General features: G+C 59.9%; 48 protein-coding genes and 1 pseudogene (1 of these 49 running past the window's edge). 30 read left to right on the forward strand and 19 right to left on the reverse strand.

What is annotated here, in order from left to right; all coding sequences use genetic code 11:
• Positions 1–235: 235 nt before the first annotated feature.
• Entirely contained in the window at positions 236–1,498 is a 1,263-nt protein-coding gene (locus HMCN_RS0104155) for an HD-GYP domain-containing protein (protein WP_025916195.1), read from the forward strand.
• Positions 1,499–1,530: 32 nt separating this feature from the next.
• Here HMCN_RS0104155 and HMCN_RS0104160 read toward each other — a convergent pair whose 3' ends face one another.
• Entirely contained in the window at positions 1,531–2,091 is a 561-nt protein-coding gene (locus HMCN_RS0104160) for a DUF1003 domain-containing protein (RefSeq protein ID WP_025916196.1), read from the reverse strand.
• A 162-nt stretch (positions 2,092–2,253) separates the two neighbouring features.
• On the opposite strand from HMCN_RS0104160, the gene HMCN_RS0104165 reads away from it, so the two are divergent.
• Positions 2,254–2,502 carry a YdcH family protein gene (locus tag HMCN_RS0104165; RefSeq protein WP_025916197.1) on the forward strand — a complete coding sequence of 83 codons (249 nt, stop codon included), beginning with the start codon at positions 2,254–2,256 and terminating at the stop codon, positions 2,500–2,502.
• A 45-nt stretch (positions 2,503–2,547) separates the two neighbouring features.
• Here the strand turns inward: HMCN_RS0104165 and HMCN_RS0104170 are convergent, their stop codons facing one another.
• Positions 2,548–3,954 (reverse strand): PLP-dependent aminotransferase family protein, encoded by a 1,407-nt coding sequence (locus HMCN_RS0104170; protein ID WP_025916198.1) that lies wholly within the window; start codon positions 3,952–3,954, stop codon positions 2,548–2,550.
• Positions 3,955–4,086: 132 nt separating this feature from the next.
• Here HMCN_RS0104170 and HMCN_RS0104175 point away from each other — a divergent pair, with 132 nt between their 5' ends.
• The 8 genes from HMCN_RS0104175 to HMCN_RS0104210 all read left to right on the forward strand — a co-directional run bounded on the left by HMCN_RS0104175 (position 4,087) and on the right by HMCN_RS0104210 (position 14,358).
• Positions 4,087–5,430, forward strand: a complete 1,344-nt coding sequence (locus tag HMCN_RS0104175; protein WP_025916199.1) for an aspartate aminotransferase family protein — start codon at positions 4,087–4,089, stop codon at positions 5,428–5,430.
• 91 nt (positions 5,431–5,521) lie between these two features.
• A complete protein-coding gene (locus tag HMCN_RS0104180) occupies positions 5,522–7,018 on the forward strand; it encodes a CoA-acylating methylmalonate-semialdehyde dehydrogenase (RefSeq protein WP_025916200.1) in 1,497 nt (498 codons plus the stop codon).
• A 338-nt stretch (positions 7,019–7,356) separates the two neighbouring features.
• Positions 7,357–7,758: a DUF2946 domain-containing protein gene (locus tag HMCN_RS0104185; RefSeq protein ID WP_025916201.1), complete on the forward strand. Its 402-nt coding sequence runs from the start codon at positions 7,357–7,359 to the stop codon at positions 7,756–7,758.
• Between the two features lie 135 nt (positions 7,759–7,893).
• Positions 7,894–8,583 carry an energy transducer TonB gene (locus HMCN_RS0104190; RefSeq protein WP_025916202.1) on the forward strand — a complete coding sequence of 230 codons (690 nt, stop codon included), beginning with the start codon at positions 7,894–7,896 and terminating at the stop codon, positions 8,581–8,583.
• A 52-nt stretch (positions 8,584–8,635) separates the two neighbouring features.
• The gene (locus HMCN_RS0104195) at positions 8,636–10,906 is read left to right on the forward strand and encodes a TonB-dependent receptor (protein ID WP_025916203.1); all 2,271 of its coding nucleotides are present in this window, start codon (positions 8,636–8,638) and stop codon (positions 10,904–10,906) included.
• 12 nt (positions 10,907–10,918) lie between these two features.
• Entirely contained in the window at positions 10,919–12,115 is a 1,197-nt protein-coding gene (locus HMCN_RS0104200) for a sialidase family protein (RefSeq protein WP_025916204.1), read from the forward strand.
• On the forward strand, positions 12,099–12,590 hold the full coding sequence (locus tag HMCN_RS0104205; protein WP_025916205.1) for a hypothetical protein: 492 nt from the start codon (positions 12,099–12,101) through the stop codon (positions 12,588–12,590). The genes HMCN_RS0104200 and HMCN_RS0104205 overlap by 17 nt, the downstream gene beginning before the upstream one ends.
• 55 nt (positions 12,591–12,645) lie before the next feature.
• Positions 12,646–14,358 carry a SulP family inorganic anion transporter gene (locus HMCN_RS0104210; protein WP_369792135.1) on the forward strand — a complete coding sequence of 571 codons (1,713 nt, stop codon included), beginning with the start codon at positions 12,646–12,648 and terminating at the stop codon, positions 14,356–14,358.
• Here HMCN_RS0104210 and HMCN_RS0104215 read toward each other — a convergent pair.
• Complete coding sequence (locus HMCN_RS0104215; protein WP_025916207.1) at positions 14,317–15,381, reverse strand: AbrB family transcriptional regulator; 1,065 nt, start codon at positions 15,379–15,381, stop codon at positions 14,317–14,319. The two genes, HMCN_RS0104210 and HMCN_RS0104215, sit on opposite strands and share 42 nt — an antisense overlap.
• 559 nt (positions 15,382–15,940) lie before the next feature.
• Between HMCN_RS0104215 and HMCN_RS0104220 the strand changes: the two genes are divergently transcribed.
• Positions 15,941–16,255, forward strand: coding sequence for a metal-sensitive transcriptional regulator (locus tag HMCN_RS0104220; RefSeq protein ID WP_025916208.1), 315 nt, complete (start codon positions 15,941–15,943; stop codon positions 16,253–16,255).
• 140 nt (positions 16,256–16,395) lie between these two features.
• Positions 16,396–17,379 (forward strand): CAP domain-containing protein, encoded by a 984-nt coding sequence (locus HMCN_RS0104230; RefSeq protein ID WP_025916209.1) that lies wholly within the window; start codon positions 16,396–16,398, stop codon positions 17,377–17,379.
• 127 nt (positions 17,380–17,506) lie between these two features.
• Here the strand turns inward: HMCN_RS0104230 and HMCN_RS0104235 are convergent, their stop codons facing one another.
• Both HMCN_RS0104235 and HMCN_RS0104240 read right to left on the reverse strand, forming a co-directional pair.
• Positions 17,507–18,157: an NTP transferase domain-containing protein gene (locus HMCN_RS0104235; RefSeq protein ID WP_081801404.1), complete on the reverse strand. Its 651-nt coding sequence runs from the start codon at positions 18,155–18,157 to the stop codon at positions 17,507–17,509.
• A 274-nt stretch (positions 18,158–18,431) separates the two neighbouring features.
• Positions 18,432–18,881 carry a MarR family winged helix-turn-helix transcriptional regulator gene (locus tag HMCN_RS0104240; protein ID WP_035625751.1) on the reverse strand — a complete coding sequence of 150 codons (450 nt, stop codon included), beginning with the start codon at positions 18,879–18,881 and terminating at the stop codon, positions 18,432–18,434.
• Positions 18,882–19,252: 371 nt separating this feature from the next.
• On the opposite strand from HMCN_RS0104240, the gene HMCN_RS0104245 reads away from it, so the two are divergent.
• The 6 genes and pseudogenes from HMCN_RS0104245 to HMCN_RS0104265 all read left to right on the forward strand — a co-directional run bounded on the left by HMCN_RS0104245 (position 19,253) and on the right by HMCN_RS0104265 (position 24,405).
• A complete protein-coding gene (locus tag HMCN_RS0104245; protein ID WP_025916212.1) occupies positions 19,253–19,675 on the forward strand; it encodes a thioesterase family protein in 423 nt (140 codons plus the stop codon).
• A gap of 55 nt (positions 19,676–19,730) precedes the next feature.
• Positions 19,731–20,888, forward strand: coding sequence for an ABC transporter substrate-binding protein (locus tag HMCN_RS0104250; RefSeq protein ID WP_025916213.1), 1,158 nt, complete (start codon positions 19,731–19,733; stop codon positions 20,886–20,888).
• A gap of 142 nt (positions 20,889–21,030) precedes the next feature.
• Positions 21,031–21,897 (forward strand): branched-chain amino acid ABC transporter permease, encoded by an 867-nt coding sequence (locus tag HMCN_RS0104255; protein ID WP_025916214.1) that lies wholly within the window; start codon positions 21,031–21,033, stop codon positions 21,895–21,897.
• A pseudogene (locus HMCN_RS19665) lies at positions 21,897–22,883 on the forward strand (branched-chain amino acid ABC transporter permease); the annotation flags it as partial. The gene HMCN_RS0104255 and the pseudogene HMCN_RS19665, both read left to right, overlap by 1 nt.
• A gap of 63 nt (positions 22,884–22,946) precedes the next feature.
• Positions 22,947–23,714, forward strand: coding sequence for an ABC transporter ATP-binding protein (locus tag HMCN_RS19670; protein WP_202962643.1), 768 nt, complete (start codon positions 22,947–22,949; stop codon positions 23,712–23,714).
• Positions 23,707–24,405, forward strand: a complete 699-nt coding sequence (locus HMCN_RS0104265; RefSeq protein ID WP_025916216.1) for an ABC transporter ATP-binding protein — start codon at positions 23,707–23,709, stop codon at positions 24,403–24,405. Before HMCN_RS19670 ends, HMCN_RS0104265 begins: the two co-directional genes overlap by 8 nt.
• Positions 24,406–24,785: 380 nt before the next feature.
• Here the strand turns inward: HMCN_RS0104265 and HMCN_RS0104270 are convergent, their stop codons facing one another.
• The 8 genes from HMCN_RS0104270 to HMCN_RS0104305 all read right to left on the reverse strand — a co-directional run bounded on the left by HMCN_RS0104270 (position 24,786) and on the right by HMCN_RS0104305 (position 35,592).
• Positions 24,786–27,134 carry an RND family transporter gene (locus HMCN_RS0104270; RefSeq protein ID WP_081801408.1) on the reverse strand — a complete coding sequence of 783 codons (2,349 nt, stop codon included), beginning with the start codon at positions 27,132–27,134 and terminating at the stop codon, positions 24,786–24,788.
• Positions 27,135–27,205: 71 nt separating this feature from the next.
• A complete protein-coding gene (locus HMCN_RS0104275; protein ID WP_025916218.1) occupies positions 27,206–28,321 on the reverse strand; it encodes a YCF48-related protein in 1,116 nt (371 codons plus the stop codon).
• Positions 28,322–28,438: 117 nt separating this feature from the next.
• Complete coding sequence (locus HMCN_RS0104280) at positions 28,439–29,767, reverse strand: DUF1329 domain-containing protein (protein ID WP_238551949.1); 1,329 nt, start codon at positions 29,765–29,767, stop codon at positions 28,439–28,441.
• Between the two features lie 52 nt (positions 29,768–29,819).
• Positions 29,820–31,508: a DUF1302 domain-containing protein gene (locus tag HMCN_RS0104285; protein WP_025916220.1), complete on the reverse strand. Its 1,689-nt coding sequence runs from the start codon at positions 31,506–31,508 to the stop codon at positions 29,820–29,822.
• A 276-nt stretch (positions 31,509–31,784) separates the two neighbouring features.
• A complete protein-coding gene (locus HMCN_RS0104290) occupies positions 31,785–31,997 on the reverse strand; it encodes a hypothetical protein (protein WP_025916221.1) in 213 nt (70 codons plus the stop codon).
• Positions 31,998–32,084: 87 nt separating this feature from the next.
• Positions 32,085–32,342, reverse strand: a complete 258-nt coding sequence (locus HMCN_RS0104295) for a YfhL family 4Fe-4S dicluster ferredoxin (protein WP_025916222.1) — start codon at positions 32,340–32,342, stop codon at positions 32,085–32,087.
• 308 nt (positions 32,343–32,650) lie between these two features.
• Complete coding sequence (locus HMCN_RS0104300; RefSeq protein ID WP_025916223.1) at positions 32,651–33,718, reverse strand: 2-oxoacid:ferredoxin oxidoreductase subunit beta; 1,068 nt, start codon at positions 33,716–33,718, stop codon at positions 32,651–32,653.
• Between the two features lie 20 nt (positions 33,719–33,738).
• On the reverse strand, positions 33,739–35,592 hold the full coding sequence (locus HMCN_RS0104305) for a 2-oxoacid:acceptor oxidoreductase subunit alpha (protein ID WP_025916224.1): 1,854 nt from the start codon (positions 35,590–35,592) through the stop codon (positions 33,739–33,741).
• Positions 35,593–36,075: 483 nt separating this feature from the next.
• Here HMCN_RS0104305 and HMCN_RS0104310 point away from each other — a divergent pair, with 483 nt between their 5' ends.
• The 5 genes from HMCN_RS0104310 (at position 36,076) to HMCN_RS0104330 (ending at position 41,328) form a co-directional block, all read left to right on the forward strand.
• Complete coding sequence (locus HMCN_RS0104310) at positions 36,076–36,270, forward strand: hypothetical protein (protein WP_025916225.1); 195 nt, start codon at positions 36,076–36,078, stop codon at positions 36,268–36,270.
• Positions 36,271–36,504: 234 nt separating this feature from the next.
• A complete protein-coding gene (locus tag HMCN_RS0104315) occupies positions 36,505–36,999 on the forward strand; it encodes a 2Fe-2S iron-sulfur cluster-binding protein (protein ID WP_025916226.1) in 495 nt (164 codons plus the stop codon).
• Positions 36,996–39,338, forward strand: coding sequence for a 4-hydroxybenzoyl-CoA reductase subunit alpha (gene hcrA / locus HMCN_RS0104320; protein ID WP_025916227.1), 2,343 nt, complete (start codon positions 36,996–36,998; stop codon positions 39,336–39,338). The genes HMCN_RS0104315 and hcrA overlap by 4 nt, the downstream gene beginning before the upstream one ends.
• Positions 39,338–40,315 carry a 4-hydroxybenzoyl-CoA reductase subunit beta gene (gene hcrB / locus HMCN_RS0104325; protein WP_025916228.1) on the forward strand — a complete coding sequence of 326 codons (978 nt, stop codon included), beginning with the start codon at positions 39,338–39,340 and terminating at the stop codon, positions 40,313–40,315. The genes hcrA and hcrB overlap by 1 nt, the downstream gene beginning before the upstream one ends.
• A 5-nt stretch (positions 40,316–40,320) precedes the next feature.
• Entirely contained in the window at positions 40,321–41,328 is a 1,008-nt protein-coding gene (locus tag HMCN_RS0104330; protein WP_025916229.1) for an XdhC family protein, read from the forward strand.
• A 119-nt stretch (positions 41,329–41,447) separates the two neighbouring features.
• Here the strand turns inward: HMCN_RS0104330 and HMCN_RS0104335 are convergent, their stop codons facing one another.
• The 6 genes from HMCN_RS0104335 to dnaA form a co-directional block, all read right to left on the reverse strand.
• Positions 41,448–42,224: a hypothetical protein gene (locus HMCN_RS0104335; RefSeq protein WP_025916230.1), complete on the reverse strand. Its 777-nt coding sequence runs from the start codon at positions 42,222–42,224 to the stop codon at positions 41,448–41,450.
• Between the two features lie 19 nt (positions 42,225–42,243).
• Entirely contained in the window at positions 42,244–43,671 is a 1,428-nt protein-coding gene (locus HMCN_RS0104340) for a CHASE2 domain-containing protein (RefSeq protein WP_025916231.1), read from the reverse strand.
• Complete coding sequence (locus HMCN_RS18185) at positions 43,671–45,434, reverse strand: caspase family protein (RefSeq protein ID WP_025916232.1); 1,764 nt, start codon at positions 45,432–45,434, stop codon at positions 43,671–43,673. Before HMCN_RS18185 ends, HMCN_RS0104340 begins: the two co-directional genes overlap by 1 nt.
• 567 nt (positions 45,435–46,001) lie before the next feature.
• Positions 46,002–48,500 (reverse strand): DNA topoisomerase (ATP-hydrolyzing) subunit B, encoded by a 2,499-nt coding sequence (gyrB, locus tag HMCN_RS0104350; protein ID WP_025916233.1) that lies wholly within the window; start codon positions 48,498–48,500, stop codon positions 46,002–46,004.
• A 167-nt stretch (positions 48,501–48,667) separates the two neighbouring features.
• Positions 48,668–49,774 (reverse strand): DNA polymerase III subunit beta, encoded by a 1,107-nt coding sequence (gene dnaN, locus HMCN_RS0104355; RefSeq protein WP_025916234.1) that lies wholly within the window; start codon positions 49,772–49,774, stop codon positions 48,668–48,670.
• A 212-nt stretch (positions 49,775–49,986) separates the two neighbouring features.
• Positions 49,987–51,369, reverse strand: a complete 1,383-nt coding sequence (dnaA, locus tag HMCN_RS17265) for a chromosomal replication initiator protein DnaA (RefSeq protein WP_035625756.1) — start codon at positions 51,367–51,369, stop codon at positions 49,987–49,989.
• Positions 51,370–51,720: 351 nt separating this feature from the next.
• On the opposite strand from dnaA, the gene rpmH reads away from it, so the two are divergent.
• From rpmH to mnmE, 7 genes are all read left to right on the forward strand, one after another.
• Positions 51,721–51,855, forward strand: coding sequence for a 50S ribosomal protein L34 (rpmH, locus tag HMCN_RS18540; protein WP_061535510.1), 135 nt, complete (start codon positions 51,721–51,723; stop codon positions 51,853–51,855).
• Between the two features lie 29 nt (positions 51,856–51,884).
• Positions 51,885–52,259 carry a ribonuclease P protein component gene (gene rnpA, locus HMCN_RS0104375; RefSeq protein WP_081801405.1) on the forward strand — a complete coding sequence of 125 codons (375 nt, stop codon included), beginning with the start codon at positions 51,885–51,887 and terminating at the stop codon, positions 52,257–52,259.
• Complete coding sequence (gene yidD / locus HMCN_RS18545; protein WP_081801406.1) at positions 52,256–52,516, forward strand: membrane protein insertion efficiency factor YidD; 261 nt, start codon at positions 52,256–52,258, stop codon at positions 52,514–52,516. Before rnpA ends, yidD begins: the two co-directional genes overlap by 4 nt.
• Before the next feature lie 29 nt (positions 52,517–52,545).
• The gene (gene yidC / locus HMCN_RS0104380) at positions 52,546–54,198 is read left to right on the forward strand and encodes a membrane protein insertase YidC (RefSeq protein ID WP_025916236.1); all 1,653 of its coding nucleotides are present in this window, start codon (positions 52,546–52,548) and stop codon (positions 54,196–54,198) included.
• A 352-nt stretch (positions 54,199–54,550) separates the two neighbouring features.
• Positions 54,551–55,297, forward strand: a complete 747-nt coding sequence (locus HMCN_RS0104385; protein WP_025916237.1) for a protein phosphatase CheZ — start codon at positions 54,551–54,553, stop codon at positions 55,295–55,297.
• Positions 55,297–57,102: a chemotaxis protein CheA gene (locus HMCN_RS0104390; RefSeq protein ID WP_025916238.1), complete on the forward strand. Its 1,806-nt coding sequence runs from the start codon at positions 55,297–55,299 to the stop codon at positions 57,100–57,102. Before HMCN_RS0104385 ends, HMCN_RS0104390 begins: the two co-directional genes overlap by 1 nt.
• Positions 57,103–57,341: 239 nt before the next feature.
• A protein-coding gene (gene mnmE / locus HMCN_RS0104395) for a tRNA uridine-5-carboxymethylaminomethyl(34) synthesis GTPase MnmE (RefSeq protein WP_025916239.1) crosses the window boundary here: on the forward strand, positions 57,342–57,671 show its beginning. 1,044 nt of this gene lie beyond the right edge of the window; 330 of the gene's 1,374 nt are visible here — the first part of the coding sequence; it begins with the start codon at positions 57,342–57,344; its stop codon lies off the right edge, out of view.

Consider the following 57,671-nt stretch of genomic DNA (forward strand, 5'->3'; position numbering starts at 1 on the left):
TTTCCATGCCGCACATAATTGGTATGATGCCTGGCGCCAATTGTCAGCATCTGCAGCATCGATCGTGCAAAAAAAAAAAGCGGGGCAGCATTGACTCGGTACCAAGTACCACGCATACCGCGATCAATCCGCATGCATGTCGGTCGGAATTGCATTGAAACCGCAAGTAATCCGAGTCCGGCAACCCGGACTGCGCTGCAATGACAAGCTCTTGCGCTTTATATGAAAACGACACATGAATCCTTTCCAGAAACGCAGTGCGATCCGCATCGCCGCTGTCAGCATTCTTTTAGCGGCTGTCGCCAGCCCTGTTGCATGGTTCGTTGCGCGCGAAAGGGCGGAGGAAAGCATCGTCTCGCTGGCCGTCGAAGAATCGGGCCGTTTGCTCCACCACTACGATGCCATCGAATTAACCGGTCCGGACGCCAGCAGGAATGCCACGCTTGCAGCCAGGACCATTGCCGGCGGCTTGTTTGATATCGCCGAGATTTACGGCGGCAATGGCCGCAAGCTTGCCGAATCGCTGACCGGCGAAGGCGAGGCGATTGAATCGTCCCTGCCCAAACATGGCGCCCCCAGCTACACCGCCGCGTCCTACGAAAGCCTGAAGCTCTCAGGAGGGCTCTGGATCTTGCGGGTTTTTGTCCCGCTGCGCAATTCCGCCACCGACACCAGCCTGCCCATTACCGGCTATTTCGAGGGCGTCCGCATCGTGCCGGCATGGCAACAGGAGCAAATTTTCGGCAGTTCCATGAGCGTGGCACTGATGGTCTGCCTGGCATCCCTGCTCTGCGGTGCGGCGCTCTATCCGGTCGTGGTGCATCTGTCCGCCGACAATGAACGCAAGGCGCGCGAGGTCCTCAATTCGCATATTTCGATGATGGAATCGCTCGGCCGCGCCATTGCCAAACGCGACTCCGACACCGGCGCGCACAATTACCGGGTGGCCTGGATTGCCGCCCGCATAGCCGAGCGCATGGGCCTGATGGGAAGCGACATGCAGGCTCTGATTGCCGGCAGCTTTCTGCACGATGTCGGCAAGATCGGCATTCCCGATGCGATCCTGCTCAAGCCGGGCAAGCTGGACGATGCCGAGATGGCCATCATGCGCACCCACGTCGCGCAGGGCGAGGAAATTGTCACCGGCATGGGCTGGCTCGATGGCGCCAATGCAGTCGTGGCCGCCCATCACGAAAAATGGGACGGTTCCGGCTATCCGCGCAAAATCGCCGGCGCGGCGATACCGCTCGCAGCGCGCATTTTTGCGGTCGCCGATGTGTTTGATGCACTCTGCTCGAAACGGCCCTACAAGGAGCCGATGGGCTTCGAGGCGGCGCTGGCGATTCTGGAAAAAGACACCGGGAGCCATTTCGATCCGTCGGTCATGGCGGTGTTTCGCACGCTCGCGCTCGAAATTTTCGATCGGCTGGCAAACGGCGCCGAAAACGATGCCCGGCAGCTGCTGGAAGAGCGCGTGCGGCACCACTTCGATATGTAGCTGGCGGTGCGCGCAGTCTGGGCTGCGCGCGGCTAGGAGTCTGACACGGTCTTCTTCTCGATCAGGCTGCCGAGCAGCTTGAGCTGCTCCTTCTGGATGGCCAACAGCTCGCCCCACTGGCCCTCACGCAACAAATCGATTTTTTCGTGCAACAGCATGATTTCGAGTTCAGCCTTCAGGTTGACTTCGTAATCGTGCTCGGCATCGAGCCGGTCTTTTTCCGCATGCCGGTTCTGCGACATCAGGATGATCGGCGCCTGGATCGACGCCAGCATCGACAAAAACAGGTTCAGCAAAATATACGGATACGGATCGAAGCTGTTGCCGTAATTGATCAGGATGTAGGAATTCAAGGCGACCCAGAGCATCATGATGGCGGCAAAGATGCCGATGAAGGTCCAGGACCCGCCAAAACGCGCCACCGCATCCGCCGCGCGCTGGCCCGTGGTTATCCCGGCATCAAATTCCTTCGCGGTGTTTCTGGCAATGTGCTTGCGCCCTGCAATATGGCGCGCGACCTTCTGGGTGCGCTCGTCGAGCTCTGCATAAGGCATGCCGAGAAGTTTCTTGGCGATGTCGTCCGGTTTTTGCATCATGTCTCCCGCAAACCTGCATTATCCCGGAAACTACAAACAACCGGTCGGGCTTGAACCGGCCCGCGTAGCCCGGGTTAAGGACGTATTGTGATTTTTGTACGAAATTCAGCTTAGAATAGAAGCCAGAATACATTTTTCCGATACAACCAAGGAGCAATTATGCAAGTAGAACATCATCCGCTGTCTATCGAATTTCCGGAATTCAAGGATGCGATTCATGCGTTAAAGTTGAGCAATGCGCATTTTGCCAAGCTGTTCAACGAATACGACGATGCCGACAAGGCCGTCAACCGCGCCGAAAATGGGGTGGACAGCCTGGGCGATGCGGCGCTGGAAAACCTGAAAAAAGTCCGCGTCACGCTGAAAGACCAGTTGTACCAATTGCTGCAGGCTACCGCCGCAGCCTGAACCGCCGGCAATACCAAAAAACGGACAGCGCTTGCTGTCCGTTTTTTACGCCTTGCCGGCCGCGATCCGCTCCAGAAAGCGGTATACCTGCGCATGGTCGCTGTGGGCGACGTTGAAGCGCAGCCAGGGGCTGGGCGCATCGCCGGTTTCGAACAGCTTGCCGGGCGCCAGCAACAGCGCCTGATCGGCGGCCTGCTGCGCCACTTGCACGGTGTCGATGCCAGCGGCGAAGCGGGCCCACAGGAACATGCCGGCGCTGGGCCGGTGGAACAGTTGCAGGCCGCAATTTTCCAGCCCGGCGGCGACGCTGCGCTGGGCCTGCTCGCAACGCCCGCGCAGGCGCTCGATCGAGAGCCGGTGGCGGCCTTCGGTCAGGATGATGGAGGCCAGTTTTTCGCTGATTTCGCAGCTGGTCAGCCCTTCCAGCATCTTTTTCTGGGCCAGTTCGCGCGCCAGCTGGCTGCCGGCCGCGATGAAGCCGACCCGCAGGCTGGGCGAGATCGATTTCGACAGGCTGCCGATGTAGGTGACCCGATTGAGCTGATCGAGCGCCGCCAGCGAAATGCCCTGCTGCGGCTGCAGGTCGGCGAAGATGTCGTCCTCGACGATGCGGAAATCGAAGTTTTCCGCCGCGCGCAGAATCCGGTGCGCGCTGGCGATGCTGGTGGAGGTGCCGGTCGGATTCTGCAGGCTGGTGTTGGTGAAGAACGCGCGCGGCCGGTGGCTGGCGGCCAGCAGTTCGAGCTGCGCACAATCCGGCCCGTTCAGGGTGCGCGGCACGCCGATCACCCGGTAGCCGCCGGTGCGCAGCAGCGCGATCAGGTTCGCATACATCGGATCATCGACAAGTACCGTATCGCCGGGCTTCAGGAACAGCCGCGCGCACAGGTTCAGCGCCTGGCTGGCGCCCTGGGTCAGGATGATCTGCTCTGGATCGAGCTCGATCGCGCGCGCATGCAGCGCGACCTGCAAGGCCTTGCGCAGCGGCTGGTAGCCGTAAGGATTACCGTAGCGCACCATCGAACCGGCGCTTTTGCGCGCCAGCGTGCTCAAAGCATGGCGGATCTGCTCGCCTTCCAGCCAGCCTTCCGGCAGCCAGCCGCAACCCGGCATCAGCAGCGAGGACGCATCGGCAAACACATGGCTGACCAGCCATTCCGAATCGACCGCGACTCCGGCCATCGAGGCCTGAAAGGCCGGCGGTGGCATACTGCGCGACGGCTGGCTGACGTAATAGCCGCTGGCGCGGCGCGGCTGCAGATAGCCTTCGGCCACCAGCCGGTTGTAGGCATTGACCACCGTGATCAGGCTGATGCCGCACTGTTGCGCCATCAGCCGCACCGACGGCACCCGGCTGCCGATGCCCAGCTTGCCCTGCTCGATGTCGCGCCGCAGCGCGTCGCTGAGTTGGCGAAACAGTGGCGCGGCAGCGCTGCGATCGAGCGTAAACATGGCAATTGTATGTAGTGGGCGACAGGCACAGTTATAGAGGCAATCGCAGCAACTGTATATATATAATTGCTGCAAGCTGGCATACAGTGCATGAACGGCCACAGAGAGGCCTGACTTTTTTGGAGACAGTTCATGCGCACCCCCGACACCCCGCCGATGACCGATACCGGCCTCGACCATTACTGGATGCCGTTCACAGCCAACCGCTATTTCCAGCAGCATCCGAAGATGATCACGCAGGCCAAGGGCGCGTATTTCACGCTGTCGGACGGGCGCCGCGTGTTCGACTGCCTGTCGGCGCTGTGGACCACCGCACTCGGGCACGGCGATCCGCGCATTACCGAAGCGGCGCGCAAGCAGCTCGATACCGTCGATTACAGCCCGCCGTTCCAACTCGCCAACCCGTGGGCGCACCAGCTGGCCAACCGCATCGCCGCGCTGGCGCCGGAAGACTTGAACCGGGTATTTTTCACCAACTCCGGCTCGGAAGCGGTCGATACCGCGATGAAAATTGCGCTGGCCTATCACCGCAGCCGCGGCGAGGCCGGCCGCACCCGCTTCATCGGCCGCGAGCGCGGCTACCACGGGGTCGGCTTCGGCGGCATTTCGGTCGGCGGCATGGTCGGCAACCGCAAGATGTTTTCGCCCCTGATGCTGCCCGGCGTCGACCACCTGCCGCACACCCACAATCCGCAGCAGATGGCGTTCAGCCAGGGCCAGCCGGCATGGGGCGCGCACTTGGCCGACGAGTTGGAGCGCCTGGTCGCACTGCACGACGCCTCGAACATCGCGGCCGTGATCGTCGAGCCGGTGGCCGGCTCGACCGGCGTGCTGGTGCCGCCGCTCGGCTATCTGGAGCGCCTGCGCGAAATTTGCAGCAAACACGGAATTTTGCTGATTTTCGACGAAGTTATCGGCGGTTTCGGCCGTTTCGGCGCCAATTTCAGCTGCCAGCGCCTGGGCGTGGCGCCCGATCTGATGACCTTCGCCAAGCAGATCACCAACGGCGTGGTGCCGATGGGCGGCGTGGTCGCGCGCGAACCGATTTACCAGACCTTCATGAACGGCCCCGAACACGCGATCGAATTCGCCCACGGCTACACCTATTCCGGCCACCCGCTGGCGGCCGCGGTCGGCAATGCGGTGCTCGACATCATCGAACAGGACGGCATGATCGAGCGTTCCCGCGCGCTGGAGCCGGTGCTGCAGGAATCGTTCCACGCGCTGAAGGGCCAGGCCGGCATCACCGACATCCGCAACTTCGGCCTGGCCGCCGCCATCGACCTCGAGCCGATCCCCGGCAAGCCGGGCCTGCGCGGCATGCGCGTGCTGGAAGAAGGCATCAAGCAGGGCATGCTGTACCGCGTCAGCGGCGACACCGTGGCGGTCGGCCCGCCGTTCATCTCGACCCCGGACGAAATCCGCCTGATGGGCGAGACGCTGGGCAAGGTGGCACATGCGGTGCCGGCGGCCTGACTGACACGCTAGCCTTGAACCAACAGGCCTGACACCGATCGAACCTGCGGGATTCCAGTGCCGGAATCCCGCCACTCAACAAGGAATCAACATGACAGTCATCGGACACTGGATCAACGGCGCAGCGGTCGCCGATACCGCGCGCACGCAGGACGTTTTCAACCCGGCCACCGGCCAGGCGAGCCGCCAGGTGGCGCTGGCCTCCAGGGCCACGGTGGAGCAGGCGATCGCCAACGCGCAAGCCGCGTTCCCCGCCTGGCGCAATACCCCGCCCGCCAAGCGCGCGCAAATCATGTTCCGCCTCAAGCAGCTGCTGGATCAGCATTCCGATGAAATTTGCGCGCTGATCACCGATGAGCACGGCAAAGTGCTCAACGATGCGGCAGGCGAACTGCAGCGCGGCATTGAAGTAGTCGAATACATGTGCGGCGTGCCGGATCTGTTAAAAGGCGAACACAGCAAGAACGTCGGGCCGGCGATCGATTCCTGGTCCGAGCGCCAGGCGCTGGGCGTGGTGGCCGGCATCACCCCGTTCAACTTCCCGGCGATGGTGCCGCTGTGGATAGCGATTCCGGCGATTGCCTGCGGCAACACCATGGTGCTCAAGCCGTCGGAACGCGACCCCAGCTGCATGCTGCTGATCGCCCAGCTGGCCAAGCAGGCCGGGCTGCCCGACGGCGTGCTGAACGTCGTCAACGGCGACAAGGAAGCGGTTGATACGCTGTTGACCGATGCGCGCATCCAGGCGATCGGCTTCGTCGGTTCGACCCCGATTGCCGAATACATCTACGCCACCGGCTGCGCCAACGGCAAGCGTGTCAAGGCGCTGGGCGGCGCCAAGAACCACGCGATCGTGATGCCGGACGCCGATCTCGACAACGCCGTCACCGCACTGATGGGCGCAGCGTACGGTTCCGGCGGCGAGCGCTGCATGGCGATCTCGGTCGCGGTCGCGGTCGGCGATGCCACTGCAGACGCCTTGGTAGCCAAGCTGAAGGAGCGGCTGGCGACCCTGAAAGTCGGCCCCGGCACCGACAACAGCAATGACATGGGTCCGTTGATCACGCGCCAGCACCGCGACAAGGTGATCGGCTATATCGACAGCGCCGAACAGCAGGGCGCAACGGTGGCGGTCGACGGCCGCGGCTTCACTGTACCCGGTTTCGAAAACGGCTACTTCGTCGGCGCCACCCTGCTCGACCGCGTGACGCCGGACATGAAAGCCTACAAGGAAGAGATTTTCGGCCCGGTCCTGTGCGTGGTGCGCGTCGGCTCGATGGCGGAAGCGATGCAACTGATCGACGACCACGAATACGGCAACGGCACCTGCATCTTCACCCGCGACGGCGAAGCGGCGCGCTACTTCAGCGACAACATCAAGGTCGGCATGGTCGGCATCAACGTGCCGCTGCCGGTCCCGGTCGCCTACCACAGCTTCTGCGGCTGGAAGCGCTCCGCGTTCGGCGACAACGGCATGTACGGCCCCGACAGCGTCAACTTCTTCACCCGCCGCAAGACGGTCACCCAGCGCTGGCCCGCCGGCGGCGTGCGCGAAACCGCGCAGTTCAACTTCCCCAGCAATCAATAAGGCGTTGTCAGCCTGAAACGACCCGCCCTGCACGGCGGCACATGCAGGGCTGGTTGGTTTTTGATGCTTACTGCTCTACCGCGCGCAGCGACGCCATCGCATTACAGTTGGCCGGACACCACTGGCGGCAATAAAATATACAGCCCCATGTATTTTTTTATTCCGCAATATATTCGGGTAAAAATGGCATTAAATTTCATATACTCATAAAAAAATAAAAATCTGCGGCCAGCGGCACGGTGTCACAAATGCGTCTTGCCACCGCCGCGCTTGATCCATGCGAGCTTTTCTGCATTTGCCCCAATGATCTGCAAAGCGCCGCGCTATAATCCGCGGCGATGAGGAAATTTCTGAAAATCAAGCCGCTGTTTATCTGGATCGTCTGTCTGGCGATGCTGGTCAATGTGCTTGCGCCTTCGGTTTCCCATGCAGTGACTGCCTGGAGCAGCGTGCCTGCGTCGCCGATGATGGAAATCTGCACGATGACCGGCGTCCATTCAGTCGCTGCGATGGCTGGCCTGCCGGACGGCGACCATTCCGGCCCGGGCGACGCCGGCGACAGTCCGCACTGCCCGTTCTGCCTGCCGCACGGCAACGACAGCGGGCTGCTGCCGTCCGCGATGCCGGCACTCCCGCTGCTGGCCGGCCACGACCTGTTCCCACAGCTGTTTTATCACGCGCCGTACCGCCTGTACTCGTGGACCGCGGCCAGTCCGCGCGGCCCGCCGCTGGCTTCCTGATCCTCGCCTGACCCGCTGCGGCTGCATCCGTGCATGCCCGCCGGCACCCCACTATTTCTCAAAACGAAAGAATTATGTCTTGCATCTGCGCATCGGCTGCGACCGGCCGCGCATGATGCAGGCATCCATCACCGTATGGCTACCTTTACCGCCTCCGGCGAACGCCTGCCCGGCCTCGCCCTGAAATTCCTGCTGACGCTGGCGCTGCATGGCGCGCTGCTGTACTGGACGCTGCAGGCGATGCCGGGCCGGGCGGTGCCGCCGGACAGTGCGCCAATGCCGATCCAGGCAGTGCTGATCCCGCCGCCGTCGGTTGCGCCGGCGCTCGCGCAACCGGCGGCCAAGCCGGTCCCGCGTCCGGCTGTGCGTCCAGTGCCGCGCAACGCGCCCAAACCTGCCCCGACTGCGATCCTGACCGCCGCCGGCGGCAGCACGGCAATGGCCAGCGCTCCTGCGGCGCCGGCTGCGGCAACAACTCCGGCAGCAGCCGCACCGGTCGCAACCGTCACAACCGCCGCCACCCCGGCAGCACCGCCGGCACTGGAACCGGCCCGCTTCGACGCCGACTACCTGAACAATCCGGCACCCGCGTATCCGCTGCTGTCGCGCCGGCAAGGCGAAACCGGCAAGGTGCTGCTGCAGGTGCAGGTCACCGCGCACGGCACCGCCGGCCAGGTCGAAATCAAGCAGGGCAGCGGCTTCCCGCGGCTGGACGAGGCAGCGCTGAATGCGGTGCGCAAATGGCGCTTCGTGCCGGCGCGACGCGGCGATGCGGCGGTCGCCGCCAGCGTGGTGGTGCCGATTACGTTCCGGCTGGATGGTTGACACCCTTGTCTGCCGTTGCATCCTTTACTCTTTTCCATTTGAAATCAAACCCATGCCCATCCGTCTGAAACCCTTATCCGCCGCCTTGCTGGCAGCCTGCGCCGGCGGCGCCTTCGCATCGGCCGCGCACGCCGCCGATAGCGACACCCAATTGCAGGAAGTAGTGGTCCAGGGCGGCTCCGCCCCCGGCCTGCCGAAAGAATTGCCGGCCGTGACCGAGGCCGTGACCCGCCAGCAGATGGCCGACAGCATCAACGTGATCAATACCGAAGATGCGCTCAAGTATCTGCCGTCGATCCAGATCCGCAAGCGCTTCATCGGCGACAGCAACGGCATCGTCGCCTCGCGCTCGTCCGGCACGCTGGTCAGCGCCCGCTCGCTGGTGTACGCGGACGATCTGCTGCTGTCCAACCTGCTGGGCAACAGTTACAGCTATCCGCCGCGCTGGGGCATGGTCACGCCGGAGGAAATCGAACGCGTCGATGTGATTTACGGGCCGTTCTCGGCGCTGTATCCGGGCAATGCGATGGGCGCGGTGATCAACATGACGACCCGCATGCCGGACCAGTTTGAGGCGCACGCGAAGGCGCAGGCATTCGACCAGCACTTCAAGCTGTACGGCACCGACGAGAGTTACAGCGGCAAGCAGTTCAGCGCCGCTTTAGGCAACCGCGCCGGCGCGCTGTCGTGGTGGTTCAATGCCAACCATCTCGACAGCCGCGGCCAGCCGATGACGTTCCTGACCCAGCCGCTGTCGGCCAAGGCCGCGGCGGCCGGCGACCGGCAGGTCAACGGCGCGCAGACCGACCTCGACCCGAGCGGCGCTGCGCGCACCATCCTGGGCGCCACCGGCATCGCCCATACGATCCAGGACCAGGCCAAGCTGAAGCTGGCGTACGACATCAGCCCGACCCTGGCCGCCAGCTATACGCTGGGTTTGTGGCAGGGCGACAACACAACTAACGTCGCGTCGTATCTGCGGGATGCCGCCGGCAATCCGGTCTACAGCGGCAAGGTGAATTTCGGCGGCCGGCAGTACACGCTCAAGGACACCGATTTCAATCCCGGCAGCTCCGAACAGCAGCACTGGATGCACGGCCTGGCGCTGGGCAGCCACAGCGGCGGCACTTGGGATTGGCAGGCGCTGGCCAGCCTGTACGATTACAGCCGCGATCTGGCGCGCGCGCCGACCACTGCGTTGCCGGCGGCGGCCAATGGCGGCCCCGGCACCCTGACCGACATGGGCGGCACCGGCTGGCGCACGCTGGACTTGCGCGGCACCTGGCGCCCGAACCCCGCGCATGAAGCCAATTTCGGCTATCACTTCGATCATTACCAGCTCGATACGCAAATCTCCAGCACCGCCAGCTGGACCAGCGGCCCGGCACTCAGCCGCACCTCGGCGTTTGCCGGCAAGACCGAAACCCAGGCGCTGTATGCACAGGATGCATGGCGCTTCGCCAAGGACTGGAAGGCCACGCTGGGCGGCCGCTGGGAGAACTGGCAGGCGTTCGACGGTGCGGTTTCCAACGCGACCAGCACCCTGCCGTTCGCTGCCCGCAACGAAACCTTCTTCTCGCCCAAGCTGGCCTTGTCGTTCCAGCCTGCGGCAGCCTGGTCGCTGCGCGCCTCGCTGGCGCAGGCGTACCGGATGCCGTCGGTGGCAGAACTGTACCAGGGCAGCATCAGCAACAATGCGATCGTCAAAAACGACCCGAACCTGAAGCCGGAACAGGCGTGGTCGGGCGAGCTGACCGCCGAGCGCGAACTCGGCAACGGCCTGCTGCGCATCAGCTACTTTCAGGAGAACGCCAGCGATGCGCTGTATTCGCAAACCAACCTGGCCACCAACGTCACCAACATCCAGAACATCGACCGCATCCGCACCCGCGGACTGGAACTGGCGTACCAGGGAACCGATGTCGGCCTGCGCGGCCTCGATCTGGCCGGCAGCATCACCTACGCCGATTCGGTCATCACCCAGAACGACGCCAATCCGGCCACGGTCGGCAAACGGCAGCCGCGCGTGCCGGACTGGCGCGCCACCGTCAGTGCGACCTACCGCCAGAATCCGCAACTGTCGTACGCGCTGGCCGGGCGCTACAGCGGCCGGCAATACAACACGCTCGACAATAGCGACGGCAACGCCGACACCTATGGCGGCGTCAGCAAGTTCTTCGTGCTGGATCTGCGCCTGCGCTACAAGGTTGACCGCCAATGGAGCGCCGCGGTCGGCATCGACAACCTGACCAACCAGCAGTATTACGTGGCCCACCCGTACCCGCAGCGCACGCTGTCGGCCGAACTGAAATACGATTTCTGATAAGGAACTGCGATGATCGACTCTTTATTACGCATTCCGCTGGTGTTCTGCCTGACGCTGCTGCCGCTGGCAGTCCAGGCCCAGGACGGGCATGCACATCAACCGGCCAAGGCCGCAAAAAAACCCGCGCTGGCCATAGGCGCCGCCTTTGCGCCCGATGGCGCGCTGTGGGCGGTCGGGCTGGATGCCCAGGCGCGCCTGGAGTTGCGCATCAGCCGCGACGACGGCCGCAGCTGGCAGGCGCCGCGCCTGCTCGATAACGGCGGCGAAGCGGTGGCGGCCGACGGCGAGAGCCGCCCCAAGCTGGCGTTCGGGCCGCAGGGCCAGGTGGTGGTGGCCTACACCACGCCGCTGTCCAAGCCGTATACCGGCGCAATCCGGCTGCTGCGCTCGACCGATGGCGGCGCCACCTTTGCCGCGCCGGCGACCGTGCATCACGACCGCCAGCTCATCACCCACCGCTTCGAGTCGATTGCCTTCGACGCCCAGGGCCGGCTGCATACGGCCTGGGTCGACAAGCGCGATCTGGAGTTGGCTAAAAAGGGCAGCGGCAAGCCGGCCTATCGCGGCGCGGCGATTTACCACAACGTGTCGCTTGACGGCGGCGCGAGCTTCGGGCCGGACACCAAGCTGGCCGATTACAGTTGCGAATGCTGCCGGATTGCGCTGGCGCCGACCCCGGATGGCCAGGTGGCAGCGTTATGGCGCCATGTGTTTGCGCCGAATATCCGCGACCATGCGTTTGCGCTGCTGGGCGCTGCAGCGCCGGCGGCAGCTCCGGTGCGCGCCACCTTCGACAACTGGGCGGTCGATGCCTGCCCGCACCACGGCCCGGCCTTGGCGCCGGCGGCCGACGGCGGCTATCACGCGGTCTGGTTCGGCGAGCGGGCCGGGCTGGCGCAGGTGCGTTATGGCCGGCTGGATCGGGATGGCAAGCCGGTGGGCGCAGTGCTGGCGTTGCCGGACGAGCAGGCCGAGCATGCCGATGTGCTGAGCGCCGGCAAGCGGGTGGCGATCGTCTGGCGCAGTTTCGACGGCAGCAGCATGAACCTGAAAGCCTGGGTGTCCGACGATGATGGCCAGCATTTCATCCTCAGGCAACTGGCGCGCAGCACCGCCGAGAGCGATTCCCCGCATCTGTTGCGCAAGGGAACGCAACTGTTCGTGATCTGGAACACCGCAGGAGAACGCCATGTCGCAGCCTTATAAAACCCATGTGCGCAGCGCGGCTGCGCTGTTGCTGGCCCTGTGCGCTGCAACCGCACAGGCGGTGCCGCAGAAGATCGAACAGTTCGAAGCCGACAGCTGGCAGCGCTTCCAGAGCGCATTGCCGCGCCCGGCAGCCATCGTGTTTGCCAGCACCGACTGCACCCATTGCCCGGCCGCCATCGCAGCGGTGGCCGAGCAGCTGAAACACCGCAAGCCGCAGATTCCGCTGGTGGTGGTGGTGATGGATGGCGAACAGCATGAAGACCTGCTGCGCGGCCCGCATTACCGCCAGGCCAGCCGCCTGTTCGTGTTCCGCGGCCAGAGCGCGGCGCTGCAGTACACCGTCAACCCGAAGTGGCGCGGCATCACCCCGTATGTGGCGCTGCTGCCCAAAAGCGGGCCGGCAACCCTGATTACCGGCCGCCCGTCGGAGCAGGAATTCGGACTGTGGCTGGCCGGAGCGGCAAAGCCCTGAGCGGACCGGCAAAAATCCGGGGCGCAGCCGGCACCCCGCTGCCATATACTGGCACCTGAAGAAGAAACGCGCATTTCAGATAAAGGAGCATGCCATCGCACCTGCCAGCCCACCGATTTCCGGTAGCCAGACGCGCTGGCAGGATGCGCTTGCCGGGCTGTCAATCGCCGGCTTGCTGCTGCCGGAAGCGATCGCGTATTCCAGCATCGGCAACCTGCCGCCGCAAGCCGGGGTGATCGCGCTGTTCGCCGGACTGGTCTGTTACGGACTGTTCGGCAGCAGCCGCTTCGCCATCGTCTCGGCCACCTCCTCGTCGGCCGCCGTTATGGCCGCAGCGACCGCATCAATCGCCAATGGCGATGCCGGATTCAGGCTGACGCTGGCGATCGGGCTGGTGATGATCACCGGCCTGTTTTTCCTGCTGGCCGGGCTGGCGCGGATGGGCAACGTGACCGACTTCATCGCCAAGCCGGTGTTGCGCGGTTTTGCGTTCGGCTTGTCGATAGTTATCATCCTCAAGCAATGGGCCAGCGTGGTTGGAGTCCATCCGCCGAACGGCGACATGCTGCGCTTCGCGCCGGCGCTCTTCGGCCAGATCGGAGACTGGAATCCGGCCGGGATCGCGGTCGGCGCGACTGCACTGGCGCTGCTGTTCCTGCTGGCCCGCTGCAAACATGTGCCGGGCGGCCTGATCGTGCTCGTGCTCGGGATTGCCGCCGGTAAATGGCTCGACCTGCCGCATTACGGCGTCGGCCTGGTCGGCACCATCCGGCTGGAACTGGCAGCGCCGACGCTGCCGCTGCTGTCGCGCAGCGACTGGTTGCGGTTGGGCGAACTGGGCTTCGCAATGGTGATGATCCTGTACGCGGAGTCATACGGTGCGATTCGCGGCTTCGCGGTCAAGCATGGCGACAGCGTCGCGCCCAACCGCGACTTGCTGGCGCTGGGGGCATCCAACCTGCTGTCCGGCCTGTTCCACGGGATGCCGGTCGGCGCCGGCTATTCGGCCACCGCAGCCAATGAAGCGGCCGGCGCCCGGTCGCGGCTGGCCGGTTGGATCGCCGCGCTGACGGTGCTTGCCATCGTGCTGACGATCCTGCCCGGCATCGCCCTGACGCCGCAACCGGTACTGGCGGCGATCGTGATTCATGCAGTCGGCCATACCCTGAACCCGGCCATTTTCCAGCCTTATTTTCGCTGGCAGCGCGACCGGCTGGTGATCGTCGCCGCCGTACTTGGAGTTCTGGTGCTGGGCGTGCTGGACGGCCTGATAGCGGCCATCGGGATCAGCCTGATGCTGCTGTTGCAGCGTTTTTCGGAATCGACCATCACGCTGCTGGGACGGCTCGGAGAAGGCCATGATTTCGTGAACATGGCGCTGCATCCCGAAGCCAAGCCAGTCGCCGGCATCCTGATCCTGCGTCCGGATGAGCCGTTGTTCTTCGCCAACGTCGAACGCATCCTGCACCAGGCCAGACGCGCCATCGCCGCCGCAGACCCGGCGCTGCACAGCGTCATCCTGAGCCTGGAACAATCGCCTGATCTGGACAGCACCAGCCTGGAGGCGCTGCAGGATTTTTATCGCTTCGTCGCCGGCCGGAACCAGCAGCTGCTGCTGGCCCGGCTGAAAGACCCGGTATGCGAACTGCTGCAACGGGTCGCACCCGCCGCCGCAGCGTCCTTCAGCACCCTGAGCGTGGATGAGGCGGTACGCATGGCGCAACTTTCATGCTCCAATGCGCCGGCTCGATGTCCAGCGTTGCAGTAAGCGAAACAGCGGCCCGATCGACAGCACCAGGGTCGCCATCCGGGTCACGTGGAAGGCGGTGACGATCGGCACCCCGAGCTGCAGGTGTTTGGCGGTAAGCGACATTTCGGCGATGCCGCCGGGCGAGGTGGCGAGGATTGCGGTGGCCGGGTGAATCCCGGACCAGGCTCCCAGCAGCAGGCCGAAGCCGGCCGCCACCAGGATTGCGCTGAATGCGCTGAGTGCGACGCCGGCCAGGTAGCACGGCGCGGTGTGCAGGAAAGCCGGCGTGAAACGGGTGCCGAGCGAGACGCCAATAAACAGCTGGCCGCAATTGATGATCCATTGCGGCAGCGCTGACAGATTCACGCTGTTGGCAGTCAAGGCAATAGCCACCAGCAGCGGGCCGATGACCCAGGCATTCGGCCAGTTCAGGCGTCGCAGCAGCAAGGCGCCGCAGCAAGTCAGGCCGATCAGGGCCAGCAGCCCGGGCACATCCACCACCCTGGCGCCCTGCACAAACGGGTCGATGCCGTGCACACCGGCGAACTTGAAACCGAACGGGATGATGACCACCACCATCATGATGCGCAGGCTGTGCGCGGCGGCGATCCGGTCCACCAGCCCGCCGTGGCGCTCGCCCTGGACCGCCATTTCGGAGGCGCCGCCGGTGGCCATCGCAAAGAAGGTGGTGGTGCGGTCGACCCCGGTCAGCCGGTGCAGCAGCCAGCCGGCGCCGGCGCCCAGCAGCAGCGCGAACGCCACCCCGACCGCGATAGTGCCGACATAGGACGACAGCACATGCAGCACGGCCGGGGTGAAATACAGGCCGAGCGCGGTGCCGATCGCCCATTGCCCGGCTTCGCGCACCTGCACCGGCGCGCGCAGTTCGATGCCGGCCATGCGCGCGGCGGCAGTGGCAACGATCGGCCCGATCATCCACGGCAACGGGGTATGGAGCCAGACGCACAGGCTGGCTGCGCTTACCGCGATCAGCAATGCGCGCAGCAATGCGGTAGTGGCCGGGGGGAAATAAAATGGCATGTCAAAAAAATAATCGATTGGGTATGGCAAAAAATAGTGAAGTTAGCGCAGATACTCATGTGCAGAATTGAAAATACACGCCCCCGTACAAACGCTCGCCCGGAGTTCAAGCATGCACAGGAGAAGGCGCGCTCCGGACCCGGCCGCGCATCAATGCAGCGGACGCAAAAACACTACAGTTTACCCTGCGGCAGCTGTACCCAGTACTTGCCGGAGATTCGGCGCGGCACAGCCGGCGCTCGAAGCGAAGGCAGCGGCCTGCTCCGGATACGTTCCGCACGGATTCGCACAAATGCACATACTATTATCTGTATTATTCAATGCCGCATTAAATACAGTGGAAATTCACATGTTTTTATGCATACTCCTATGCTAATGAAACACAAAGCAAGCCCGATGTGCTTTTTCAAAGGCCAAACCGGCCTGCCTCAAAGCCGACCCCCAATTCAGGGCAAAAAGAACGGCAACTTCGGAAATGCCGAATGCAAAAGATAATTAGTGTGAATTTACTCCCCATAGTATAATTTTCGCACAACCACATTAATCGAGGAGTCCCACCATGTCATACGAAGCCCCCCTGAAGGTCTTGAGCGGCACTGCGCTGACCGACGAACAAAAGAAAGATTTGCTGAACCGCCTGGCACGCGTCGAAGGCCAGGTGCGCGGCGTGCGCAAATTGCTGGCTAAAGCGGTAGTTCCGGACGACTGCGATGGCGTAGCGCAGCAGATGGCCGCCGCCCGCAAGGCGCTCGACCGCGCGTTCGTGAACTTACTCACCAGCTCGATGGTCACACACACTTCAGGCTCGACCAGCTTGGAAGATGCGGCTGACCGCGCCAAGCACTTGTCCGAAATGCTCAACAAGTTCGCCTGAGTTGTTTGCCTGGCAAGCGTTGTTTGATGCCGCGCATGAAAATCTGCGACGCCTGCACCACAAGCGCAACGGCGATCTGCCCTCGCTGCATAAATACGGTAAGCTTTGCCGCCTTTAACATCTGATTCAGGAAACCTGCAATGGCTCGCTTATCGCCTGTCGCACCTGCAATAATACTCAGCCTGGCGCTGGCTGCTTGCGGCGGGGGCGGGGGTTCGCCCACCCGGGCAGCGCCAGCCCCTGCTGCGGCGATCACCGGGCAACAACTTGCGCAAGAAACAAACGCACCGCAAATTACCGGCAATATGGCGACCGATGGCCTGAACTGGTTCAATTTCCGCCGGCAACAGATCATGCTCCCCAGCCTGACGCGCAATGGCTTGGTCGACATTGCGGCACAAGGGCATTCCGAGTATCAAAAACTCAACAACACTATTACCCACGATCAAATTCCTGGAAATCCCGGTTTCACGGGCATTGATTTGCCCGCCCGATTATCCGGAGCCGGGTATGGCCTGATACCAAGCTATGCGATCGGGGAAGTCATTGCAAAGGTCGGCAACGCCGACGGCTTCGCCGGTGCCGAAGCGTTGATCACGGCGATCTACCACCGCTTCGTGATTTTCGAACCGATGTTCAAGGAAGCAGGCGCAGGGTATGCCACGGCGGCCAGCGGTTATACCTACTTCACCACCGATTTCGCCGCCAGCAATGGCTTGGGGCAGGGGCTGGGCACCGGTAATTTCAGCACCTATCCCTACGAGGGCCAGAAAAACCTGCCGAACAATTTCTTCAGCGATGCAGAAAGTCCAGATCCGGTACCGGGCAAGAATGAAGTCGGCTATCCGGTCAGCATTCATGCCGACATCACCACAAAGGTAACGGTGCAGAATTTCACCGTCCGGCCGCACGGCGGCGCGCTGCTGCCGGTGCAATTGCTAACGAGCACTACGGATACCGAAACGCCGACTTCTGCCGCCGCCATTATCCCGCTCGCGCCGCTGGCCACCGGCACCACCTATGACGTGGCTTTTTCCGGCAGCATCTGCGCCATCAAGCCCGATAACACCTGCGTCAGCCCCGGAACCCCGGTTGCAAAAAACTGGTCGTTTACAACCAGGTAAGGACCATGACCTGCCGGCCGACACGGTCGGCTACGCAATTGCGCTCCACTACTTGGCTCGTGGCCATGCTGTTCAGGCAGACCGGCGGCAGAAACAACAACGGGCGCATGCCGCCTGCCGCTGTAAGTCATGAAGCCGTCGCGCCGGCCAGATCCTCGCCGGTATCGATGTCACGCAAAATCGCCGTGCTATCGAACGCCACCAAACGGACCTGCTCGGCATGCTCGTTCAACAACACGCGCCCCCCCACATCGCCGGACAGCCGCGACATCTGCTCGAAGTAGCAACGCGGCCACAGCACGGGGTTGCCGCGTTGCCCGGCGCACTGCGGCACGCAGATGACCTCGGGCTCGGCCCGATGGGCGTCAATTAACCGATCGATATGTTCTGCAGTCACATAAGGCATGTCGCCAAGCAATATCAGTACCGCCTCAACATCGGGCGGTAGCGCCTGAAGCCCAACTGACAGTGAGGTAGCCATTCCGCTTGCGTAAGCCGGATTGTGCACGATGAGCGGACCGCGGCCCCCCAAAAGCCGATCGATGTGCGGCGCATCGTGGCCCGTTACCACGACCACCAGACAGGAACGGGAGCGCAATGCGGCATTGGCCACGCGTTCGACCATGGGTACGCCAGCAATTGGAATCAATAACTTGTTTTGCCGGCCCATGCGCGTCGAGCGGCCGGCCGCCAGGACCAGCGCGGCCACGCCGGAATCGGAACGCAAGGCTTGGAGCGGGGCTATGCCGCAATGCGTGGTTGGAAGTGACTTATTCATAGGATGCTGGGTCTTTTACTGCAGCTGCGGCTGTTTTTTCAACCGTCAATGGCGGCATGGGCGAGAACAACGAATTAATACGCCTGCCTACCGTTATCCACTCCCATTCCGTGCCGCCGCATAAGCCTGTTGCAGCAGTTCATCGTCAGACGCGCTACAGCATTGCCACAAAATCCGGCGCGGAAACTGCGTGCCAAATGGTTCCATAATGATCCAGCCTCATTGCGCTGAGTCCGACAAACCCCTGGCCTCGCAAAGGCCGGCAGGCGATCGGTCAGACGTCGTTTTTTGCCAGTTTCATCAGCAGCTGGATCAGCTGCCGCGTCTCGCTTTTAGTCAGACGCGTCAGGATGCGCTTTTCGTGCAGCCTGACCCGCCTCTCGACTTCGACCAGCAACTGTTCGCCTTCGTCGGTCAGGTGCAAGTAATTGCTGCGCCGGTCCTTGGTTGAGGCTTCCCGCTCCAGCACTTTGCGCTTTTCCAGCTTGTCCAGCAATGGCACCAGCGAAGAGCGGTCGAGCCCGATGGCCTGTGCCAGCCGGGTCTGTGTCAACCCCTGGTTCTGGCGCAGGATTTCCAGCACGCCAAAAATGGCGGGAGTGATGTCGAGGTCCGACAGCTCGCGGTCGAAGTCCTTGAAAACCATCACTTGTGCCATACGCAGGTTGTAGCCGACCAAGTCTGGCAGGCTGCCTAGGTCGAGGGGGGAGGATGTGCTTGTCATGGATGCTTGGTTCGTAATAAATGCTGCTGAAAATGATGGGGCGGGACAAGTGCTGCAGACTAACACAGTGCGCAAAAGCGCGTTTGCGTCCACCAATTATGAACTCCCATCCGGATCAACAATCCGTTTTACGAAAATTCAGATAAACCCGCCATTTTGATTTGACATCAAACAGTTTGTCTATATTATGGCTAATGGCGATATCAGATTCCGAACCGGAGCATTGCGGTTTTGTCTGGTCGGTAACGTATGCCGGAGGATTGCGCATTCCCAGTGCTACGCTTGTTCATGACGGAGACTGAATTTGAAACCATCCCTGTTTTTCCTTTTTCCTGCCGACACCGCCGGCCTTGACCGAAAGGCGGCCTAACATGCGCACCTCGATTTACCGCCTGAAGGTTGAATTCGGCGACTGCGACCCTGCCAACATTGTTTTTTACCCAAACTATTACCGCTGGTTCGATGCCGCGACCCACCATCTGTGCGAGGGAGTTGGCTTGGACTGGATCAGCCTGCGCGATCAATACGGCGTGGTCGGCATGCCGCTGGTCGAGACCGGCGCCAGCTATCGGCTGCCGGCCAGTTTCGGTGATCATCTGGAGATCGAGAGCAGCGTCGTCGAGTGCGCCCGCAAGTCGTTGCGGCTGCAGCATCTGGTGCGGCGCGGCGATACGCTGCTGGTCGAAGGCTTCGAAGTTCGCGTGCTCGGCGCACGCCACCCCGACGACCCGCAGCGCCTGCGTGCGCTGGAAATCCCGGAGAAAATCCGCAACGCACTGACACAGGGAGAGTAGTCGAACACACAGTGGCGCAGAGGATACAGGCACCTACAACCCAAGGAGACAGACAATGAAAAAATGGATGATGTTCGGGCTAATTGCGCTGGCAACCGGCCAGGCTTATGCGGCAGGCAATACGATCAAGGTCGGCGTGTTGGCCGAGATGAGCGGGACGTTTGCCGATTTCGGCATGCAGATCACGAACGGCGCGAAAGCCTACATGAGACAGCACGGCGACACGGTCGCCGGCAAGAAAATTGAACTCGTGGTCAGGGACACCACTGGTCCCGCGCCAGATGTCGCCAAACGCTTGGCGCAGGAACTGGTGGTCAAGGACAACGTCGATTTCATCGTCGGTTTCGGACTGACGCCGAATGCGTTTGCGGTGGCGCCGATTGCGACCGAAGCGAAAAAACCGACCATCATCATGAATGCCGCGACCTCGGTGATCACCGTCAAGTCGCCCTATATCGCGCGAGTGTCGTTTACGCTGGCGCAAGTGACCGAGCCGATGGCGCAGTGGGCTTACAAGAGCGGCTTGCGCAAGATATATACGGTGGTTGCCGATTACGGCCCGGGCCATGATGCCGAGCAGACTTTCAAGAAAGCGTTTTCCAGACTGGGCGGCGAAGTGATCGGCGAACTGCGGGTACCACTGAAAAACCCGGAGTTCGGGCCATTCGTGCAACGCGTCAAGGATAGCAAGCCGCAGGCGATCTTCGTGTTCGTGCCGGCCGGCGAACTGGCGGTCGGTTTCATGAAGGCATACAACGAGCGCGGCCTGGCGCAGGCCGGCATCAAGCTGCTGTCGACCGGCGACGTGACCGACGATGGTGTGATCGAGGCGCTGGGCGACAATGCACTGGGCGTGATCTCGACGCACCAGTATTCGGCTGCCCATCCGTCGCCAGAGAACAAGGCTTTCCTCGCCGCCTACAGTCAGATCAATCCAAAACAGCGCCCCAATTTCATGGCGGTCGGCGGCTACGATGGCATGGCGGCGGTGTATGAAGTGGTGCGTCAGCTCAAAGGCAACATTGATGGCGACAAGGCGATGCAGGTACTCAAGGGCATGAAATTGAACAGCCCGCGCGGGCCGATCCAGATCGATGCCGAAACCCGCGATATCGTGCAAAACGTTTACGTGCGCGAAGTCAGGAAAGTCGATGGCAAGTTGTATAACGTCGAGTTCGAGACCTTCACTGCAGTCAGGGATCCGGGCAAGTAACGGTGCGCTCCGGTCCGATCCTGACTGCAGCAAAAAGCCGCATCCCCTCATCCCGTCCCTTTCAGCTTATGGAGAGGGCAAGCACGGGGGCACGATGAAATTTTGACTTCATCGTGCCGAATTAATAAAGGATACCAACAGCGTGGATAACTTTCTCGGCGTACTGTTCGACGGCCTGGCGTATGGCACCCTGCTGTTCCTGATCTCGGTCGGACTGTCGATCACGCTCGGCCTGATGGGCTTCATCAATCTCGCGCATGGCGTGTTTGCAATGGCCGGCGGCTACCTGTTGGTGACGCTGATGGGGCAGGCCGGAATCGGCTTCCTGGCAGCGCTGCCGATCGTGTTTTGCGCAATCGCACTGGGCAGCCTGTTACTCGAACGCGTGCTGTATCGCCCCCTATATAAAAGTACCGCGCTGAACCAGGTGCTGCTGACGGTCGGCATCATGTTCATTGCGATTGCCGGCGCCAGCTACCTGTGGGGGCCGGGCCAGCAGCCGGTGCTGCTGCCGGAGGCGCTGAACGGGCAATTTACGCTGTTCGGAATCGACCTGTCGCGTTATCGGCTGTTTCTGATGGCGGTCGGAGCAATCATCACGCTGGCGCTGGTATTTGGCCTGGAACGCACCCGCTTCGGCGCAATGATCCGCGCCGCGGTCGATAACCAGCGCACCGCCACATCGATGGGAATCCGGGTCGAACGGGTGTTCCAGCTGACGTTCGCGCTCGGCAGCGGCCTGGCCGGGCTGGGTGGCGCGCTTGGAGTCAACGTACTCGGGCTGGACCCAAATTTCGCGCTCAAGTACCTGGTGTATTTCCTTTTGGTGGTGGTGGTCGGCGGGCCGGGCTCGGTGATCGGGACCTTGCTGGCGGCGCTACTGCTCGGGGTAGCTGACATCGCTGGAAAATATTACGCGCCACAGATCGGCGCCTTCGTTATTTACGGCGCGATGATCTTGCTGCTGTTGCTGTTTCCACATGGCCTTCTGGGCCGCAGGGGGGGATGATGAACATCATGCAATTCACGGTTCCGGCCCAGGCCGAGGCGGCCCGGCAATGCCTGGCGCTGCAGGCACGCGAACGCTGGAAGCCAGCTGAGATCGGATTCTGGCTGGCGTTGGCAAGTGTCTATTTCGCGCTTCCGACCAGCCTGGTGTTTGCGACCCAGATTGTAATCGCCGGCCTCTTTGCGCTGTCGCTTGACCTTATCCTCGGGTATGCGGGAATCGTCACGCTCGGGCACGCGGCATTCTTCGGCATCGGCGCGTATGCAGCCGGCTTGCTGGCCGCGCATGGCTGGCACGAGCCGCTCACCGGCCTGCTGGCGGGCGGGCTGGCTGCCAGCCTCGCCGGTTATCTGGCCAGTTTCCTGATGTTGCGCGGCAGCGATCTGACCCGCTTGATGATCACACTCGGAATCGGATTTCTTCTGTATGAGGTGGCGAACCGTGCGATTGCGCTTACCGGGGGGGTCGATGGTTTGCAGGGCGTCGAAATCGGCAAACTGTTCGGCGTCTTCAATTTTGATCTGTACGGCAAAACCGCCTACCTCTACGTGCTCGGCATCAGCTTCCTGCTGTTTGTGTTGACGCGCAGTCTGATCCATTCGCCCTATGGCCTGTCGCTGCGCAGCATCCGTGAAAACCGCGTGCGTGCGATTGCGATCGGCATCCCGGTCGGTGCCAGATTAACCAATATTTATACTTATTCGGCGCTGCTGGCCGGTGTGTCCGGCGCGCTGCTGACGCAGACCACGCAATTCGTTGGCATCGATGTGTTCAGTTTTCAGCGCTCGGCAGACCTGCTGATCATGCTGATCATCGGCGGCACCGCAACCCTGTATGGCGGTTTTGTCGGTGCCGCCGCCTTCCTGCTGGTGCAGGATTACCTGGCCAACCTGAATCCGCAATACTGGCTGTTCTGGCTCGGCATCCTGCTGATCGTGACCACCCTGTATCTGCGCGGCGGAATCATGGGCGGCTTGGCGCTGCTGCCCCGGATGCTGGCCCATGAGTCGGCTGCGGCGCAGCACGCCAGTCCGTCGTCGGCCACACCCATGGCACAGGTGCTGCAGACCCGCGATCTGTGCAAGTCGTTCGGCGGACTGGACGTTACGCAGTGCCTGAACCTGGCGCTGGCGGCCGGTGCGCGCCATGCGTTAATCGGGCCCAATGGCGCCGGCAAGACCACTTTGATCAATCAGCTGACCGGCATATTGCGGCCATCGAGCGGATCGATCTGGCTCAACGGTGCCGACATCACGCAGCTGGCGCCCCATGAACGGGTCGCGCGCGGCCTGTCGCGCACGTTCCAGATCAACACCCTGTTTCCACAGTTAACACCGCTGGAGGCGGTCACTAACGCGATCTGCGAGCGTGAGAGAAGCCGCTTGAGCGTGTGGCAACGCAGATTTTTCGGACTGTCGCGGCGCAACGATGAAATCGGCCAGGCTTATGCTTTGCTGGCGCAACTGAATCTGGCGCAAGACTGCATGCGTGAAACGCGCATGCTGGCATACGGCAAGCAGCGGCTGCTGGAAATCGCGCTGGCGCTGGCGGCGCGACCGCAGGTGCTGCTGCTCGACGAACCGGCAGCCGGCGTGCCGGAAGGCGAGAGCGATGAGCTATTTGCCGTGCTGTGCGCACTGCCGCGCTCGATCAGCATCCTGCTGATCGAGCATGACATGAGCTTGGTGTTCCGCTTTGCCGATCGCATCACGGTGCTGGTTGGCGGCGCCGAACTGGTGACTGGCACCCCTGCTGAAATCGCGGACGATGCGCGGGTGCGCGAAGTGTATCTGGGGAAGGGGCATTGTAATGCTTAGACTTGAAAACCTGGTTGCCGGTTACAGCGACGCCATCGTGCTCGATGATTGTTCGCTAACGATGAAGGATGGCGAAAGTCTGGCGCTGTTAGGCCGCAACGGCGTCGGCAAAAGTTCGCTGCTACTTACGCTGATGGGGCATACACGGGTGCGGCGCGGCGCCATCCGCTGGTGCGGCCAGGACCTTCTGAAGATGCCTGCCCATGCACGCGCCCGTGCCGGCTTGGGCTGGGTGCCGCAGGAACGCGAAATCTTCCGTTCACTGAGCGTCGAGGAAAATTTGACGATGACCGCGTTGCCCGGCAAATGGAACCTGCAGGCAGTCTATGCGTTGTTTCCGCGACTGCAGCAGCGGCGCAAGAATTTCGGCAATCAATTGTCGGGCGGCGAGCAGCAGATGCTGGCAATCGGACGCGCGTTGATGCTGAATCCGAAACTGCTGCTGCTCGACGAGCCGCTGGAAGGTTTGGCGCCGGTAATCGTCGATGAACTGTGCAGCGCAATTGCCGGCATGGTGCGCGACCATGGGCAGGCACTGATCCTGGTCGAGCAGCACGTCGAACAGGCGCTGCAACTGACCCAGCGCGGTATCGTGCTCGAGCGCGGCCGCGTAGTGCATGCGGCAGACAGCGCAGATATTCTGGCCAATCTCGGAATCCTAGAGAAATGGGTCGGAGTCCGCCTGCAATAGGTCCAGTGTGCTGGGATTGACTGGAATTTGCTGGCAGAACCGGTGCCACGTCACATGCGATTGCTCCGAACAGAATCAATCGGCACATTGCCTGCACTCTGCGCACGCGACCCTGGACAACACTGGGGCAGGGACGGAAGAGCTGCCTATCCAGGATAGCCGCGCGGCGGCTATCCTTGCCAGTTGAAGCAACCAGCTACCAGTTTTGAACGTGCATTCCGCGTCGTAAATCACTTTGAGTCGGTGCCATACTGTTTCTTCTGGCGGTTTTTGCCAGCCCGATTGAAGCGCAACAGCTAAAAAAAGAGGCGCTTTTACACGCCCCAAAATCTTCAGAGGAGAACGCAGAAGATTGATCCTGACCATGGCCGCCTGGTGCGTCAGGCGGCCATGGCGAAACTTTCCTCCTGTACCGTCACGGCCTTCTGCGGCAACAGGAAATAAGCGAGTGCCGGCAGCAGGATCAGCGCACCCAGCATGTTCCAGACAAACATGAAGGCGAGCAGAATGCCCATATCCGCCTGGAACTTGATGGGCGAGAAGGCCCATGTCGCCACCGCAAGCCCTAGCGTGACACCGGTCAACACCACCACCCGGCCGGTGAAGAGCAGCGCCTTGTAGTAAGCCTCCGACAGGCTCATGCCCTCGCGCAGCCGCGCGAGCGTCACCGTCAGCACGTACAGCGCATAGTCGACGCCGATGCCAACCCCCAGGGCGATCACCGGGAGTGTGGCGACCTTGACCCCGATGTTGAGATACACCATCAGCGCCTCGCACAGAACCGAGGTGAGCATCAACGGCAGCACCGCACAGATTACCGCGCGCCAGGAGCGGAAAGTTATGAAGGCGAGCACGATCACCGCCGCGTAGACCAGGAGCAGCATCTGCACGTTGGCGCGCTTGACCACGATGTTGGTCGCCGCCTCGATCCCCGCATTGCCCGCTGCCGAAAGGAAGCGCAGTTCCGCGTTGTTGTGCTTGGCGGCGAAGGCCTCAAAGGTCTGTACCACGCGGTCCAAGGTATCTGCCTTGTGGTCCTTGAGCGAGACGTATATGGTCAGCAGGTCGCAGTTCTGGTTGAAGAGCTCCCGCGGTGCGCGCGTGATGATGGCGTTAAGCATCTCCTGGCTGCGCGGGATCTCGTACCACTTCAGGCTGCCTTCGTTCATGCCGGCCGCGGAGCGCTTGGCCAGTGTCGCCAGCGAGTTGGTCGATTCCACTCCGGGCAGTTGCTGCAGCTGCCATTCCAGGGCATTGACTTCCAGCAGCGTATTGTAGTGCCCGCAGTGAAACTGCGGAGTCTTCACCATCACCACATAAGTGTCGCTGCTAGCTGCGTAGTTGGCCACCATGTAGGCATTGTCGATGTTATAGCGGGAGTTGGGCCGCAACTCCGGCGCCCCGGGGTCGGTGTCGCCGATCTTGAGCTGCAAGCTGATGGCAAAACCGATCACCCCGAGTATGGTGGCGCTCACGATAGCGATCCTTGCCCATTTTGGTCTGGTGAAAAGATCGAGAAAGGCCCAGAACGGGTGTTTGCGGTGCTGCCCGTCCATTTTATCCATTAGCTCGGACTTGAGGCTGCGCTGGGCGGCTTTCGCGTCCACCCCGGTATACGAGAGCAGGATCGGAATGAGCACCAGATTGGTAAAAATCAGCACGGCAACACCGATGCTGGCCGTCACCGCAAGATCCTGGATCACCTTGATGTCGATTACCATAAGCACGGCAAAACCAACAGCATCGGCCAGCAGTGCGGTGATGCCGGCCACGATCAGGCGCCGGAAGGTATAACGGGCGGCCACCAGCTTGTGCGTGCCGCGGCCGATGTCTTGCATGATGCCATTCATTTTTTGCGCACCGTGGCTCATGCCGATAGCGAACACCATGAACGGCACCAGGATCGAGTAGGGATCGAGCTCATAACCCAGGGTCGGCAACAGGCCGAGCAGCCACACCACCGCAATCATCGAACAGAGAACGACCAGCATGGTGCTGCGCAGGCAGCGGGTATACCAGTAGAGCACGCCGGTGCAGATGGCAATCGCCCCGGCGAAGAACAGCAGCACCTGCTGCAGGCCATCGATCAGGTCGCCCACGACCTTGGCAAAACCGGTGATGTGGAGCTTGACGTTTTCGGTTTCATATTTCTGCCGCAGCTGCTCCAGACGCTGCGAGAGCGTGTGGTAGTCGATGAGCTCTCCCGTTTCCGCATTCTTATCCTGGAGCGGCACGAGCACGATGCTGGATTTGTAGTTGGCAGCCACCAACTGCCCGATTTCACCCGAGCGCTCCACGTTCAGCCGCACTTGGGCGAGGCTCTTGGCTGAGCCGTCGTAGTCCTCGGGAATTACCGGGCCGCCGTCGAGTCCATCTTCCGTGACGCCAGTCCAGCGCGTGGCCGTGGTCCACAGCGACTTCATGAAGGGGCGGTCTACGCCAGGATACAGAAAAACCTCGTCGTTGATCTTGCGCACCGTCTCCAGATAGGCTGCGTCGAAGATAGTGCCATTCTTGCTCTCGACGGCGATGCGCAGCGTATTGCCGAGCCCTGCGAGCTGCCCCTTGTTCGCCAGGTAGTTGACGATGTAGGGGTGCTTGGCGGGAATCATTTTCTCGAACGCGGCGTTGAGTTTCAGGCCCCGCGCCTGGTAGCCGAGCACGGCGGTAATGATCAGACAAAGCACCACCAAGAGAATTCGGTGGTTGAACAGCAGGCGCTCGACCATCGATCCGGATTGGCGGTCGAAATCTTCGAGGTTGCGGATGACGGGGTGCTCCGCGAGCTGGGTATCGATACTCACTGTTTATGCTCCGGGAGATTATTTTTTTGAGGAGAAAGCCGCGTCATACCGCGGACGCCGCTTAAGATCAGGCTGCCGTCGGCAGCTTGCGCCACACCAGTGAAGGGCGAGGGCTGAGACACGGGCACCGCCTTGAAACTGCGTCCGCTATCGCGGCTTTGCAGCACCCGGCCGGTCTCGTCTACCAGCACCAGCGAGCCGTCCGCCAAACGACTGCCGGCGGTAAGCGTCACGGGCAGGCCCGTGTCGATCTTCTGCCAGACAACGCCGTTATCGTCGGAGCGATAGACGTTGCCGCGCAGTCCAAACACGACGAGTTCTCCGCCCTGCGCTGTGAGCGCACCGAAGTAGGTTCCCACATAAGGCGTCTTCACTTCGCCAAATGTCTTGGCTGCGTCGCTGGAGCGGTACAGCGCGCCCTGCTCGCCAGCCACATAGAGCTCTGCTCCGGCGGCATAGATGCTGTACAGGTGTTTGCCCCTGGGATTGTCGAGGTTTTGTTTGAGCGACTGCCAGGTCTTGCCGCCATCGTTCGTGGCAAAGATCAAGCCGTAGGCACCGACCACCAAGCCGTTGTTCTCGTCGGAGAAGTAAACGTCGAGCAGCGGTTTGTCGGAACCGTCCTTCACCAGCTGCTCGGCTTCCCTCAGGTGCTTCTCGGCGGCAGGGCCGCCTTGCACCATTTCGGACTTGGCCGCTTCCAGTTCCAGTTGCGCGGCCTGCCGGCCGTCGAGCTGTTTGACCCAGGTTTCGCCCGCATCGCTGCTCTTCAGTACGACCCCGCCGTGACCCACGCTCCAGCCCTTGCCGGATGTCGCGAAGTGCACGCTGGTAAGCGCCACGCTGGTGGGCACCTTGGCTTGGCGCCAGGTGTTGCCGTTATCGTCAGACAAGAGGATGATGCCCAGTTCGCCGACCGCCACCAGACGCTTTTCGACGCGATTTACGGCCAGCAGCACGGATCGGCTGGCGTGCGAGCTTACCTGCGCCGGCCGATTCAGCAAGTCCGCCTCCGCCCGCGCCGGCTCTGCCAGGCAATTCGAAGCGCCGCCCGCTGCCGCCAGCAAGGCTGCCAAAACACACCACTGCCGCCGATAAAAATACATTGACATTCACTGCTCCATTTATTCTGTTGCGGACATGAGGTTTTGTCCTGCCGAAGGTAGCATCTTCCCGCAGAGGGCGACCGGCGTTGAACCCGGCCTCCCCCCGCGATCTGCTTGTTTAACTCAGCGACTGCTCTCGGCGGCTACCGCTTCACCCGTGTAGAAGTTCTCCGGCTTGCGCGGCACGACCCGATACGTTTCTTCGTTGAGAAACTGCACCGCGCTCATGGTGTTGGCCTGCAGGTTGAACACCACGACTGGCCTCAACACCACTGCCGGAATTTTCGGCACCACGAACGGCGTAACCTGCGAAGTGCGCCACAGCTTGCCTTCGGCGTCGTAGCCGTCGACCAGAGTAACGAGCCAGCTATCCTCGTCAACGTAATAGCGCCGCTTGGGCACGGCGTGTCGCTTGCCCGGCGCCACGTTTGCCTCGACCACCCAGACCCGGTGCAACTCCCAACGCAGTTTGTCCGGATTCAGGTGCGACTTGCTGAATGCCTCATCGAGCTTTGCCGCAAGAAAGTGGTTGTCGTTGTACGGAATGTACATCTCCCGTTTCTCGACGATCTTCCACTGATAGCGGTCCAGCCCCCCAAAAAGGCCCTGAACCTCGTCAAAGTAGTTGGCGCCCGACGCCACAAAATCCGGCGTATCGTAGCCCACGGTCGGCGCCCGCCGCACGCGGCGCTGTCCCACCAGATACTGCCAAGCCTGTCGCGGCTGGGCCGCATCGATGCCGTCGTGGATCACCAGCGATTCGCCGACTTTGAAAGAAGGTGCCGTGGTGTTGAAGCGCTGAAGGGAATACTTTCCTGACCACTTTTCAGCAGAACCGTCCTTGTAGTAGTACGGCATACTCCAGTAATTGTCGTTCCTTGTCGCTATCGTCCATGTGGCGTCAGAGGAGCCGACCACATTTTTGAACCCGTATTCGATCGATTCCGCTTCCACCCTCAACAAATGGTTCCACATCACTTCAGTGCCGTCCTTGGGCATGGGGAACGGGACGCCTCCATAACAACCTTCGACCGAAAGACCGCCATCCTTGGTCTTGCAGTTGGTCGCATTCTTCAGGGTATTGTCGTAGACCCACTTTGGAGCCGCTGCGGTGCGGTGCGTCGGGTAGACGTCGACCCGGAAGGTGTCCGGATATTTTTTCAGCAACGCACGCGTGCCTTCGGTCAGTTTTTCAGCATGTTGCGCCATGTTCTTCGCAGTAATCTGCAGCAGCGGTTTCTCGTTGGCGAACAGATCCACCGGTACGTCGCCGCGCATGGCGCCCGCCGGTGCCTTGGTCATGCCGCCGTCCCAGGCGGGAATCGTACCGTCCTTGTTGCCGGCCTTCTCCCCGCCGAGCGGGGTCAGCGTGCTTTTCAGCTTGGCTGCTTCTTCTGCGGAAACGGCGGCCAGGGCTGTACTGCTCGTAGCGATGCCTGATATAAGGGCCAAGGCCAGGGCGAGCGTTTTCGGTTTCATAGTCATGTCAGTCTCCTCCATGTTTTTAGAATGTACGCTGAATAGACAGCGTGATGAAATCGCGATCGGCGTAGTACTGCTTGTAACTTGCCTGGGTGTTTGTGGCCGGATCCAGTGATGGCGCCGGCCCGGCTGACCCGAAGTAGTGGGTGTACTGCAGCCCGGCTTTCCAGGTTTTCTTGTAGTCAAAATTCAAACCGATGCTGACATCACCACCGTGTTCGGGAGCGACCTGGAAGATTGCCGAGCGCCCGCTGATGCCGTAGCCCACTGCGATTGGCACCTGCAGATCCATCCCAGGCAACACTTGAAAATACTCAGGCTGGAAAACAAAGCGCGTCGCCCAGGCATCCCGTGTGTGGGTGCTATTTAGTACCCCGTTCGGAAACGCCGGATTTACCGGGTTGCGCGTTACGCTGAGCAACCGGTTGAAAGCAAGCTCGCCGACAAAGCTTGCGCCTTGCCAGAGCGCCGTCGCAGGCAACAAGGTAATGGCCGAGAGATTGGCGTGCAAGCTATTGCCGACCGCATACGCCGTGTTCTGGTCGTTGTCGGCAGCGTTGTTAAAATTGATCACCAGGTCGCCCACCGGGTGCAGCGGCGTGTTGCGGCGCGTCGACAGCTCGCCGCCCACATTGGTTTCCCCGATCAAGGTGGAGAAACTGGCCCCGTAGGTCTTGATGTTTTTGGCATAAGCCAGTCGATAGGTCCCGGCACCAAACGCACCGTTCGGATCGGTGACATTAAGGATCGGAATCGGCGCCTTGTCGTCATATCTCGCCGCGTACAGTCCAAATTCCACGTCATTGCCGGGAATCTTGAATTTCACTTGCCCGCCGAATTGACCGGAATCGCGCCCCTTCTGGTCTGCAAGCCGGTTCGCCGGACCGCCTGGCCCCAGCAATAGGTCATTGCCGTCCCCCACAAAATCGGCCGGACTGAAGTAGCTTCCGGTCGCTGGCAGACGCAATGGGCGCCACTCGTACTGGTAGTAGCCGCCCACGGAGACATTCGAATTGATCTGCAAGTTGCCCGAGAGCTGCCCGACCGGCATACCGATTTCCTTGAACTGCGTGCCAGGAACGGAAAAAGCCTTGATCAGATCCACCGGTCCCTGCGCAGCCGCGATGCCGTTGGCGCCCAGAAACAGGGTTTCGCCATAGAGCAGGGTGTGCCGGCCGGCGCGGCCGCTCAGCTTCATGCCCTCCCCCAAATCGGTGCTGCCCCACACGAAGGCGTCCGAGAGTTCCGCCTTCCGACCCATCACGCGCTTGGTCGGGTCGGTGAATCGATTGTTGGGTCCGCCATTAGCCGCACCAAAGGTATTCGGAAACGGTATCGATGCAGGGAAATCGGTGCTGTCTTTGTTGTAGACGCTGTCATACCAAGCAGCGGCGGAAACGCGCGCTCCGAAATTCTTGGCGGAGATATCCAACTCGGTCAGCCAGTCGAGTCGATTGTTGATCAAACCCTTCTTCAGATTAAGGTCGCCCGCATCGACGTTCGGATTCGCAAAGGAAGCAGCCACCCGTTGGTCTGGATCCTTTAGACGCTGGCCCGCCGTATATTTGAAAGTGTTGTCCCAACGTGCCTTGATGTCCGGGTTTCCGGTGTCGAATTCAACCGCCCAGACCGCCTTCACCGGCAATACCGACGCCAATGCAATCGCAAGTGCCGTTGCTCTTGCAGGAAAAACCCCGCTTATTATTTTCATACCACTCCCCCAGAGATGTGTCCGCTTATTGGTTACCCGCGTGAATCACGCTATTGTTTTCTCTTTGTTACGCCAGGGTTATGTGCATGAATCGTGCCAGAAACTAACTACTTGAATATATTGGTTTTTATTTTAATGCACCGCAACATATTGATTTATAAGGGTTTATCAAATGATTAAAAAAAAAGAACTTTGATTATTTGGTAAATATATCGATGCTATAGTTTTCATCAATCACGGATAAATTCATCCGGTTGTACACAAATGACGCTGGCGTCAGGCTGCCGCGTCACCGATGCTAAGCCTCATGCTCGGCTCCAGTTGGTGACCGTAAATTTCATCTTGGGAATGGTGGCGCCGGATTATTACCTTGGCACCGTTGGTGTGGGCCGACGACAAGCGGGATAGCAGCGGCCCGGAGGTGCCGGCGCGGGGCGCGGCAATGAAGCTGACCGGCCTGCGCCGTTTCACAGGCGAATGGCGTGCCATTCGAAATCCCGGCTACACCCTGCATCTGTCGCCATGCGCAGCAACGCGGCCGGCGGGGGTCGATGCCGGGTGCGGCAACCGGATTTTTCAGGCGGCATCGCTTGCCGTCAGGCGATTGAATTTTTCCTGCAGCTGCTCGGCAGATTCGGTGCGGTCCGGATCGATAGTGATGCAGTCGACCGGGCAGACGTCGATACACTGCGATTCTTCATAATGCCCGACGCATTCGGTGCATCGGTCAGGATTAATTACAAAGATGCCGTCGCCGGCGCTGATCGCGCTGTTTGGGCATTCCGGTTCGCATACTGCGCAATTGATGCAATCGCCGTTGATTATCAAAGCCATTTCATGCTCCTTTTTAAGTTAGTCGGGGCCTTGCGTAAAAAATCATCACCCCAGGTTTTTCCTGATTTCATAATTGCGTGAAGGATCGCCAGCAATGCATGCATACCTGCGACCAGCGCAATTTTGGCGTGTATAGGCAAAAACAATGCTATGTCACCCTATTTAATTGTGGACTTTAAAATACATACACCTGTATTTTCGAACCGCAAAAGCCTGCCGCTGCGTCATTCTGCTAATCCAGCAGTGGCCGGCTAAAAATTTAATTTATTTAATTTTTAGCCAGACACTGCTTTTTGTTAATCCGAACCTCAGTCAATGGTCCACGTATCGCCGCTGTTGAGCAGGTCAGAAAGATTGCCCTTACCCCTGGCTTGCAGCGCTTTGGCGGCTTGTTCGATGTTGCGTTGCTGGTAGGTCGGCATTTCGAGTGCGCGGAATACGCCCAGCGGTACCGGGAAGTCGGGCGCTTCGAACTGCGCCAGCAGGAACGCCAGTGCGCTGCTGGTGGAAGTTTCATCGTGCACCATCAGGTCCGCTTCGGTGATGCCGTTCTCACCAACGCGGACCACTTCAGGCGTCAATCCGCGCAGCCGGACGCCATGCTTGCCGTCATTGCCAAACAGTAGTGGCTTACCGTGTTCGAGCACGATACGGGCGTCGGCGCGGGTCTTTTTGTTGGTTAGGCTGTCGTACGCGCCGTCGTTGAAAACAATGCAGTTCTGTAAAATTTCGACGAAGGCGGTGCCCTGGTGCTGCGCCGCGCGCGCCAATACGCGTTGCAGGTTCGGCAGATCGGTATCGACTGCGCGGGCGACGAAAGTGGCGCCGGCGCCGAGCGCTAGCGCCAGCGGGTTGAACGGGCGGTCGATATTGCCCTGCGGGGATGTCTTGGTTTTCTTGCCCATTTCAGAGGTTGGCGAATATTGGCCCTTGGTCAGACCGTAGATGCGGTTGTTGAGCAGGATGATTTTCAGGTCGACATTGCGCCGCATTGCGTGAATGAAATGGTTACCGCCAATCGCCAGCGCATCGCCGTCGCCGGTCACGACCCAGACCGACAGGTCCGGCCGCGATAGCTTCAGACCGCTGGCAATCGCCGGCGCGCGGCCGTGGATACTGTGCATGCCGTAGGTTTCCATGTAGTACGGAAAGCGACTGGAGCAACCGATGCCGGAAATAAACGCGAAATTTTCGCGTGGGATGCCGAGCGTCGGCAGCAGCTTCTGCACTTGTGCCAGCACCGAATAGTCGCCGCAGCCCGGACACCAGCGTACATCCTGACTCGATTCGAAATCCCTTTTAATCAGGCAGGAGGGGGCGTCGGTGGCCGTGGCAACTGTTGTTGCAATGTGAATCACGTCTTTCATCTGGTTCATGTTGTTCTCCTCAGCTTAGTTCAGATCAATTCCATGATGCGCTCGTAGATTTCCGACACCTTGAACGGCTTGCCCTGTACCTTGCACAGCGGCAGCACATCAACCAGATAGCGCTCGCGCAACAGCTTCGACAACTGTCCCTGGTTCAGTTCCGGCACCAGGATGTGCCGGTAGCGGCCAAGAATCGCACCGAGATCAGCCGGCAGCGGGTTCAGGTGCCGCAGGTGCAGGTGCGCGACCGACTTGCCTGCAGCTTCAGCCTTTTCGCGGGCTTGCGCGATGCTGCCGCAGGTGCTGCCCCAGCCGACGATCAACAACTCGCCGCTGTCCGGCCCCGCCACCTGTGAAGCCGGGATGTCCTGCACAATGCCAGCCACTTTGGCCGCGCGCACCTCGACCATGCGCTGGTGATTCATTGGATCGTGCGAGATATCGCCGGTCAGGAAATCCTTTTCCAGTCCGCCGATCCGGTGCTCCATGCCCGGCGTGCCAGGCCTGACCCACGACCGTGCCAGGTTGGCATCGCGCGCATACGGCTGGAAGCCGTCCGGCTCGGTACGGTAATGCACTGCCAACGGCGCCAGATCGGCCACGCTGGGGATCAGCCACGGCTCGGCGGCATTGCCGATGCCGCCATCGGACAGCATGATCACCGGCGTCATGTATTTGACTGCGATGCGGAACGCTTCAATCGCACAGTCGAAGCAGTCGGCCGGCGAACTGGCTGCGACTACCGGCAGCGGACATTCGCCGTTGCGGCCGTACAGCGCCTGCAGCAGGTCGGATTGCTCGATTTTGGTTGGCAAGCCGGTCGACGGGCCAGCGCGCTGCACGTTGATCACCACCAGCGGCAATTCCAGCATTACCGCCAGCCCCAGCGCTTCGGTCTTCAGCGCCATGCCGGGGCCGGATGTGGTGGTCAGCCCCAGCGCGCCGCCGTAGACCGCGCCGATAGTCGAGCAGATCCCGGCAATTTCGTCCTCAGCCTGAAAGGTGGTGACGTTGAAATGCTCCAGTGCGGCCAGTGCGTGCAAGATGTCAGTGGCCGGCGTAATCGGGTACGAACCGAGAAACAACGGCGTGCCCGACAGCTCGGAGGCGGCGACGCAGCCGAACGCGGCGGCCTGGTTGCCGGTGATGCTGCGATATTTGCCGGGGCGCGGCTCCGGATGGCGTACTTGATAGATAGCGGGGAATATTTCGGTCGCCTCAGCATACGCATAACCGGCGCGCAGCGTGGTGATATTGGCGGCGGCAAACTGCGGTTTTTTGGCGAATTTCTTGCCGATTTCTTCAATTTCATCTTCCAGCGGGCGGCTGTATAGGCACAGCATCATGCCCAACGCGAAATAGTTCTTGCATAACTCGATCTCTTTTTTGGACAGGCCCGATGCGGCCAGCGCATTGCCGGTCAGCGTCGTGATGTTAATGCTGTACAGCGTATAACGATCCAGGCTGCCGTCTTCCAGCGGATTATCGCGGTAGCCGGCCTTGGCCAGGTTGGCGTCGCTGAAAGCGCCGGTATTGGCGATAATGGTGCCGCCATGCTTCAGATCGGACAGATTGGTCTTCAGCGCGGCCGGGTTCATCGCGACCAGCACGTCGGGCGCGTCGCCGGAGGTGAACACCTGATGCGTCGCATACTGGATCTGGTAGCCGGAGACACCGAACAGGGTGCCGATCGGCGCCCGGATTTCGGACGGATAATCCGGATGCGTGGCGAAATCGTGCCCGGCCTTCGCCACCGCCATCGAAAAGCCGTTGCCGGTCAGTTGCATGCCGTCGCCGGAATCGCCGACGAAGCGAATCACGACGCTATCCAGTTCTTCGACTGGGCGTTGCTGTACGCCGCTGGTTGCTGCTTGTGTTTGCATGGCCCTCATCCTTGATAGTGGCGCGCTGCGCTGGAGTGGCGACAGTCGCGATTTGGTGGAAGATGGATTACATTATGCAGCAATAATAGTTTTATATCAAACAAATATTTGATGTTTTTTTGTCGATTTTTACGGCATGCAAAGGCTATCTATACTGACCTATCGCCCCGCCATGTTTTTGCATATGCCGCTTCCCATCAGATATTTTGCATTGATATCAACCTATATTCAGCTGCAAACGGCATGCACTGCATCAATCGCAGCAGGAAGGCCAGGAAGATCGATTGTGCGCATGGAGTTCGTCGCGGATGTGATCGTTCCGCGCAACGCCATTTACATGGATGCCGTACTGACGCCCGGTTCCCGATCAGGGTGCCGGCAGGCTTTCAACATGGGGCCGCAACCATATCAACATACTGACTCGTTACTTGTTTACGGCTCATGATTCGGCCGCCCGGAAAAAGAGCAAAGCCGGGCTGAAAGTTGAAAAAGACGGAAAAGGCTGATCAATGGCCGCCTGCCGCCGGCAGTTTCACCAAAATTCAACACGGATTTGCGCTCAATTTGCTGCTTTCGCCATACATTGCGCTGCCGCTAAAACCGCCACCAACGCCGCACGCATCCCGGCTCTCCAGCAAAAACATCAACAGCAAAATGCTGGCACTGAAATATGATTGAAATAAATCATTTATTTTAGATATGCAGAAGTGTTTGCGATAAATTAGACAAGCCCGACATTCTTCGAAAAATATGGCGTCAATTAAGACAAATACAGATGATGCACTCCGCTCACAGAACACCTTTCCGAATGAAAATTGATGAAATATTTTGTTTTATATAAAACAAAATATGCGCTATACTTTTGAGCATGGGTACGAATTAACCACATCATCCATCGAAGGAGAACGCTTCATGAAATCAATCGTCCCGATGCGGATCAACGGTCAGCCGCGCGAAGACGCGATGGCGGACAATTTGCTGCTGATCGATTACCTGCGCGAACAGCTGGACCTGACCGGCACCAAGCAGGGTTGCGACGGCGGCGAATGCGGCGCCTGCACGGTGCTGGTCGATGGCGTACCGCGCCTGGCCTGCCTGACTCTGGCAGCCAGCGTCGCCGGCTGCCACGTCGAGACGGTCGAATCGCTGTCCAGCGCCGGCCGCCTGTCGGCGCTACAACAGGCGTTCAACGAGAAACTCGGCACCCAGTGCGGCTATTGCACGCCTGGCATGCTGATGGCGTCCGAAGCATTACTGCGCAGCAATCCAGCGCCGTCGGTCGAGCAGATCCGCGCCGCGCTGGCCGGCAACCTGTGCCGCTGCACCGGCTATGTGAAGATCATCGAATCGGTGCAGGCGGCCGCCAGCAACTTTACCAACCTCAGCCGTAAAGGAGCCGCAGCATGAAGCCGACCCTGAACAAAGGCGCCGGCCAGCGCATCGCACTGGTCGACGGAATCGAAAAAGTGAGCGGCCGCGCCAAGTACACGGCCGACCTGTTTGCACCGGAAGCGCTGGCCGGGCGCATCTTCCGCAGCCCGTACGCGCACGCCGAGATCATCCGCATTGACATCTCCGAAGCGCTGAAGCTGCCGGGCGTGGTCGCCGTGATTACCGGCGACGCCTGCGACAAGGCGTACGGCATCCTGCCGGTGGCGCAAAATGAATTTCCGCTGGCGCGTGAACGGGTCCGCTATTTCGGTGAACCGGTGGCAGCCGTTGCGGCAGTCGACGATGCCACCGCCGCCGCCGCACTGAAACTGATCAAAATGGAAGTGCGCGAATTGCCGGTGTATACCGATGCTGCCAGCGCCCGCGCAGCCGATGCGGTGCTGCTGCACGGCAATAAAAAAGGCAATATCGAACGCGAAGTGCACAACGAATTCGGCGACACCGAAGCCGGATTTGCCGAGGCCGACCTGGTGCGCGAAGAGAGTTTCGAATGCGCCGAAGTCACGCACGCGCACATGGAGCCGCACGCGGCGACGGCTTGTTTTGACGTCGAGCGCAACCAGCTGACGCTGCATTCAGTCACACAGGTGCCGTACTACGTGCACCTGACGCTGGCGCGCTGCCTCGACCTCGACACCTCGCGCATCCGCGTCATCAAGCCGTTCGTCGGTGGCGGCTTTGGCGCCCGCACCGAAACCCTCAATTTCGAAATCATTTGCGCGCTGCTGGCGCGCGCTGCCGGCGGCACCGTGCGCATGAAGCTGTCGCGCGAAGAAACCTTCCTGACGCATCGCGGCCGCCCGGAAAGCCAGGTACGTCTGAAGCTCGGCATGAAAAACGATGGCCGCGTCACCGCCTGCCAACTCGAAATGGTGATGCGTGGCGGCGGTTACGGTGGTTACGGCATCGTTACCATCCTGTATGCCGGTGCGCTGCTCAACGGCCTGTACGACATCCCGGCGGTCAAGTACGACGGCTACCGGGTCTACTGCAACACCCCGCCGTGCGGCGCGATGCGCGGCCACGGCACCGTCAATACCCGCTTCGCGTTCGAGGCCGTGATGGATGCAATGGCCAAGGAACTCGGGCTCGATCCGCTGGAAGTGCGCCGGCGCAACCTGCTGGCGGCGCCGACCGACACCATCAACGGCTTGAAAGTAGTGTCGTACGGTTTGCCGGAATGTATCGACCTGGTCGAAAAAGCCAGCGGCTGGCGCGAACGCATCAACAACATGCCGCCTGGTCGCGGCCTCGGCATCGCCTGCTCGCACTTCGTCAGCGGTTCGGCCAAGCCGGTGCACTGGACTGGCGAACCGCATGCGACGGTGATCCTGAAGCTCGACTTCGACGCCGGCATCACGATCCTGACCGGCGCTTCCGACATCGGCCAGGGCTCGTCGACAATTCTGACGCAAGCGATAGTCGAAGTGCTCGGGGTCGATTATGGCCGGGTGCGCGTGATCGCCAACGATTCCGCGATCACGCCGAAGGACAACGGCTCGTACTCGTCACGCGTGACCTTCATGGTCGGCAACGCTGCGATCCAGGCCGCCGAGAACCTGAAAAAGATCCTGCTCGAGGCCGCCGCTCGCCGGCTGCAAGTCACGCCGGAGCAGGTCGATTGCCTCGGAGAAGCATATGCAGTGTCGAATCAGCCAGAGCGCACTGTCGCCTTCAACGATGTCGTAGAAGAAGCACTGGTGAATACCGGAACGCTCACCATCAAGGGCACTTACACCTGTCCAATCGAGTTCCAGGGCGGCAAGCAAAAAGGCGGCGCAGTCGGCTCGACGATGGCGTTCTCGTATGCAGCATCGGTAGTCGAAGTCAGTGTCGACAGCGAGCTCGGCACCGTCACCGTCGAGAAGGTCTGGACCGCACTCGATTGCGGTTTTGCGATCAACCCGCTGTCGGTCGAAGGCCAGGTGCAGGGTGCAGTCTGGATGGGCATGGGGCAGGCGCTGTCGGAAGAAACCAACTACGCGAAAGATGGCAAGCACACCGCTGCGAACTTCCTCGATTACCGGGTGCCGACCATCGTCGAATCGCCCGATATCGAAGTGCACATTGTCGAAACCATTGACCCGAACGGTCCGTTCGGCGCCAAGGAAGCCAGTGAAGGCCCGCTGGCCGGGATGCCGGCGGCGATTGCGGCAGCCGTCCAGCATGCCACCGGCACCAAAATCAACCGTTTGCCGATGACGCCGAACTTGGTGCTGGACGCATTGAGCGGCCGCAAGCGCCCTGCCGCACGCACACAACCCGCCGTCACCACTGAAAAGGAAGTCGCCTGATGGAACTGCTCTCTCAATTCACGCTGTTGCGGCCGAACTCGGTTGCCGAAGCGATTGCCGCGCGCGCTGGCAAAAGTGGCGCCCGTTTCCTGGCCGGCGGTACCGATCTGCTGCCCAATATGCGGCACGGCCTGGTGCAGCCAGATACCCTGATCGACCTCGGCGGTATCGCCGAGCTGCGCGGCATCACGCACGATGGCCAGTCGCTGCGCATCGGTGCCGGCACCACGCTCGAACAGCTGGCGAACGACCCGTTGCTGCGCGATACCCCGGCGCTGGTCGAAGCTGCACTGGCGATTGCGGGTCCGACCCATCGCGCGGTCGGCACCATCGGCGGCAACCTGTGTCTCGACACCCGCTGCCAGTTCTACAACCAGAGCGACGCCTGGCGCGAAGCCAACAATTTCTGCATGAAACTGGCCGGCGACACCTGCCGTGTCGCGCCTAAGTCGGATCGCTGCTATGCCGCCTTCAGCGGCGACCTGGCGCCGGCGCTGATGGTGCATCGCGCAGTGGCCGAGATCGCCGGCCCGTCTGGCGTGCGCCACAGTCCGCTCGCTGAAATTTATGCCGACGACGGCATCGCCTACCTGACGCTGGCGCCGGAAGAAATGCTGGTCGCAGTGCGGGTGCCGCTGGTCGCAGGGCTGCGCTCCGGCTACCAGAAAATCCGCATCCGCGGTGCCATCGACTTCCCGCTGGCTGGGGTCGCTGTCGCACTGCGCGTTGAGAATAATCAATTGCACGACTTAAGAATCGCCGCCACCGGGGCCGAATCGCGTCCGCTGCTGATCAACGGCCTCGATGCGCTATGCGGCATCCCGCTCGATGACGCGCTTGTGCAACTCGACAAGCTATTGCGCAAGCAAGTCGCGCCGATGGAAACCAGCATCACGCCGGCCGCCTACCGCCGCCGCGTGCTGCCGGTACTGGCGCGGCGCGTGATCAGCCGGTTGATTGCAGCTAGCGCGGAGTAAAAATCATGGACAGCGTCGACCTCCAGGTACTGAAAACAGCCGCCGCCTGGTCGCGCGCCGGCTACCGCTCCACCCTCAGCACCGTGACCCGCACTTGGGGCTCGGCACCGCGCCCGGTCGGCGCGATGATGCTGATCCGTGACGATGGACTGGTGGTCGGCTCGGTCTCCGGCGGCTGCATCGAAGACGACTTGGTCGAACGCGTGAAAGTCGGCCAGCTCGGATTGCGCAAGCCCGAACTGACCAGCTACGGTGTTTCCGGCGATGAAGCCCGGCGCTTCGGCCTGCCCTGCGGCGGCACGCTGCAACTGGTGATGGAGCCGATTGGCGATTGTGATTGGATCGCCGACATCCTCGGCATGCTCGATCGCGGCGTGCCGGCGGCGCGCACCCTCGACATGCAGAGCGGAGCCGTCAAAGTCGCCGAGGCCAGCGCCGACAGCCCGCTGTGTTGCTTCGATGGCAGCACACTGAGCAGCAGCTTCGGCCCACGCTACCGGCTGCTGATTATCGGCGGCGGCCAGTTGTCGGCCTACCTGGCGCAAGTCGCGCTCGGACTCGACTATCAAGTCACCGTCTGCGACCCGCGCGAAGAATATGCGGATAGCTGGGCGGTGCCCGGCGTCACGCTTACGCGCGAAATGCCGGACGACGCCGTCATCGCCTTGCAGCTGGACGCAAACTGCGCGGTGGTGGCGCTGACGCACGATCCGAAACTGGACGACATGGCGCTATTGGAAGCCTTGAAATCGCCCGCATTCTACGTCGGTGCGCTCGGCTCGCGCGCCAACAATGCCAGGCGGCGCGAACGGCTGCAGTTGTTCGATCTGACGCCGGAGCAGATCAGGCGCCTGCACGGCCCGATCGGTCTCTACATCGGCAGCCGCACCCCGCCTGAAATCGCAATCTCGATTCTGGCAGAAATGACCTGCATCAAGAATGGGGTACTACCTGCCAATACTCTACGAGCGCCGGCACAAATTGGCGCAGATGGAGAGACCTGCTTGGCTTAAAAATAGCAAGCCGCCCAGCCTCTGCCCCAACAGCACCAGCCTGGTAGGCTGAAAAGCATGGAATCCGACGTTTTGTAGAATGCGACAAACGGAGGACGAAGATGGAACGGATACCTGTTTTATTTAAGATAGTTGCGCAGAACAGAACGCGCTTCTAGGAAATATTCTTGTTCGACCAGGCGTGAAGCCACAGCGAGTCGGGTGTCGGCTTCCGGCTGCGCGCCCAACTCGCCGTCGATCGCCTTTCGTACTTGCGCGTAGTCGGCAGCACTGACCACGCTGAACTCGCCTTTGACTAGGTTGGTGCCCTGTTTGAGGCTCCAGCGGTAGCTCACGCCCGGTTCGAGTACGGCAACCGGCAGGGTCAGCTTGCCGCCCCTGATAATGACTGAAAATGGCGGTTTGCCGGTCGATTCGAGGCGAAACGCAGCCCCGCGCGCTGCCTCGGCATCAAACAGGACGATCTCCAGCGGCACACCAGACTGGACGATGTGCCCGGCCGGAAACGACTCATACAGTGCGTCGAAATCGACCGCCGCGCGCGACATTCCGAGGCGCGTTTTCTGATCGGCTGCAAGCATGATCCCGATCTGGTGAAAAATGCCGTTGGGGGCCCCCTCTCCCTTCCTGACCAGCGGACCGCGTTCGACTGTAGTCTCCACCAGTTTGCCGGCAGCGGACTGGTACATTACGCGTACCACACCCCCCGCCACTTCCAGTCGTTCGCACTGGTTGTCAGACGTCCAGCCTTCCGGCATAAGCACTTCACCGGAAAACCGCACCAGGCGCGCATCGCCATTCTGGCCTTTGAAGGCACACTGGGTTGCTCCGACCTGGGTAACACAGCCGAGCAACAATCCGGCCAGGAGGGACGTGTAAAGGGTGCGGATCGACATGGCTACCTCGTATCAAAAGTTAATGGATGCTTGCCAACACCAGCAGTAAGGCCGTCAATGGCAGCTGAATGAAGACGCTCGCCGGATGCTCGGACACCAGTCGATGTAGCACTGAGTCGTGCTTTTCCGCCGAGTTCTGTTCTTCCGAGTGATGCGTGTGGCGCAGTGACAGCGTGTGCAGGAACATGCCGATAATGATGGGCCCAGGATTGAGCCACATGCCCGATGTGAAAAACTGCGCCGACGCGTACATGGCGATGTAGGCCGCTAACAATGGTAGTAGCCAGATGCCTAGCAAGGCGAAGCGCAACATGGTGAACTTGCGCCACCAGGCACAGCATAGCTGGAATGCGCCGAGATTTTTTTCGTATGCGGCGTATTTACCCCAGATCCACTGGAATGAAAAACCGATTGCCACGCCGATCGCCAGGTCCAGCAGCGCAACCATCCAGAGGGGCGCGTCGTCAGTGTCAAGCGCGAGCGAAATGTAGGAGGCGGCATGCACCGCTAGTCCGGATGCAGGACCGCCGATGGTGACGAAGCGCTCGGTGTCGGCGTAGCTGCCGCCGATGAACACCACATGCCTGAGCGATGCGCTGTCCTCGATCGCCGCAGCACCCTTGATCAGGCCCATGCCGTGGCTGGCGGTGCGCAGGAAGCGCCAGTCGCTGGCAATCGGATTGAGCGGCCGCGGCTCCGCAGCTGGATGTACCACATGCGTACCGGCTTCATCCGCGCCCGTGACGCTGTCCTGGAACACCTGTTCGTCTTGCTGGTGTGCCGCGAGTGAGCACACGCGACCGGCCAGGGCAACATCACCATGTTCGCCGCCTGGTGCGGCGGCCAGCGCGCGCGCCACCAGCGCCAATGTCGGCGTATCGATATGGACGCGGCTGACCACGCCCAGACGTTCGTGCAGGGTTGGATCGGCAAACGCGACGCCGTCGACGCAACGTGCGCGCACCCACGCCAGGTTGCTGCCGGGCGCGCTGGCGGCGGTGCTGGGCAGTGCCAGCACGACGCGGATGCCGCGCCTGACCAGCCGGGCCAGCGCTAGGTCGAGCTCTCGTTTCACGCCGGCCGCACGTTCAGACACGGTGGGTGACAGGTCGATGTCGATCGCAAGCACACCGGTGCGCTGGCGGTCAATTTGATCGAGTAATTCGACCAATCGCGCCCGGTTCAGCGGGGCCTGCTCGGCGAACACCGACTCATAAGCTTTGCGGTCTATTTCGATGATGCTCGGACGCTGCGCCTCGGCGGCGTCGCGCTGCGCCGGGAGCGGCGAGCCGCCGACCGCAGCGATGCGGATCATGGCCGCATCGAGCCATTCGAGCATCTGTTTGTGTTCGAGAAAATGCAGCACCGCAAACAGCATCGTTGCCGCGATCAGATGGTGGGCCAAGTCGACCCAGCCGGCGCCGGGCCGGCATTGGTGGGCCGCCATTATTGTTTGGGCCGGAAGTAGAAGTCACCTGTCAGCGAACTCACTTCGCTCGGCTCCTGCCGGTTTTTCGAGTCGAGCAGCACGCCCACGCGCACCTGCTTGAGCATGTCCTCAATCTTCAGGTTGGGCGTACCGACAACGGCTGCAAAATTTTTGGTGAACACACTGTTTTTACCGCTGCCGTCAGCCGCTGTCTTGCCGGGCGCCGTGGCGAACACGATCATCGCGCCTTTGGGCGCAGTACGCAGGGGGGCTAGGCCGCCGGCCAGCGAACGGCTTTCGCTCGGCATGGGGTTGTCGCGGCAGGCATCCAGGAACAGCAACTTGATGCGCGGCGGCGTGCCGGAGTCGAGCCGCGCCAGCATCCAGCCGAGCGGCACCGAACCTTCACGCAACTCGTCGAGCGAATGAATCGACTTGTTGTCGACCGGAAGCAGGTAATTTTCGCCTTCGGCCTGAATCGCGTGGCCTGCGTAGTAGAACAGCGCCACATCCGCGCCGCTGGCCTTGTTTGCGAAGTCATCGATGACGGTACGAAAGCGGGCGCGGTTGATGTCCTCGACCCGGGTCACCTGGAAACCGAGTTTACGCAAACTTTTTTCAATCAGACGCGCATCGTTGGCCGGATTGATCAGCGCGCCCTTGTCATAGCGCGCATTACCCACCACCAGCGCCACGCGGCGGCCGGTCGGTACGTAATTGTCCTGCTTGCCCGGCTCGGCGCGTGGCTGCAAGGCCGCGACCGTAACGATGCCGACTTCCTTGATGGTGCGCTCGGTGGCCGACAGGTGGCGGTCGATCTGCGCATCGGGCCGGCCGGTCAGGTCTGAGGCGCGCCGGTAGCGCGTTGCGGCACTAATCAGGTCGCCGCGCGCTTCGTCGCAAAACGCGGCGTTGTAGGTTAGCGCCGGTGACTCCTTTTCGCCGTCGTACAGTTCGGCAAAGCGGGCGCAGGCCTCGTCGAGACGTTTGGCGCGCCCGAAACTGAGGGCTTGCTGGAACCGAGAAATGGCCTCGGCCGACGCAATCGCCGCATCCGACTCCTTGAAATCGAGTGGGCGCAGCTCGATGCTCGGGGCGAGCGTGGTGAGAATGCTGCGTTCGACATTTTGCAGTGCCCGGGCAAGCAGAACATTGTCCGGACTGGCAGCGTCGCTGCTGTCGTTGCAGCGCGCTTCCGAGAACATGCCGTTGACGGTATCGCTCAGCACGACTGTTCTGCTGCTGCGGTCAAACACACGCAGGTCGGCGCCTGCATGCCCGATGCGCTCCTCGCAGGACACCTGGCGGGTTTGCTGTGCATCCTTCGGACATAGCTGGAATAGGTTAGTCTTCTTGCTACAGTCGAACCGCGTCTCCTGATAGGCCCGGCGTGTGACCTCCCCTTTTAGGGATCGGATCGTCACCACGCCCGTGGTACCAGAGCGGTTCGCAATGGCTTGCAGCTGACTAGCACCTGCCACATTGGCCGCAAGCGGATCTTCAAGCACGACCTTCTTGTAGTACGTTTCTTCTTGGAACTTCAGCTTGAGCATATCGCTTTCCACGGCGCGCGCGAGCAACTGCGAGTCAACCGAAGCGAGCGGCACAACCGACACCGCACGCAATGTGGCAGCCGCAGAGCTGGCGGCCGGCACGATGAATGGCACCTTGGTCGCAAACGGATTGGCGAGCATTTCCAGGCCACCGATGTTGGTACAGGCAGACACGACCGCCGCCGCGGCAACCGCTACACAGAGTGATAGCAAGGTATTTTTGAACATGCAGGAGACGCCTTAGGTTGGAATGGACGTAAGTTCGCATGAGCAATGGAAAATATTGCATAATGCAAACTATTGCATAGTAGCATTAATGGTGTTAATTCAATTTTTCCATTATTGGGGTCGGCTCACGAAACGGAAAAAATCGTACGTTAGCAATGAAAGTGTCAGGTTAAAGCCTGAGATGTCGGCGCGATGGCGTCAGACAATGTCAAAACAGACCCTAGCCTAACGCGCTTTGCTCTTCGCACCTGACGTCCGATTGAGGTATGCTTTACTCAGACACCAGCTTCGGGGTTCTCTTACGCGAAGGTAGCCGATGCGATGGCATCCTGGGAAGACTTCTTCCGTTCACACTTTCCAACTTGACCTAACCACTCAACCTTTTTAGCTTTCAATCAATGACCGAGCGGCTCACATTTGAGCGAGGCACAAAAAAAGCTAGCGTATGGAGCGCTAGCTTTTTTATCACAAAATTTCAAATGTGGCTCTCGACAGGCAATCGCAATGCCTAAGCAAAAACTCATCTATTTGAGATTTTTCTCAACTATTCTGAGAACCTACAACAAATCAAATATCAATATTCCCCGCATGCATTGCATTGTTTTCAATGAATGCCCGCCGCGGCTCCACGTCATCCCCCATTAATGTGGTGAAAATCTGGTCCGCGGCGATCGCGTCTTCGATTTGCACTTTCAGCAGGCGGCGCACGGTCGGGTCCATGGTGGTTTCCCATAGCTGTTCCGGGTTCATTTCACCCAGGCCTTTGTAGCGCTGCTTGGAGACGCCGCGTTCGGCTTCGTCGCGCAGCCAGTTGACTGCCTGCTGGAAGTCGCCGACCCTGGATTCCTTGGCTTTTTCGCCTTCGCCGCGACGGACGAACGCGCCGTCGCCGATCAGGCCCTTGAAGGTGGCGGCGGCGTTGGTCAGGCTCAGGTAGTCGCCGCCTTGCACGAAGTCGGCGTCGATCGCGCTGACCTTGATGTTGCCGTGGTACATGCGCTCGATGCGCAGCAGGTGCTTCTCGGACAGCGCATCGGATTTGACCACCGCCTTGACGGCAGGGTCGTTGATGGCGGCGGTCAGCGCGCTGGCCGATTGCTCGGCATCGGCCAGGGTGTCGAGGTTGAGCAGCACGCCGGTCATGATCGCGGTCAGCGCGGCGCGGTCGATGACGCGGGTCAGGCGCAGCATGATGGTGTTGGCGAGGTTGTACTGGCGCACCAGTTCGGTTAGCGCATCGCCGCTGATCGGGGCGGCGCCTTCGCTCGGGATCAGTGCCGCGCCGTTCAGGGCGACCTGCATCATGTAGCTGGCTTCTTCGATGTCATCCTTCAGGTAGCGCTCGTCGCGGCCGGCCTTGACCTTGTACAGCGGCGGTTGCGCGATGTAGATATGGCCGCGCTCGACCAGTGCCGGCATCTGGCGGTAGAACAGCGTCAGCAGCAGGGTACGGATGTGGGCGCCGTCGACGTCGGCATCGGTCATGATGATGATGCGGTGGTAGCGCAGCTTGTCGACGTTGAACTCGTCCGGGCCGATGCTGGTTCCGAGGGTGGCGATCAGGGTCGTGATCTGCTCGCTCGACAGCATTTTTTCGAAGCGGGCTTTTTCGACGTTCAGCACCTTGCCGCGCAGCGGCAGGATGGCCTGGAACTTGCGGTCGCGGCCCTGCTTGGCGGAGCCGCCCGCGGAATCACCCTCGACGATGTACAGTTCGCACAGTGCCGGGTCTTTTTCCTGGCAATCGGCCAGTTTGGAGGACAGGCCGAGGCCGTCCATCACGCCCTTGCGGCGGGTCAGTTCGCGCGCCTTGCGGGCGGCGTCGCGCGCCCGTGCGGCTTCGACGATCTTGCCGCAGATGATCTTGGCGTCGTTCGGCCTTTCCTGCAAATAGTCGGACAGCGTCTTGGCGACGATCTCCTCGACCGGGCCGCGCACTTCGGAGGACACCAGCTTGTCCTTGGTCTGCGAGCTGAACTTCGGTTCCGGCACCTTGACCGACAGCACGCAGGTCAGGCCTTCGCGCATGTCGTCGCCGCTGACTTCGACTTTGGCTTTCTTGGCGAACTCGTGTTCTTCGATGTACTTGTTGATGACGCGCGTCATCGCCGCGCGCAGGCCGGTCAGGTGGCTGCCGCCGTCGCGCTGCGGGATGTTGTTGGTGAAGCACAGCACCTGTTCGTTGTAGGCGTCGTTCCACTGCATCGAGACGTCGACGCTGATGTTGGTGCCCTGATCGGACAGCTTGTCGCCGGTGGCCTGGAAGATGGTCGGGTGCAGCACGCTCTTGTTCTTGTTGATGTATTCGACGAAGCCGCGGGTGCCACCCTCGAAGGCGAACAGTTCTTCCTTGCCGCTGCGCAGGTCGGTCAGCCTGATCTTGACGCCGTTGTTCAGAAAGGACAGTTCGCGGATCCGTTTGGCCAGGATTTCGTAATGGAATTCGACATGCGTGAAGATTTCTTCATCGGCCCAGAAGTGGACCTCGGTGCCGCGCTTGTCGGTGTCGCCGATGACCTTGATCGGCGACACGGCAACGCCATCCTGGATTTCGACGATGCGGTTTTGCGGTACGCCGCGCACGAATTCCATGCTGTATTTTTTGCCGTCACGGCGGACGGTCAACTTCAGCAGCTTCGACAAACCATTGACGCAGGACACGCCGACCCCGTGCAGGCCGCCGGAAACCTTGTACGAGTTCTGGTCGAACTTGCCGCCCGCGTGCAATTCGGTCATCACGATTTCGGCCGCGCTGCGTTTGGGGTCGTGCTTGTCGTCCCACTTGATGCCGACCGGGATGCCGCGCCCGTTATCGGTGATCGAGATCGAGTTGTCGGTATGGATGGTGACGTTGATTTCGGTGCAATGGCCGGCCAGCGATTCGTCGATCGAGTTGTCCAGCACCTCGAACACCAGATGGTGCAGGCCGGTGCCGTCAGAAGTGTCGCCGATGTACATGCCGGGTCGTTTGCGCACCGCTTCCAGCCCTTCCAGTATCTGGATGGAGGAAGCGCCGTATTGACTGCTGTCGGACTGGCTGGCGTTGTCTTGTTGAATCTCGGACATGGATAGCTTTCTGAAAAAACGAATTACTGACTGCTGCACTGGCTTTACTGCACACGCTGGATGCTGTAAATATACTACATATTGTATATTAAGCAATCGCAATAAATATGTGAGGGAATGCCGGTGTTATCCGGCATACCCCTAGTTTTTTGATTTTAATCAGCGAATCAAATCCGCATCGGCATCACGACGTATTTGAAATCGGCATTGTCCGGAATCGAGATCAGGGCCGATGAGTTGGAGTCCCCCAGCGCGATGCAGATCTGTTCGCACTTCAGGTTATTCAGCACATCGAGCAGGTAGGAGACATTGAAGCCGATATCGACGCTGTCGCCGCCGTAATCGATTTCGAGTTCTTCGACCGCCTCTTCCTGGTCGGCGTTGGTGGAGCTGATCTTCAGACTGCCGGGGGTGATGATGCAGCGCACCCCCTTGAATTTGTCGGAGGTCATGATGGCGGCCCGCTGCAGCGCGCGCAGCAAGAGGTCGCGATCGAGCGTGAAGCTGTTTTTATAGCCTTTCGGCACCACCCGGTTGTAATCGGGGAACTTGCCTTCGACCAGTTTCGAAATCAGTTCGATGTCGGCGAAGGTGAGTTTGACCTGGTTGGCGGCGATTTCGAGCTCTACCGGATCATCGTTTTCTTCCAGCAAACGCTGCAATTCCAGGATGGTCTTGCGCGGGATGATGACTTCCTGGCGCGGGAAGTCCTGCTCGGTCTCGACCTGGCAGAATGCCAGCCGGTGGCCGTCGGTGGTGACTGCGATCACGTTCTTGCCATCAACCACCAGCAACAGGCCGTTCAGGTAATAGCGGATGTCTTGCTGCGCCATCGAGAAATGCACCATGTTGAACAGGTGCTTCAGGGTCTTTTGCGGCAACGTGACGTGCGCGTTGTAATGCTCGGCTTGCGCCACCGTCGGGAATTCCTCGGCCGCCAGCGTTTGCAGCGAAAAGCGCGATTTTCCGCTTTGTACCGTCATGCGCTTGTTGGTCAGCGACAGGGCGACGTCGCCGGATTCGGGCAATGCGCGCAGGATGTCGAGCAATTTGCGCGCCGCCACCGTGGTCGCCGCGACTTCTGCGTCGACGCCGATCTGGGCGTGAGTAGTGATCTGCACCTCGATGTCGGTGGACAGGAAAGAAACTTTTTCGCCATCCTTGCGAATGAGGATATTGGCCAGAATCGGCAAGGTGTGCCGACGCTCGACAATACCGCTCACGATCTGCAAGGGTCGCAGCAGCGCGTCCCTATGAGTCTTAACCAATTGCATAGTCATATCCTTGAGTGTCGTGGTTGAATGTTGCCGCTGGCTTCTGGCGCCATGTTCGGCATAAACGCCCGTAAAACAGAGTAAAGCCCACCAAACCTGCTTCCTTGCTGCAACTCCCGGCCGGTATCGCAACAAACCTGGCCGATAGTACATTATCCATAAATTACGCTGACTATTGGCAATAATGCCGATCTTCCAGCTTTCACAGCTTGTTAGCCCTTCAGCGTCTGCTCCAGCACATGCAATTCATGATTGCACTCCGGGTTCTTGGTGCGGTCCAGCGTGATCTTGCGTACCGCATGCAAGACCGTGGTGTGATCGCGTCCGCCGAACAGGTCGCCGATCTCCGGCAAGCTTTTCTGCGTCAATTCCTTGGCCAGATACATCGCAATCTGGCGCGGCCGGGCAATATTCGCCGGCCGTTTCTTGGAATACATGTCGGCCACCTTGATGTTGAAGAAATCGGCCACCGTCTTCTGGATGTTTTCCACCGAAATCTGCCGGTTCTGCACCGACAGCAAATCTTTCAGGGCTTCCTTGACTACATCGATCGTGATGTCCTTGCCGTGAAAGCGCGAATACGCCAGGATCTTGCGCAGCGCGCCTTCCAGTTCGCGCACGTTGGAGCGCAGATGCTTGGCGACGAAAAATGCCACATCATCGGACAGTGTGACGCCCTCCTGAGTGGCCTTCTTCAGCAAAATCGCGACCCGCATTTCCAGCTCCGGCGGCTCGATCGCAACCGTCAGGCCGGAATCGAAGCGTGAAGTCAGGCGGTCATCCATGCCGGTGATTTCTTTCGGATAGGTGTCGCTGGTGATGATGATCTGCTTTTTGGCCGCAATCAGCGCTTCGAACGCGTAAAAGAATTCTTCCTGGGTACGGTTCTTGCCGCCGAAGAATTGAATATCGTCTATCAGCAACAAATCGAGCGAATGGTAATAGCGCTTGAAGTCATCGAACCCCTTGCGTTGGTAAGCGGTCACTACGTCGCGCACGTACTGTTCGGCGTGAATGTAGCGGATTTTCGCATTCGGTTGATCCAGCAATACCTGATTGCCGATGGCATGGATCAAATGCGTTTTACCGAGCCCGACGCCGCCGTAAAAGAACAGCGGATTGTAGGAAATGCCTGGATTATTAGCGACCTGGATCGCGGCGGCGCGCGCCAGCTGGTTGGCCTTGCCGGTGACGAAGCTGTCAAACGTCAGCGCCGGATTGATGCGGCTTTGATCGCGCCGCGGCGAAATTTCTGCCGGCATTTCGGCAATATACATTTGCGCATCCGCAGCCATCGGCGCACCCGCCGGATCGCCGCTGGCTGCAGGCGGATTCGGACGGCGCGGCGCATTGAGTTTCGGGTCCAGCACGAATTGCACTTCAATCGGCATTTCCCAGAACTGGGTTGCGAGGACATTGATGCGGTTGGCGAATTGCGTCTTGACCCAATCGAGCTTGAAGCGGTTGGGCGCGGCGATGCGCAATACCCCGTCGTCAAAGTCGAGCGGTGTCAGTGGCTTGATCCACGCACTGAATTGCTGCGGCGTCAGTTCCTGCTCCAGTTGCGCGGAGCAGGTCTGCCAGAAATTTTCCATGAATCTTCTTGAGTGAAAAGGTGTGGGGGAGGGCGTATCGCTATGAGTTCCGCGCAATGACTGCGATGCAGTCCCGCAGAGGATTGCCACACAACTGCGCTATTCTACCCTTGCCGGACCAAGTTATCCACAGGCTGGCGTACTTTTAGATTGCTGATGTACATTGAGGCCTGTGGATAAATGCATCTATTGTATTGACAAACCTATGCGGGATATTGTCTAATCCAAGGTTCCCTGTCCATTAGATGGTCGTTTTAGCGCATACCTTTGCCGGCATGCGCGGTGCAAACATCAAAAATGTGGCGCTGGGCGTAGTGACCCGATTTATTTTTGCTGATTAGCGAGACCAACATGAAACGTACATACCAACCCTCCGTCGTGCGCCGCAAACGTACCCATGGCTTTCGCGCACGCATGGCAACCCGCGGCGGCCGCGCCGTATTGAATGCGCGTCGCGCTAAAGGTCGTAAGCGTTTGGCTGCTTAAGCCGAACGCATAGCAGGCAAGCTGACTGCGTGACGGACGATTTTTCACGTGCTCGGCGAATCGTTAAAACGGATGACTTTTCATCCGTTTTTCGTTTGCGCCCCGCCTACAGAACCGCCCATTTCGTGCTGTATACCCGGCCGGCCGGCTTGCCCAATGCGCGCTTGGGCATCGTGGTCGCAAAGCGGTTCGCGTCGCGTGCGGTAACGCGCAATACGATCAAACGGGTGACGCGTGAATTGTTTCGCCAGGCCGAGTTGCCACCGCTGGATTGCATCGTGCGCCTGTCCAAGCCGATCAATGCCAAGGTTGATCCGGCAACTTCGGTGCAGTTGAAGATCTTGCTGCGCACGGAATTGACGCGCCTGCTGGCATCGCAAAAATTGCCGGAGAACTCCCGATGAAGGCGTTATTGCTGCTGTTGTTGCGTGTATATAAGCTGTGCATTAGTCCTTTTCTGGGGCAAAATTGCCGTTTTTATCCGAGTTGCTCCGACTACGCCAGCCAAGCGGTGCGCGAGCATGGTGCATTCAAGGGGAGCATTCTGGCGACCAGGCGTGTATGCAAATGCCATCCATGGCATCCGGGCGGATTTGATCCGGTACCGGGAAAAAACTCCGAATCCACTTCTGCAATCGCTAACGATTGCAGCCATTCCTGAATTTCTGATTTCTCCTGATAAATACACTTATGGATATCAAACGTACCGTCCTTTGGATCGTGTTTTCGATGTCGTTGTTGATCCTCTGGGACAACTGGATGCGCTACAACGGAAAGCCATCGATGTTTTCGTCATCGGTGACGCAGCAAGCCAAGCCTGCGGCTGGCGGATCGCCCAAAACCGAAGTGCCGCAGCCGTCGCTCACGGGCGCACCGCAGTCACCGGCAGAGATTGCTGCAGTTACCGGCACAACGCCAATCAAGAGCGAACTGGTGACAATTACCACCGATGTCATCAAGGCGCAAATCGATACGGTCGGCGGCGAATTGAAGTATCTTGAACTTTTAAAGCACAAGGATACGGTCGATCCGACGACAAATCTGGTGTTGTTCAATGCCACTGCCCAGCACACTTATCTGGCCCAGACCGGTTTGATCGGCGGTGCATTCCCCAATCATAAATCGACTTTCACGGTTCAGCCCGGGACCCGCGAACTGGGATCCGGCAACGAAGTGAAACTGGTGCTGGAGTCCGACGCCGGCGGCGTCAAGCTTCTGAAAACCTTCACCTTCAAGCGCGGTGATTACAACATCGATGTCAAGCACGACATTACCAATGCATCCGCAGCACCGGTTACGCCTTCGCTGTATTTGCAGTTGGTGCGCGATGGCAACAAGCCGGGCGGCGAATCCAAGTTTTACAGCACGTTCACCGGCCCGGCGGTATATACCGATGCGGAAAAATTCCAGAAGCTGGATTTCGGCAGGATCGCAGACGGCAAGGATGAACATGCGAAAAAGGCCGACAACGGTTGGGTGGCGCTGGTGCAGCACTATTTCGTCTCGGCCCTCATTCCGCAAGACAAGGCGCCGCGCGAAATCTTCACCAAGAAAGTCGATACCAACTTGTATGCGATCGGCACCATCCTGCCGCTGGGAACCATCGCTCCGGGCGCCACGGTATCGATGGATGCGCACCTGTACTCTGGTCCGCAGGAAACCCGCGCGCTGGAAAAAATTGCTCCCGGCCTGGACCTAGTCAAGGATTACGGCTGGCTGACCATTATTGCCAAGCCGATTTTCTGGCTGATGACCCAGATCCACCAAGTGCTCGGCAACTGGGGCTGGACCATCATCATGCTGACGGTACTGATCAAGCTGGCGTTCTTCCCATTGTCGGCAGCCAGTTATCGCAGCATGGCCAAGATGAAGCAAGTTACTCCGAAGATGCAATCGATTCGCGAACGCTTCAAGTCCGAGCCGCAAAAGATGAACCAGGCGATGATGGAGTTGTACAAGACCGAGAAAATCAATCCGCTCGGTGGCTGCCTTCCGATTGTGGTGCAGATTCCGGTCTTCATTTCGCTGTACTGGGTCTTGCTGGCGAGTGTCGAGATGCGCAATGCGCCATGGCTGGGCTGGATTCACAATCTCGCGGCGCCGGACCCGTTCTATATTCTGCCGGTAGTGATGGCAATATCGATGTTTATCCAGACCAAGCTGAACCCGAAACCACCTGATCCGATGCAAGCCAAGATCATGATGTTCATGCCGATCGCATTTTCAGTAATGTTCTTCTTCTTCCCAGCCGGATTGGTATTGTATTGGGTCGTCAATAATGTATTGTCTATCGCGCAACAATGGGCCATTACCAGGAAAATGGATGGCAGCAAGAAGGCATAGGCGCATCCATTTATGTGAGGCATAATTAAAAGGTGGAATCCAGAAAGATTCCACCTTTTTTTATTAAAGGTATCCCTATTTTTTGACCGTTATTTAAAAGCCAAACCTTTGCCAGGGGGTATGCTGGTTGATGCACGCTCGGCATTGAATTAGGAATGGACTTGATTGGTTTATTATTTCGCCATCAAACTGTGTTTGAAAGTACTGTTTACCATAATTTTCTGCAAAAATTCTCTGCATTGGAACAGGACGTCAACATATCGCGCAAAATAATCATCCAGTTATGTCGTAGAATATTGAATTGCTGCAACACTAGGCGAACAGTAAGAAAAAATCATGAGAGGCATGGATTATGAGTGACAGTTTGGAGGATCTGGATGCCCTGTTCGAGCAGATATCTGCTCAGCACACAGAAATTGCAGTGGTCGTACCTGACGCTCCGCTCCCCGCTACCGAGGTCCCGGAGGCAACACCAGAAGGGACTGCAGAGGCTGAAAAGCCGATGTACGAACGGCTCGGAGGTATTGTCCGGATATTGCATGACTCAATACGTGAACTAGGCCAGCAGCATCCGTTCAACTCCCTAAACACGCATATCGGCGATGCCCAGGATAGGTTGGCCTATGTTGCGACACTGACTGAGCAGGCTGCGAACAAGGTGCTGAACGCAACAGACGTTGGCATGCCGGCGCAGGAAACCCTGTCGAACAGCGCCAAGGAAATGAATGCGCGTTGGACCGATATGTTTGATGGCAAACTTAGCGTAGAAGAGTTCAGGCTGCTCGCGGACGACACCAGAAGCTTCACCTCTTCGGTAGTCGAGGTCGCCGAAGGGGAGAAAGCACGTTTGCTGGAAATCATGATGGCTCAGGATTTCCAGGATTTGACCGGTCAGCTGATCAAGAAAGTAGTGACAATTACCCAGGCTGTCGAACGCGAACTAGCGAAACTGCTGTGGGATAACGCTCCTGATGCAATCAAGGACAAACCACCGGCGCAGAAAGACGCTGAGGTTGATCTGATGCAGGGCCCGGCGATACCGTCTGCTGCGATGGGACAGGGCGATGTGGACAGCCTTCTGGATGATTTGGGTTTCTGATGGATGACATGCTCAAGGAGTTCGTGGTCGAAGCGCTGGAGCTCGCCACCAATGTTGAAGAACATCTATTGGTGCTGGAACGCCAGCCGGATGATCAGAATACTTTGAATGCGCTGTTCCGGTCGTTTCATACGATCAAGGGCGGTGCCGGCTTCATGAATCTGACGGCAATGGTATCGGCCTGTCATCTGACAGAAAACCTATTTGATGCTCTGCGCACCGGTGCCGCACCTGTGACGCCGATTGCGATTGAGGCAGCCCTGCAGGCCAGCGGCTTTGTTGCGGATCAGCTTGGCGAGTTGGCCAATGGCACTGCAGCCGAACAATTGGCGGCCATGCCTGATGCACTGCAGGCCATCCTGACTGCGGCGATCGACGGCAATGCGCAGCTTGCTCCACCGGCTGTGGTCGCCGCTGTGGTGCCGAATCTTGCTGGTCAACCGGATTGGGATGCATATTATCATGCACTAATTCCCGCGCATGTGCTGCCGTCTACGGCGCCAGCAATAACGCCGACATCTGCTCCAGCTTTGGCCTCCGCTGCAGTTGCAACCTCTGCAACGGTAACAAAAACCGAAAAAACTCCTCCTGGAACCCCTGCAGCCAAATCAACAGCACCCGTGATTGAAGATAGCATCCGGATTGATGCGGTTAAGCTCGACACATTGCTGGAGGTAGCAGGAGAGTCCGTACAGGCCGCCAACCAAGCAGCCGTGTTGTTGGAAAAATTGGCGCAATTCAAGTTCGAAGGCGATGCTACGACACTGGTGGCCACGCTGACAGAAACAATAGAGCGCGCGTCGCGCTATTCAACCGAATTGCAGCGAGCCACTCTGGCTACCCGAATGCAGCCGGTCGGCCGGTTGTTCCAGAGATTTCCCCGCCTGATTCGGGAGCTGGCCAAGGATCTCGGCAAGGAAGTCGAACTGGCGATCAAGGGAGCAGAAACTGAAGTCGACCGGGTGGTGGTCGACAGCTTGTATGACCCGCTGGTACATATGCTGCGCAACTCGCTTGATCATGGCGTGGAAAGCCAGGAAGATCGCATCAAGGTGGGAAAACCCCCGAAATCAACCATATCGCTAACCGCCTGGCAGGAAGCCAGCAGCGTGATGATCGAGGTGGCCGATGACGGCAAAGGCATGAACGCGCAGTTTCTGCGCGAGAAAGCCCGCACCAAAGGATTGATCGGCGAGAACGATGCGCAGACCGATGAAGAAGCATTTCAACTAGTGTTTTTACCCGGATTTTCCACCAAGGAAGTCGCTACTGCGGTATCGGGTCGCGGAGTCGGCATGGACGTGGTAAAAACCGCGGTCGACAAGCATCGCGGCACGATTCGGATTGATTCCCGTCTCGGGCAGGGCACGCGTTTTCTGATTCGCCTGCCAATCGAGCTCTCGATTGTGCCGACCATGCTGGTACGCACCAGCGGTGCGGCGCTGGCAATGCCGCTGGCAGTAATCGAACGTGTGGTAGAACTGCCGGAAACATTTTCCGAAGTCGGCGGAGCTCCTACGCTGCGCGATCAAGGTCGACCGTTGCTGGTACGCTCACTGGCCGAGATTCTCGGTTATGAGGCATGTGTGGAACGGGTTGGGATCGTGATTGCGGCACCGCAGCCCTATATTCTCGCCATGGAAGCAGTTGAAGGCACTGCCGATCTGGTCATCAAGCCATTATCCTGCCTTAATGTTCCCGGCATTACTGGAACCGCACGTTCTGCCGAAGGCGAACTGGTACTGGTAATTGGCCTGAGCTACTTGCTCGACAGTTGCCGCACCGGTGCGCGCGTGACAGCATAACAGCTTGATTACCTGCTGATGGGATACCGCATCGCATGGTGCGGTTCTCATTTTTCGATTGAAAAATCCCGCTAACCCTGACAGTCAGCCCGACAACTGACTGCAGTCGAACATTGTTTAGGGGGGAGACGCAGATTAATTCATGTCGTCAGAACTAGGCCCCAATAAAATCAACAACTTACCGTGGATTTTTCTGGAGTATCGGAATTAATCCCCGCTTCCTTAGGTAAAATCGCAGCATGAATCTTGATACATCCCCCATAGCAGCCATTGCCACCGCTCCAGGACGCGGTGGAATTGGCATAGTACGCGTGTCCGGCAAAAATCTTGCTACGTTACTGCAAACACTGGGTTTCCAACTCAAGCCGCGTCAAGCAACTTATTTGCCTTTCACACAGGCTGATGGCAGCATCATCGATCAGGGGCTGGCAATCCATTTCAAGGCTCCACATTCCTACACCGGCGAAGATGTACTGGAACTGCAGGGCCACGGCGGGCCGGTAGTCTTGCGCATGCTGCTGGCACGCTGCTTGGAAGCGGGGCAGGAAATCGGATTGCGGCTGGCACAG

This window comes from Herminiimonas sp. CN, assembly GCF_000622895.1.
GTDB lineage: Bacteria > Pseudomonadota > Gammaproteobacteria > Burkholderiales > Burkholderiaceae_D > AVCC01.

What these genes read in the sequence shown, in the direction of transcription:
- HMCN_RS0104155 (WP_025916195.1), top strand. Translation starts at nt 236, where the DNA reads ATGAATCCTTTCCAGAAACGCAGTGCGATCCGCATCGCCGCTGTCAGC.
- HMCN_RS0104160 (WP_025916196.1), bottom strand. Translation starts at nt 2,091, where the DNA reads ATGCAAAAACCGGACGACATCGCCAAGAAACTTCTCGGCATGCCTTAT.
- HMCN_RS0104165 (WP_025916197.1), top strand. Translation starts at nt 2,254, where the DNA reads ATGCAAGTAGAACATCATCCGCTGTCTATCGAATTTCCGGAATTCAAG.
- HMCN_RS0104170 (WP_025916198.1), bottom strand. Translation starts at nt 3,954, where the DNA reads ATGTTTACGCTCGATCGCAGCGCTGCCGCGCCACTGTTTCGCCAACTC.
- HMCN_RS0104175 (WP_025916199.1), top strand. Translation starts at nt 4,087, where the DNA reads ATGCGCACCCCCGACACCCCGCCGATGACCGATACCGGCCTCGACCAT.
- HMCN_RS0104180 (WP_025916200.1), top strand. Translation starts at nt 5,522, where the DNA reads ATGACAGTCATCGGACACTGGATCAACGGCGCAGCGGTCGCCGATACC.
- HMCN_RS0104185 (WP_025916201.1), top strand. Translation starts at nt 7,357, where the DNA reads ATGAGGAAATTTCTGAAAATCAAGCCGCTGTTTATCTGGATCGTCTGT.
- HMCN_RS0104190 (WP_025916202.1), top strand. Translation starts at nt 7,894, where the DNA reads ATGGCTACCTTTACCGCCTCCGGCGAACGCCTGCCCGGCCTCGCCCTG.
- HMCN_RS0104195 (WP_025916203.1), top strand. Translation starts at nt 8,636, where the DNA reads ATGCCCATCCGTCTGAAACCCTTATCCGCCGCCTTGCTGGCAGCCTGC.
- HMCN_RS0104200 (WP_025916204.1), top strand. Translation starts at nt 10,919, where the DNA reads ATGATCGACTCTTTATTACGCATTCCGCTGGTGTTCTGCCTGACGCTG.
- HMCN_RS0104205 (WP_025916205.1), top strand. Translation starts at nt 12,099, where the DNA reads ATGTCGCAGCCTTATAAAACCCATGTGCGCAGCGCGGCTGCGCTGTTG.
- HMCN_RS0104215 (WP_025916207.1), bottom strand. Translation starts at nt 15,381, where the DNA reads ATGCCATTTTATTTCCCCCCGGCCACTACCGCATTGCTGCGCGCATTG.
- HMCN_RS0104220 (WP_025916208.1), top strand. Translation starts at nt 15,941, where the DNA reads ATGTCATACGAAGCCCCCCTGAAGGTCTTGAGCGGCACTGCGCTGACC.
- HMCN_RS0104230 (WP_025916209.1), top strand. Translation starts at nt 16,396, where the DNA reads ATGGCTCGCTTATCGCCTGTCGCACCTGCAATAATACTCAGCCTGGCG.
- HMCN_RS0104235 (WP_081801404.1), bottom strand. Translation starts at nt 18,157, where the DNA reads ATGAATAAGTCACTTCCAACCACGCATTGCGGCATAGCCCCGCTCCAA.
- HMCN_RS0104240 (WP_035625751.1), bottom strand. Translation starts at nt 18,881, where the DNA reads ATGACAAGCACATCCTCCCCCCTCGACCTAGGCAGCCTGCCAGACTTG.
- HMCN_RS0104245 (WP_025916212.1), top strand. Translation starts at nt 19,253, where the DNA reads ATGCGCACCTCGATTTACCGCCTGAAGGTTGAATTCGGCGACTGCGAC.
- HMCN_RS0104250 (WP_025916213.1), top strand. Translation starts at nt 19,731, where the DNA reads ATGAAAAAATGGATGATGTTCGGGCTAATTGCGCTGGCAACCGGCCAG.
- HMCN_RS19670 (WP_202962643.1), top strand. Translation starts at nt 22,947, where the DNA reads ATGGCACAGGTGCTGCAGACCCGCGATCTGTGCAAGTCGTTCGGCGGA.
- HMCN_RS0104265 (WP_025916216.1), top strand. Translation starts at nt 23,707, where the DNA reads ATGCTTAGACTTGAAAACCTGGTTGCCGGTTACAGCGACGCCATCGTG.
- HMCN_RS0104270 (WP_081801408.1), bottom strand. Translation starts at nt 27,134, where the DNA reads ATGGTCGAGCGCCTGCTGTTCAACCACCGAATTCTCTTGGTGGTGCTT.
- HMCN_RS0104275 (WP_025916218.1), bottom strand. Translation starts at nt 28,321, where the DNA reads ATGTCAATGTATTTTTATCGGCGGCAGTGGTGTGTTTTGGCAGCCTTG.
- HMCN_RS0104285 (WP_025916220.1), bottom strand. Translation starts at nt 31,508, where the DNA reads ATGAAAATAATAAGCGGGGTTTTTCCTGCAAGAGCAACGGCACTTGCG.
- HMCN_RS0104290 (WP_025916221.1), bottom strand. Translation starts at nt 31,997, where the DNA reads ATGGCACGCCATTCGCCTGTGAAACGGCGCAGGCCGGTCAGCTTCATT.
- HMCN_RS0104295 (WP_025916222.1), bottom strand. Translation starts at nt 32,342, where the DNA reads ATGGCTTTGATAATCAACGGCGATTGCATCAATTGCGCAGTATGCGAA.
- HMCN_RS0104300 (WP_025916223.1), bottom strand. Translation starts at nt 33,718, where the DNA reads ATGAACCAGATGAAAGACGTGATTCACATTGCAACAACAGTTGCCACG.
- HMCN_RS0104305 (WP_025916224.1), bottom strand. Translation starts at nt 35,592, where the DNA reads ATGCAAACACAAGCAGCAACCAGCGGCGTACAGCAACGCCCAGTCGAA.
- HMCN_RS0104315 (WP_025916226.1), top strand. Translation starts at nt 36,505, where the DNA reads ATGAAATCAATCGTCCCGATGCGGATCAACGGTCAGCCGCGCGAAGAC.
- hcrA (WP_025916227.1), top strand. Translation starts at nt 36,996, where the DNA reads ATGAAGCCGACCCTGAACAAAGGCGCCGGCCAGCGCATCGCACTGGTC.
- hcrB (WP_025916228.1), top strand. Translation starts at nt 39,338, where the DNA reads ATGGAACTGCTCTCTCAATTCACGCTGTTGCGGCCGAACTCGGTTGCC.
- HMCN_RS0104330 (WP_025916229.1), top strand. Translation starts at nt 40,321, where the DNA reads ATGGACAGCGTCGACCTCCAGGTACTGAAAACAGCCGCCGCCTGGTCG.
- HMCN_RS0104335 (WP_025916230.1), bottom strand. Translation starts at nt 42,224, where the DNA reads ATGTCGATCCGCACCCTTTACACGTCCCTCCTGGCCGGATTGTTGCTC.
- HMCN_RS0104340 (WP_025916231.1), bottom strand. Translation starts at nt 43,671, where the DNA reads ATGGCGGCCCACCAATGCCGGCCCGGCGCCGGCTGGGTCGACTTGGCC.
- HMCN_RS18185 (WP_025916232.1), bottom strand. Translation starts at nt 45,434, where the DNA reads ATGTTCAAAAATACCTTGCTATCACTCTGTGTAGCGGTTGCCGCGGCG.
- gyrB (WP_025916233.1), bottom strand. Translation starts at nt 48,500, where the DNA reads ATGTCCGAGATTCAACAAGACAACGCCAGCCAGTCCGACAGCAGTCAA.
- dnaN (WP_025916234.1), bottom strand. Translation starts at nt 49,774, where the DNA reads ATGCAATTGGTTAAGACTCATAGGGACGCGCTGCTGCGACCCTTGCAG.
- dnaA (WP_035625756.1), bottom strand. Translation starts at nt 51,369, where the DNA reads ATGGAAAATTTCTGGCAGACCTGCTCCGCGCAACTGGAGCAGGAACTG.
- rpmH (WP_061535510.1), top strand. Translation starts at nt 51,721, where the DNA reads ATGAAACGTACATACCAACCCTCCGTCGTGCGCCGCAAACGTACCCAT.
- yidD (WP_081801406.1), top strand. Translation starts at nt 52,256, where the DNA reads ATGAAGGCGTTATTGCTGCTGTTGTTGCGTGTATATAAGCTGTGCATT.
- yidC (WP_025916236.1), top strand. Translation starts at nt 52,546, where the DNA reads ATGGATATCAAACGTACCGTCCTTTGGATCGTGTTTTCGATGTCGTTG.
- HMCN_RS0104385 (WP_025916237.1), top strand. Translation starts at nt 54,551, where the DNA reads ATGAGTGACAGTTTGGAGGATCTGGATGCCCTGTTCGAGCAGATATCT.
- HMCN_RS0104390 (WP_025916238.1), top strand. Translation starts at nt 55,297, where the DNA reads ATGGATGACATGCTCAAGGAGTTCGTGGTCGAAGCGCTGGAGCTCGCC.